35 protein-coding genes and 2 pseudogenes are annotated in these 43,005 nt (G+C 42.1%); 22 read left to right on the forward strand and 15 right to left on the reverse strand.

Features of this window, described 5'->3' with window-relative positions:
* The 4 genes and pseudogenes from BACCOP_RS15310 to mobV form a co-directional block, all read left to right on the forward strand.
* Positions 1-565, forward strand: a pseudogene (locus BACCOP_RS15310) (reverse transcriptase/maturase family protein); the annotation flags it as partial.
* 167 nt (positions 566-732) lie between these two features.
* Positions 733-1,926, forward strand: coding sequence for a primase-helicase family protein (locus BACCOP_RS15315; RefSeq protein ID WP_007570744.1), 1,194 nt, complete (start codon positions 733-735; stop codon positions 1,924-1,926).
* Between the two features lie 12 nt (positions 1,927-1,938).
* On the forward strand, positions 1,939-2,370 hold the full coding sequence (locus tag BACCOP_RS15320; protein WP_007570745.1) for a hypothetical protein: 432 nt from the start codon (positions 1,939-1,941) through the stop codon (positions 2,368-2,370).
* A gap of 126 nt (positions 2,371-2,496) precedes the next feature.
* Positions 2,497-3,863, forward strand: a pseudogene (mobV, locus tag BACCOP_RS15325) (MobV family relaxase).
* Positions 3,864-3,953: 90 nt separating this feature from the next.
* Here mobV and BACCOP_RS15330 read toward each other — a convergent pair.
* The 5 genes from BACCOP_RS15330 to BACCOP_RS15350 form a co-directional block, all read right to left on the reverse strand.
* Complete coding sequence (locus BACCOP_RS15330; protein WP_007570749.1) at positions 3,954-4,403, reverse strand: cupin domain-containing protein; 450 nt, start codon at positions 4,401-4,403, stop codon at positions 3,954-3,956.
* A gap of 20 nt (positions 4,404-4,423) precedes the next feature.
* Complete coding sequence (locus BACCOP_RS15335) at positions 4,424-5,200, reverse strand: MBL fold metallo-hydrolase (protein WP_040312165.1); 777 nt, start codon at positions 5,198-5,200, stop codon at positions 4,424-4,426.
* A 73-nt stretch (positions 5,201-5,273) separates the two neighbouring features.
* Complete coding sequence (locus tag BACCOP_RS15340) at positions 5,274-5,981, reverse strand: hypothetical protein (RefSeq protein WP_007570751.1); 708 nt, start codon at positions 5,979-5,981, stop codon at positions 5,274-5,276.
* Positions 5,982-5,986: 5 nt separating this feature from the next.
* A complete protein-coding gene (locus tag BACCOP_RS15345; protein ID WP_148315590.1) occupies positions 5,987-6,577 on the reverse strand; it encodes a hypothetical protein in 591 nt (196 codons plus the stop codon).
* 16 nt (positions 6,578-6,593) lie between these two features.
* The gene (locus BACCOP_RS15350) at positions 6,594-7,541 is read right to left on the reverse strand and encodes an SIR2 family NAD-dependent protein deacylase (RefSeq protein ID WP_007570753.1); all 948 of its coding nucleotides are present in this window, start codon (positions 7,539-7,541) and stop codon (positions 6,594-6,596) included.
* An 81-nt stretch (positions 7,542-7,622) separates the two neighbouring features.
* On the opposite strand from BACCOP_RS15350, the gene BACCOP_RS15355 reads away from it, so the two are divergent.
* The 7 genes from BACCOP_RS15355 (at position 7,623) to nqrF (ending at position 14,821) form a co-directional block, all read left to right on the forward strand.
* Entirely contained in the window at positions 7,623-8,522 is a 900-nt protein-coding gene (locus BACCOP_RS15355) for a helix-turn-helix domain-containing protein (RefSeq protein WP_040312164.1), read from the forward strand.
* Between the two features lie 421 nt (positions 8,523-8,943).
* Positions 8,944-10,293 carry a Na(+)-translocating NADH-quinone reductase subunit A gene (locus tag BACCOP_RS15360; RefSeq protein WP_007570758.1) on the forward strand — a complete coding sequence of 450 codons (1,350 nt, stop codon included), beginning with the start codon at positions 8,944-8,946 and terminating at the stop codon, positions 10,291-10,293.
* Positions 10,294-10,320: 27 nt separating this feature from the next.
* The gene (locus BACCOP_RS15365; protein ID WP_007570759.1) at positions 10,321-11,484 is read left to right on the forward strand and encodes an NADH:ubiquinone reductase (Na(+)-transporting) subunit B; all 1,164 of its coding nucleotides are present in this window, start codon (positions 10,321-10,323) and stop codon (positions 11,482-11,484) included.
* 14 nt (positions 11,485-11,498) lie between these two features.
* The gene (locus BACCOP_RS15370) at positions 11,499-12,179 is read left to right on the forward strand and encodes a Na(+)-translocating NADH-quinone reductase subunit C (RefSeq protein ID WP_007570761.1); all 681 of its coding nucleotides are present in this window, start codon (positions 11,499-11,501) and stop codon (positions 12,177-12,179) included.
* A gap of 19 nt (positions 12,180-12,198) precedes the next feature.
* On the forward strand, positions 12,199-12,837 hold the full coding sequence (locus tag BACCOP_RS15375) for an NADH:ubiquinone reductase (Na(+)-transporting) subunit D (RefSeq protein ID WP_007570763.1): 639 nt from the start codon (positions 12,199-12,201) through the stop codon (positions 12,835-12,837).
* 73 nt (positions 12,838-12,910) lie between these two features.
* Complete coding sequence (gene nqrE, locus BACCOP_RS15380) at positions 12,911-13,534, forward strand: NADH:ubiquinone reductase (Na(+)-transporting) subunit E (RefSeq protein ID WP_007570765.1); 624 nt, start codon at positions 12,911-12,913, stop codon at positions 13,532-13,534.
* Positions 13,535-13,552: 18 nt separating this feature from the next.
* Positions 13,553-14,821 (forward strand): NADH:ubiquinone reductase (Na(+)-transporting) subunit F, encoded by a 1,269-nt coding sequence (gene nqrF / locus BACCOP_RS15385; protein WP_007570766.1) that lies wholly within the window; start codon positions 13,553-13,555, stop codon positions 14,819-14,821.
* 96 nt (positions 14,822-14,917) lie between these two features.
* On the opposite strand, the gene BACCOP_RS15390 is transcribed toward nqrF, so the two are convergent.
* Complete coding sequence (locus BACCOP_RS15390) at positions 14,918-15,304, reverse strand: hypothetical protein (RefSeq protein ID WP_007570771.1); 387 nt, start codon at positions 15,302-15,304, stop codon at positions 14,918-14,920.
* A 75-nt stretch (positions 15,305-15,379) separates the two neighbouring features.
* A complete protein-coding gene (locus tag BACCOP_RS15395; RefSeq protein ID WP_007570772.1) occupies positions 15,380-16,198 on the reverse strand; it encodes an ion transporter in 819 nt (272 codons plus the stop codon).
* 481 nt (positions 16,199-16,679) lie between these two features.
* Here BACCOP_RS15395 and BACCOP_RS15400 point away from each other — a divergent pair, with 481 nt between their 5' ends.
* Positions 16,680-17,045, forward strand: a complete 366-nt coding sequence (locus tag BACCOP_RS15400; protein WP_007570774.1) for a hypothetical protein — start codon at positions 16,680-16,682, stop codon at positions 17,043-17,045.
* A gap of 316 nt (positions 17,046-17,361) precedes the next feature.
* On the opposite strand, the gene uvrB is transcribed toward BACCOP_RS15400, so the two are convergent.
* Complete coding sequence (uvrB, locus tag BACCOP_RS15405; RefSeq protein WP_007570775.1) at positions 17,362-19,386, reverse strand: excinuclease ABC subunit UvrB; 2,025 nt, start codon at positions 19,384-19,386, stop codon at positions 17,362-17,364.
* A gap of 142 nt (positions 19,387-19,528) precedes the next feature.
* Here uvrB and BACCOP_RS15410 point away from each other — a divergent pair, with 142 nt between their 5' ends.
* From BACCOP_RS15410 to BACCOP_RS15420, 3 genes are all read left to right on the forward strand, one after another.
* Positions 19,529-20,365 (forward strand): outer membrane protein assembly factor BamD, encoded by an 837-nt coding sequence (locus BACCOP_RS15410; RefSeq protein ID WP_007570777.1) that lies wholly within the window; start codon positions 19,529-19,531, stop codon positions 20,363-20,365.
* A 27-nt stretch (positions 20,366-20,392) separates the two neighbouring features.
* Positions 20,393-20,728, forward strand: a complete 336-nt coding sequence (locus BACCOP_RS15415) for a DNA-directed RNA polymerase subunit omega (RefSeq protein ID WP_007570779.1) — start codon at positions 20,393-20,395, stop codon at positions 20,726-20,728.
* Between the two features lie 118 nt (positions 20,729-20,846).
* A complete protein-coding gene (locus BACCOP_RS15420) occupies positions 20,847-21,296 on the forward strand; it encodes a DUF4293 domain-containing protein (RefSeq protein ID WP_007570780.1) in 450 nt (149 codons plus the stop codon).
* Between the two features lie 154 nt (positions 21,297-21,450).
* Here the strand turns inward: BACCOP_RS15420 and BACCOP_RS15425 are convergent, their stop codons facing one another.
* Positions 21,451-22,338 (reverse strand): LysR substrate-binding domain-containing protein, encoded by an 888-nt coding sequence (locus tag BACCOP_RS15425; protein ID WP_007570782.1) that lies wholly within the window; start codon positions 22,336-22,338, stop codon positions 21,451-21,453.
* Between the two features lie 209 nt (positions 22,339-22,547).
* Here BACCOP_RS15425 and BACCOP_RS15430 point away from each other — a divergent pair, with 209 nt between their 5' ends.
* Both BACCOP_RS15430 and BACCOP_RS15435 read left to right on the forward strand, forming a co-directional pair.
* Complete coding sequence (locus tag BACCOP_RS15430; protein WP_007570783.1) at positions 22,548-22,982, forward strand: NADPH-dependent FMN reductase family protein; 435 nt, start codon at positions 22,548-22,550, stop codon at positions 22,980-22,982.
* A gap of 22 nt (positions 22,983-23,004) precedes the next feature.
* Complete coding sequence (locus tag BACCOP_RS15435) at positions 23,005-24,474, forward strand: catalase (RefSeq protein ID WP_007570784.1); 1,470 nt, start codon at positions 23,005-23,007, stop codon at positions 24,472-24,474.
* A 307-nt stretch (positions 24,475-24,781) separates the two neighbouring features.
* On the opposite strand, the gene tnpC is transcribed toward BACCOP_RS15435, so the two are convergent.
* The 6 genes from tnpC to BACCOP_RS15465 all read right to left on the reverse strand — a co-directional run bounded on the left by tnpC (position 24,782) and on the right by BACCOP_RS15465 (position 33,949).
* Entirely contained in the window at positions 24,782-26,629 is a 1,848-nt protein-coding gene (gene tnpC, locus BACCOP_RS15440) for an IS66 family transposase (RefSeq protein WP_007570785.1), read from the reverse strand.
* Between the two features lie 91 nt (positions 26,630-26,720).
* Positions 26,721-27,053 carry an IS66 family insertion sequence element accessory protein TnpB gene (gene tnpB / locus BACCOP_RS15445; protein ID WP_007570787.1) on the reverse strand — a complete coding sequence of 111 codons (333 nt, stop codon included), beginning with the start codon at positions 27,051-27,053 and terminating at the stop codon, positions 26,721-26,723.
* Positions 27,047-27,412 carry a hypothetical protein gene (locus BACCOP_RS15450; protein ID WP_007570789.1) on the reverse strand — a complete coding sequence of 122 codons (366 nt, stop codon included), beginning with the start codon at positions 27,410-27,412 and terminating at the stop codon, positions 27,047-27,049. The genes tnpB and BACCOP_RS15450 overlap by 7 nt, the downstream gene beginning before the upstream one ends.
* A gap of 96 nt (positions 27,413-27,508) precedes the next feature.
* On the reverse strand, positions 27,509-28,396 hold the full coding sequence (locus BACCOP_RS15455; protein WP_007570791.1) for a carbon-nitrogen hydrolase: 888 nt from the start codon (positions 28,394-28,396) through the stop codon (positions 27,509-27,511).
* 13 nt (positions 28,397-28,409) lie between these two features.
* On the reverse strand, positions 28,410-29,444 hold the full coding sequence (locus BACCOP_RS15460) for an agmatine deiminase family protein (RefSeq protein WP_007570793.1): 1,035 nt from the start codon (positions 29,442-29,444) through the stop codon (positions 28,410-28,412).
* 38 nt (positions 29,445-29,482) lie between these two features.
* Positions 29,483-33,949: a translocation/assembly module TamB domain-containing protein gene (locus BACCOP_RS15465; protein ID WP_007570795.1), complete on the reverse strand. Its 4,467-nt coding sequence runs from the start codon at positions 33,947-33,949 to the stop codon at positions 29,483-29,485.
* A gap of 136 nt (positions 33,950-34,085) precedes the next feature.
* On the opposite strand from BACCOP_RS15465, the gene BACCOP_RS15470 reads away from it, so the two are divergent.
* From BACCOP_RS15470 to BACCOP_RS15490, 5 genes are all read left to right on the forward strand, one after another.
* On the forward strand, positions 34,086-35,459 hold the full coding sequence (locus BACCOP_RS15470; RefSeq protein ID WP_007570797.1) for a C1 family peptidase: 1,374 nt from the start codon (positions 34,086-34,088) through the stop codon (positions 35,457-35,459).
* Between the two features lie 164 nt (positions 35,460-35,623).
* Complete coding sequence (locus BACCOP_RS15475; RefSeq protein ID WP_007570798.1) at positions 35,624-38,365, forward strand: SusC/RagA family TonB-linked outer membrane protein; 2,742 nt, start codon at positions 35,624-35,626, stop codon at positions 38,363-38,365.
* Positions 38,366-38,375: 10 nt separating this feature from the next.
* Positions 38,376-40,001 carry a RagB/SusD family nutrient uptake outer membrane protein gene (locus tag BACCOP_RS15480; RefSeq protein ID WP_007570800.1) on the forward strand — a complete coding sequence of 542 codons (1,626 nt, stop codon included), beginning with the start codon at positions 38,376-38,378 and terminating at the stop codon, positions 39,999-40,001.
* 578 nt (positions 40,002-40,579) lie between these two features.
* Positions 40,580-41,737 carry a site-specific integrase gene (locus BACCOP_RS15485; protein ID WP_050756983.1) on the forward strand — a complete coding sequence of 386 codons (1,158 nt, stop codon included), beginning with the start codon at positions 40,580-40,582 and terminating at the stop codon, positions 41,735-41,737.
* Between the two features lie 550 nt (positions 41,738-42,287).
* Positions 42,288-43,005, forward strand: a 718-nt coding sequence (locus tag BACCOP_RS15490; RefSeq protein WP_007570805.1) for a reverse transcriptase domain-containing protein, incomplete at its 3' end; no start/stop codon positions are given.

Here is a 43,005-nt window from a genome sequence, read left to right on the forward strand (position 1 = left end):
ATTCAACAAGACTTATTCAGGGACACCGCAAGGGGGTATCATAAGCCCTATTTTGGCAAACATATACCTAGACAAGTTCGATAAGTACATGGATGAATATGCCAACAAATTCAATAAAGGGACAGCAAGAAGCCGCAACAAGGATATTTGCAAACTCAACAGCAGAGTACACTACCTAAAACGTAGGATAAATGAAGTAGAGGATGTAAACGTAAGAACAAGGATGGTAGAAGAACTGCACGAAAAGCAGAAGCTGATACTTACAATGCCAAGTGGCAATGATATGGATGTAAACTTTCGCAGGTTGAAATACGTGCGCTATGCCGATGATTTCCTTATCGGAGTTATCGGAACGAAAAACGAATGTGAGAGAATCAAAGCTGACATCACTAAGTTTATGCAGGAAAAGTTAAGACTGGAGATGTCACAGGAAAAGACTTTGATTACAAATGCACAAGACAGCGCAAAATTTTTGGGTTACGAAATATATGTCCGTAAAGACTATGCCACAAAGAGAAACAGTAACGGAACAGTGCGCAGATACTTCAACGGGAATGTGATACTTAAGGCTGATATTACCCGTTCCGCTGCATTTTCTTGTTTGTCTGTTTCTTTTGCGCCGTTCTGCATCGTTTTACGTATCAAGGTTTTAGCCGTCCTTCCGTAGCTTTGTGCCCATGTTTGATCCGCTTGCCGACAAGGCGTCGGCAGCACTAAAATCTTATTGAAAACATGGAGAAAAAAGAAGAATTCATCCGAGTAGGCACCACGCTCTACAAGATTGTGGACCAGCCCCGCATCGACGGCGGCTATGTGAGGAAGCGCATCGCATGGAACTCCGAGACCCTGCGGCAGGACTACGGCAAGGACTACATGGCGGGCATCCCCAAGTATGACGGCTTCTGCACCGTACCCGACCATGTGGACTACAAGCCCGTAGTCGGCAAGTTCCTCAACCTATATGAGCCGATAAGCCACCGACCGCAGGAGGGGGATTTCCCCTGCATCCGCTCGTTGGTGGAACACATCTTCGGCGAACAGTACGAGCAGGGCATGGACTACCTGCAACTGCTCTACCTCTATCCCATTCAGAAGCAACCCATCCTGTTGCTCGTGTCCGAAGAAAGGAATACGGGCAAGAGCACGTTCCTGAACTTTCTGAAAGCCATCTACCAAAACAACGTGACGTTCAACACCAACGAGGACTTCCGCAGCCAGTTCAATTCCGACTGGGCGGGCAAACTGCTCATCATGGTGGACGAGGTGCTGCTTAACCGCCGTGAGGACAGCGAGCGGTTGAAGAACCTAAGTACCACGTTATCCTACAAGGTGGAGGCGAAAGGCAAAGACCGTGACGAGATAGGCTTCTTTGCCAAGTTCGTGCTTTGCTCCAACAACGAGCACCTGCCCGTCATCATCGACGCAGGGGAAACACGCTATTGGGTGCGGAAGATTGTGCCGCTCAAGAGTGACGACACTGACTTCCTGCAAAAGCTGAAAACGGAAATACCCGCTTTTCTCCATTTCCTGCAACACAGGCAGCTATCCACCGGGAAAGAAAGTCGTATGTGGTTCAACCCGAAGCTGCTGGAAACGGATGCCCTGCGGAAGATAATCCGAAGCAACCGCAACAGGTTGGAGATTGAGATGGCTGAACTGTTGCTCGACATCATGGCAAGTGTCGGCGTTGAATCTGTCTCGTTCTGTCTGAATGATATTGTTCCGTTGCTCGTCTGCTCGCAAGTCAAGGTGGAGAAGTCGCAGGTTCGGAAAGTGGTGCAGGAGTGCTGGAAGCTGACACCTGCATCCAACTCGCTTTCCTACACCACCTACCAATACGACTACAACCGTGAATGTCTTTACTCACCCGTAAGGAGGATTGGACGCTACTACACGGTAAGCAAAGCGCAATTGGAAACACTCTGATATTTTGATGAAATGATGAAAGCATATATAAACATAAAGAATAACAGCAACTTACATACTCATCAAACGCTCAACAAAAGTATTTGGCTGATGAAAAGAGAAAGCGGACGCAGCCCCATACATCACTTTTCTTTTGGCGAGCGGTTTGATGAAAAGATGTTGAGAGAACATCCATCTGGTGGTCAGTGTGTTATGTTATCCATTCATCATTTCATCAGATTTTCACCCCTCATCAAGTCCAACGGGAAAGCAACAGAGGTGAACACCGCCATCCGCAGGCTGGTCGGACGGACTTCCATCCTGCCGACCGACAGGGGAAAGCCGATGTTACAAGCGAAAAGAGAACAGCATCCGAAAACCGCCGACACCGCCGCAGGCTTTTGGAAAACAAAAAGCCATAGCTCATTAGGGCGTTTTCTTCACGCACCGCTTCGCTCATGCTAAAAACACCCCAATGAGCCAACGGGGTTACACCCCTCTGGACACCCCCGTTTGCCCGTGCGGTACGAACCGCAGACAGACGGATACCGACAAGCAAGTTTGTAGAACCTAACAAAACAAGAAACGAACATGGGATACATAAGCATCCAAATCAACAAGGCGAAAGGGTCGGCTGACACGGGCGCATCCGACCACATCGAACGCAAGACCACGCCCAAGAACGCAGACCCTACACGCACCCATCTCAACCGTGAGCTGGTGCAATTCCCCGACGGTGTGGCAGACCGCACCGAGGCGATAAACCACCGCATCCGCACGGCTGGCATCAGGCGGAAGATAACACCCGACCAAGTACGGGCAATCCGCATCGTGCTTTCGGGCACGCACGAGGACATGGTGAGGGTGCAGGACGAGGCAGGCTGGACGAATGGTGCGGTGACAACCTGCAATGGCTGCACCGCACGTTCGGAAAAGAGAACACCGTTTCGGCAGTGCTGCACATGGACGAGCACGCACCGCACATCCACGCCACGGTAGTGCCGATAGTGACGGGCGAGCGCAGGAAAGCGAAGAAGCAGGCGGAGGGCAGACGCACCTACCGCAAGAAATCCAACGCCGTGCGCCTGTGCGCCGATGACCTGCTGACACGTGAGAAGCTGGTAGCCTACCACGACAGCTACGCCGCAACAATGGCGAAATACGGCTTGCAGCGTGGCATCCGTGGTTCGGAGGCACGGCACACCACCACCGCCCAATATTACCGTGACCTGAAACGGCAGACGGGAGAGCTTGAAACCAATGTCCGGCAGTTGCAGACCGAACGCCAACAGGCGAAGCAGGAACTTGACGAAGTACGGAAAGAAATCAAATCGGAGAAGCTGGAAGCCGCCAAGGCCGAAGTGAAAACGGCACTTGTGGCAAAGGTAGGTTCTCTTTTGGGCAGCGGCAAGCTGAAAGGACTGGAAGCCGACAACCGTACCCTGCAAGGCGAGGTTGCCGCCCGTGATGAAAGCATAGAACTGTTGCAGCAACAGATGGAGCGGCAACAGGAGGAACACCAACGGCAGCTTATGGAACTGCAAGTCAAGCACCGCAGGGAGATGTCGGACAAGGAAGCGGAACACCAAAAGGAAGTGTCATTCTTGAAATCCATCATCCAAAAAGCCAAGAAATGGTTTCCGCTGTTCCAAGAGTTGGTGTACATGGAGAAGTTCTGCCTCAAAGTCGGCTTCAACGAGCGGCAGACCGCCACGCTTATCAGCGGCAAGCCGTTGTTCTACGAGGGTGAACTCTACTCGGAGGAACACAGGCGGAAGTTCACGACCGAAAGGGCGGGCTTCCAAGTGGTGAAAGACCCAATAGACAAATCCAAACTTGCACTTGCCATTAACGGGCAACCGATTGGCGAATGGTTCAAGGAACAATTCGATAGGCTATTCTCGTCCATTAGGAGGACTGTCGAGCCGCTTAGGAGAGGCAAGGGCATGGGATTATAAACAATGCCAACGGGAGGGTAGCAAGTTTGTGTTTTGGGCAGACCAAAACCGCTTGCCGCTCTCCCCCGTTAATCAGCAATTTGTATTATATTACCATTTCACCGGTTCGTCCAAAATCACGCCATCGGTAGCATCTTCTGCGGTGAACGTGTTGCCACGATACTGTACGCAGAGCATTACAAGCGAAGCCGTTCCGTTGTTGCGTACGCTGCGTTTTCCGTTGGGAGCCACGCGCACTATGCTGCCTTCTTCAACGGGAAACACCTGTCCGTCCACCTGGAACTCGCCCTTTCCTGCAAGGAAGAAGTAAAGCTCCTCGTGGTTCTTATGGGTGTGGAGGAAGCCCGTTTCCGTGTTGGGTTGGAACATCTGGAAGGAAAATTCACTGCCCGTTGCCTGAAGTGCCGCACCTCCGAACACCTTTCCCGGAATCTTTACTTCGGGTGAAAGTTCTATCACATACTCACTCAGTTCACTTAGCTTGCCAACGCTTATTACACTGAAATTTTCGGCTGCTGCTATTTTTTTGATTTCTTTCATCTCTGCAATTTTTATAGGGCTTATAATTTGATGGTTTCTCCGTCTTCCGGGATAATCAGGCGGTTCATGTCCGCTCCGTGATGCCACGCTTCGTTGCGCAAGATTTCACGGGTGGTCTGGCAATGGTCAATAGCATCCATGTGGACGGCTATCAGCTTGATATGCGTGGGCAGTTCATCCAACATTTGCATTACCTCAGCTTCATCTGGGATGATGCAGCCGTCCACTTTGGAAAACTCCGGAAAGACTGCACCGCCGCTGTTCACCACGATGTAGTCGGGATTGAACCGTTCCACCGTTTCGCGGATGCACGCTTCCCATTTGCAATCGCCCATAATATAAACCGTAGGACAGTCCTCTGATGTCAGGACATAGCCCGACACAGGTCCCATTATCTCGCCAATCTTGCCGAAACCGTGATGACCGCTTACACGATGGATGGTCATTCCACCCATTGTTGTCTTGTCTTCGATTACTTCCACCCGTGTGAAGCCATCCTGTTCCACCGTCGCCTTGTCCTGCGGTTGGGTATAATAAAGGATGTCCTTCGACAGATGCCGCTTTACTGTTTCATCGTAATGGTCGGGGTGAATGTGCGTTTGCAATACAAAGTTCACCCCTTCTGTTATCTCACTGACGGGCATTACGAGATACACACGGGGACTTTTATACACACCAAGTGCCGACTGGATGGTTCCCTTGTCGGCAAAGAACGGGTCAACAAGGATGTTGTGTCCTGCATAATTGATTCTCAAAGTGGCATTGCGCACCAAGCGGATAGTCGTTGTCTTTTTCATCATTCTACTATTTTTAATTGTTTTATCGTTTACGGTTGCAAAGTTCGGAAGAATCTTCCCGTGACTCTATGCCTTAAACATGGGAATATGTACCATTTTGATAAAGTTCATTCTTCAATTCTTGGAGCGTCACGGCTATGTCGCCTGCCAGTCCGATGGACTTGTGGACAATGGCATCGGGAATGTACAATTCCGATGCCAAGTTCAGCGTGATGTAGATAGCATGAGGCTCGCTATTTGCCAGTTGCATCAAGGGCTGTTTGATAAGTCGATTGTACCGACCGATACCCAACTCAAAGATAACTACGTTCCTATTATGATAACGCCGAAGGAATTCGTTTGCCTGACAACTTTTATCCTTAAGTGGGCGGTGTTCCAATAAATCTTCGAAAGTACCTTCTACCTCAAAGACCTTTTCCGCATCGAAGCCGGACAGTTCCAGATGCGTATCGGCATTCGAAGTAAGGATAAAGTAATCCCTATGATTCACAACGGCAAGCAGGTCTTTCATCACCTGCGAGGGACGGTACTCTTTGACCCAGTGCTGCACAAGGCATTGCAGAAACTCTGCCCGTACGTTTTCCGTAGGGTAGTGAAAGAAACAACCTTCAATGACATTCCGTATGCCATACTGCTGTTGGAAATCCCCAAACTGGCAACGGAACATCTCGTTGTTGGCAAAGACGTGATAGCCTTCAGCGATAGAAAGCCCGTTGCTGGCTCCTATCAGCAGGGCATCGGCCCGGACGATGGCCTGGGCAGCTTGTTGTATTTCGTTCATGACCTTTATGCTAAGGGTTTCCAATAGATATAGGTCATGTAATCTGCTTCCTCGGTAGAGTAATGCGTATCACGATACCGGGAAGCCAAGGCAAAACCGTGGGCAGGATAATAATCGTGGTCGCACGAAGTGTCTGTCCATAGGAACATCCGTTTAGCGCCCATTGCGCTGAACTCCTGCATCATTGCGCGTAGCAGTTCCCTGCCGCATCCCTTCTGTATGCTAATGAATAGGGAGAGTTTTACGTCGCCATCGCCCATTTGCGCGATGGTGTTCCGGTCGGCTTCGTCCATATAGTCGTTGAGCCGTTCCAGCAACTCCTTCTCCTGCGGGTTCATCGTCTTGCATTGCTCGCCGACCCATACGGACAGGTCTGCCATCTTGCCTTTCCGTGTGCCGAAGATGATGCCTTTCACTTCTCCGTTACAGGTGATTTTGAATGCCAAATCCTCGTCCGTGTAATTATGACGGACGATACATTCTGCAATGCAACGGATATATTCAGCCCGGAACTCATCGTAATATCCGTGCCAAGTTTGCCGTGCCATGCTTATTGCAGCATTCATATCTTTTTCTGAAAACTTTGTTATCTCCATAGTCATTTATATTATTTTAATAAATACGTGAGGGATTGAATGCTTCCTTTGCATTAAATTCTTTCATGCCTGCCGTGGACTTGCCAAGCAGTTTCTTCAACGTAACGGCAATATCATCACTGATGGCAAGACTTTTCTTCGCAATCTCTTTCGGCACAATGGCGTGTTGCGGATTGACGGTGGCATAAAAGGCATCGGGGAACTGATAAGTCATGTTCATAAACGGTTCCTTAATGAACATCGGGGTCATCATACCTACACCGAGTTCGAGGAACAGTACCTTGCGCCGTGAGTTGGCACGCAGGAAATCGAGGTACCTTTTCATTTCGCGCTGATAGTATTCACCTTCAAGGAATGTGTGCGAGCGTACCCACGGAGCCAGTTCTTCGCCGCAATGCGGGCAACGGGGAATCAGTTCGTCAGGCAATACATCTCCCACAATCTTATCGCTTAACTCGAAAACTTTCTCCTTATTATAATATATTTCATCGTGACACGGACGGCTGCATTGCCAGTAACGGTTATCTCCTTGAATCCGAGTAATCTTTTCATCCGGGAATACCCGGAAAAACTGTGCATCCTGATTGGTTGTGGCTATATAATAATTTTTTCCTTGAAGAAGTTTTGCCAAATCTTTGTAAGTTTCACCTGTATAACACTCATAAATATAACGGGTGGCACGTAACATGCTTGCCCAAAGTTCTCCGCGGCTGAGACGCCTGTCATAAAATAAGTCGAAATAATTATGGATATTATATTTCTCAGCCAATCCTCCTGCCAACATTTTATAGACGTCATCATCTTGATAATAAAAAACGAATCCGGAAGCGGCAGACATTCCCGATGCACCGCCCACTACAATGGCATCAGCTTCGTCTATTTTCTTCTTTAACAAGTCTATTTTTTCTTTTGCAACCATATCGTATGTTTCCATTTTTCCGGTTACAAAGTTCAGTAATATCATTCAATAGTTTTATGCCAAAAAATTGCAAATATATGCCATCTTGATAAATAAAAACATTACTTTTGCACAAACGGCAAGCGTATGAAAGAGATTATCAACCCCGAAAAGTTGGTCAGCGTTCCGTTCAGCAAGACGGATTGCGGTGTGGATTTTTACATCAATACCGCTACAAATAAGGATATTGGCTCCGTGCTGACCGAATACAGGAGGTTCAAGACGGACTTCTTCAGCTTCTACTTCTTTCGCAAAGCAAATGGTTACCTGTTGCTGAACTTTCGCAAGATAGAATTGCACGACGGCATGGTGCTGCTTCTCTCGCCACACCAGCAACAGGAGTGGCACGTGGACGAACCGGCATTGGACTACACCTTCCTCATCTTCCGAGAAGACTTCATGCGTACATTCATCACCGACAAATTCTTCGTCTATCGCCTGCTGTATTATTATCAGACCGATACGCCACCTTACCTATATGCCTCGCCCGAGGAATTGGCAGAGTATATGCGCCTGCTCGGGAAGATAAAACAAGAACTGCTGCATCCCCTTGCCGACACATACAATCTCATCGTGTCCGTGCTTTATTACCTCTTGCTGATTATCAATCGGGCCTACGCCGCCGCCTACCGCTTGCCCGTAGAAATCGCGAAGAACAATTATGCCTTTCAGTTCAAGGATTTGCTGGAGCAGCATATCCGTACCCTGCAACGGGTGCAGGAATATGCTGACAAGCTTCATATTAGCCGCATCACGCTGAATGCTTCCGTCATGGCACAATTCGGAGTGTCTGCCACCCATTTGTTGAAACAGCGCCTGCTGGAAGAATTAAAAAACGAATTTCTGTTTTCCAACCGTACCGTCAGCCAACTGGCAGATGATTTCCATTTCTCCGACCCCAGCCACCTGATGCGTTTCTTCAAACAACAGACGGGAAAGACGTTCACGCAATTTTTACAGGATTACCAAAATGGTATTTACGAATAAGGTATTAAATAAGAAAATCATCTTTTTATTTTCAAAATTTTTAGTACCTTTGCATTATCAGGAGTTGTTTGACAGAAGCGTCCTGCAAATTGCAGAATTTACGACTGTCGCCAAGTCATTACCTTACTCTTTGTAAAGAACTCATAAGCCGCTTATTTTTAATATATTCCTATTAAAATATCGTCTTTTCGGGGAAAAAACTGGCAGGAGAGCCCCGAAATCTCCCTCTAAGAGGTAAGTGCGAAATAGTAAAAATTGCTTTCTACATATTGCAAAATGAAGACATTTTGTTCGTTTTTGTCACTTGTACTCAATTATATAAAGAATTTTTTCCGTAATAACCCGCTTGAAATTGTTTATTTCCATTCTTTTTTATTTAATTTTGCAGTCAAATTTATAAAACCATTTTTTATAACCCAATATGGCTAATTTAATAAAATTGCGTAAAGGTCTTGACATTAACCTGAAAGGCAAGGCGGCTGCTGAGGTAGTAGCTGTAAAAGAGCCGGGATTCTATGCATTAGTACCCGATGATTTTACAGGTGTAACTCCTAAAGTGGTAGTGAAAGAACAGGAATATGTTATGGCCGGAGGACCCTTGTTTATCGACAAGAATCATCCTGAAGTGAAATTTGTTTCGCCTGTAAGTGGCGTAGTAACTAGTGTGGAGCGTGGAGCTCGCCGTAAAGTAATGAGTATTACGGTAGAAGCTGCAGCAGGACAGGACTATGAAGAATTTGGCAAGAAAGATGTTGCCAAGATGGATGCTGCTGCTGTAAAGGAATTGCTGCTGGCAAGTGGTATGTTTGCCTTCATCAAGCAGCGTCCTTACGATGTTATAGCAGATCCGACAATTGCTCCGAAAGCAATCTTTGTGTCTTCATTCGACAGCAATCCGCTTGCTCCGGAGTTTGAATTTGCCTTGAAAGGTGAAGAAGCAAATTTCCAGGCAGGACTTGATGCACTGGCAAAAATAGCCAAGACTTATTTAAGTATTAGTGTAAATCAGAAAGCTGCTGCTCTGACACAGGCTAAGAATGTTACTGTAACTGTATTCGACGGACCTCATCCGGCAGGAAACGTTGGTGTACAGATTAACCACATTTCTCCTATTAATAAAGGTGAAACTGTTTGGACAATCGATGCACAGGCTGTAATCTTTATTGGTCGTCTGCTGAATACCGGACGTGTGGATCTGACTCGCATGGTAGCAGTGACAGGTTCTGAAGTAAAGAAACCTGCTTATTGCAAGTTGAAAGTAGGTGCATGCCTGACAAATGTGTTTGCAGGTAATGTAAACAAGGAAAAAGAATTACGCTATATCAGCGGTAATGTGTTGACTGGTAAGCAAATTACAGCTAACGGCTTCTTGGGAGCATTCCACAGTCAGGTAACTGTAATTCCTGAAGGTAGTGATGTTCATGAAATGCTGGGATGGATTATGCCTCGTTTCAATCAGTTCAGTACTAGCCGTTCATATTTTAGCTGGCTGATGGGCAAGAAAGAATATACACTGGATGCTCGTGTAAAAGGTGGTGAACGCCACATGATTATGTCGAACGAGTATGACAAGGTGTTGCCGATGGATATCATGCCTGAATATTTGATCAAAGCAATAATCGCCGGAGATATCGACCGCATGGAACAGTTAGGTATCTATGAAGTTGCTCCTGAAGACTTTGCTTTGTGTGAATTCGTTTGCTCTTCTAAGATGGAATTACAGCGTATCGTTCGTGAAGGATTGGATATGCTCCGTCGTGAAATGTGCTAATACTAACCAAAAGAATTAATAGAATAAATGAAAGCGTTAAGAAATTATCTAGATAAGATAAAGCCTAACTTTGAAGAGGGAGGCAAATATCATGCTTTTCGTTCTGTATTCGATGGTTTCGAAACATTCTTGTTTGTTCCGAATACTACTTCGAAGACAGGTACGCACATCCACGATGCGATTGATAGCAAACGTATCATGTTACTCGTGGTTATTGCATTAATACCGGCTTTGTTGTTCGGTATGTATAATGTGGGCTATCAGCATTATCTGCATGCAGGCATCAGCGGTAGTTTTATTGAAATGTTTGGCTACGGTTTTCTGGCTGTATTGCCTAAAATCATTGTTTCTTATGTTGTAGGTTTGGGAATCGAATTCGTTGTTGCACAATGGAAGAAAGAAGAAATTCAGGAAGGTTTCCTGGTTTCTGGTATGTTGATTCCGATGATTGTACCTGTTGACTGTCCGTTATGGATGCTTGCTGTAGCAACTGCTTTCTCTGTAATCTTTGCAAAGGAAGTATTCGGTGGTACAGGTATGAACATCTTCAACCCTGCATTGATTACTCGTGCATTCTTGTTCTTTGCTTATCCTACTAAGATGTCTGGTGATGCCGTTTGGGTATCAGGTGACAGCATTTTCGGATTGGGTAAGACTGTTGACGGTTTGACTGCTGCAACTCCGCTGGGTGTTGCCAAGGTTGCTGAATGTCCTGAATTCTCTTGGGATATGGTTACTGGTCTGATTCCGGGTTCTATCGGTGAAACCAGTGTAATTGCTATTGCAATTGGTGCTGTTATCCTTTTATGGACTGGTGTAGCAAGCTGGAAGACAATGTTGTCTGTATTTGTAGGTGGAGCTGTCATGGGATGGATTTTCAATACAATTGGTCCTGATACAGGTGTAGCTCAAATGCCTTGGTACGAACACTTGTGCTTGGGTGGTTTCTGCTTTGGTGCTGTATTTATGGCAACTGATCCGGTAACTTCTTCACGTACAGAAAACGGTAAGTTTGTATATGGCTTCCTGATTGGTGCTATGGCAATCATTATTCGTGTGTTGAATCCGGGTTATCCAGAAGGTATGATGTTGGCTATCTTGCTGATGAATATCTTTGCACCGCTGATCGACTACGTTGTAGTTCAGAATAATATCTCTCGTCGTGCTAAACGTGCTATGTCTAACAAATAAAAACCGAATATACAATGAATACTAATAGTAACTCTTATACTATCATTTATGCTTCGGTAATGGTTGTTATCGTAGCATTCTTATTGGCTTTCGTGAACTCTTCTTTGCGTGATATTCAGGGAAAGAATGTAGAACTTGATACTAAGAAACAGATTCTTTCTTCTTTGGGTATTAAAGAGGTTCAGGATGCAGAAGCTGAATTTGCAAAAGTTGTGAAGTCTGATATGGTTGTAGCCGAAGACGGAACATTGACTCCGTATGAAGGTACTTTTGTTACCGGATATGAAAAAGAATACAAGGAAAACGGTCGCGCTCACTTGTTTGTTTGCGAAATAGACGGTCAGACTAAGTATGTTATTCCTGTTTACGGTGCTGGTCTTTGGGGCGCTATTTGGGGCTATGTTGCACTGAATGAAGACAAGAATACTGTTTATGGAACTTATTTCTCTCATGCATCAGAAACTCCGGGTTTGGGAGCTGAAATTGCTACCGACCATTTCCAGAATGAGTTCAAAGACAAGAACGTACTGGAAGAAGGTGCTATTGCATTGGGTGTTGTAAAGAATGGTAAGATTGAAAAACCTGAATATCAAGTTGACGGTATTTCAGGAGGTACAATTACTTCTCTTGCCGTAGATAAGATGCTGAAAGATTGTATGGGACAATATACCAAGTTTTTAACTACTAAAGAATAATTAAGGAGGAGATAATAATATGGGAAGTTTATTTTCAGCTAAAAACAAAGAAGTATTTTCTACTCCGTTGGGTTTGAATAACCCGGTGACCGTTCAGGTTTTGGGCATTTGTTCTGCATTGGCGGTTACATCTAAGTTGGAGCCTGCTATTGTAATGGGACTTTCTGTTACCATTATTACAGCTTTCTCTAATGTTGTAATTTCTTTGATCCGTAAGACAATTCCTAACCGTATCCGTATTATCGTACAGTTGGTTGTTGTTGCTGCTTTGGTTACTATCGTAAGTGAGTTGCTGAAAGCATTTGCCTATGATGTAAGCGTACAGTTGTCTGTATATGTTGGTCTGATCATCACTAACTGTATTCTGATGGGACGTCTGGAAGCATTTGCTATGGCAAACGGTCCATGGGAATCTTGTTTGGATGGTATTGGTAACGGTTTGGGATATGCAAAGATTTTGGTAATGGTTGCATTCATCCGTGAACTGTTGGGTTCTGGTACATTGCTTGGTTTTAACATTCTGAACTACGATGCAATAAAGAGCGCAGGCTATGTAAACAATGGTTTGATGCTGATGCCTCCTATGGCATTGATTATTGTAGCATGTATTATCTGGTATCAGCGTGCTAAACACAAAGAATTGCAAGAAAAAGAGTAATAATTCATTGAAGAACGGATATTGGAAAATGGTAATCCCGTTTGCCATAGAAGTTCTTAACTAAAACAAGATTATGGAACATTTTATAAGTTTATTAGTCCGCTCTATCTTTGTGGACAATATGATTTTTGCATTCTTCCTGGGTATGTGCTCTTACTTGGCTGTTTCGAAGAATGTAAAGACTGCACTGGGACTGGGTATCGCTGTTACCTTTGTGCTGGTGGTAACATTGCCTGTCAACTATCTGCTCCAGACTAAAGTGTTGGCTGCTGATGGTATTTTGGGTATCGATTTGAGCTTCTTGAGCTTTATCCTCTTTATTGCCGTAATTGCCGCAATTGTACAGTTGGTAGAAATGATCGTTGAACGTTTCAGCCCTTCGTTGTATGCCTCACTGGGTATTTTCTTGCCTTTGATTGCTGTAAACTGTGCGATTATGGGTGCTTCATTGTTCATGCAGCAGCGTATCAACCTTACTCCGTCTGATTCTAAGTTTATCGGTGATATCTGGGATTCAATCTCATATGCACTCGGATCAGGTATTGGTTGGTTGCTTGCTATTGTAGGTCTGGCAGCTATTCGTGAAAAAATGGCATATTCAGATGTTCCTGCTCCTTTGAGAGGATTGGGCATCACATTTATCACTGTAGGCCTGATGGCAATGGCGTTTATGTGTTTCTCTGGTTTGAACATCTAATAAAGAAAGGAATAAACAATGGATATGAATTTTATTTTAGCAAGCATTGGAGTATTCCTTGTGACTATTCTTGTGCTGGTAGTTATTCTGCTGGTAGCTAAGAAATTCTTGGTTGCTTCAGGAAATGTAAAGTTGACTATCAATGGCGAGAACCAATTAGAAGTTGAATCAGGTTCTACATTGTTGAATACATTGGCTGTAAATGGTGTATTCTTGCCTTCTGCTTGTGGTGGTAAGGGTTCTTGCGGACAGTGTAAATGTCAGGTTGTTGAAGGTGGTGGTGAAATATTGCCTTCTGAAGTGAGCCATTTCAGCCGTAAACAACAGAAAGATCACTGGCGTTTGGGTTGTCAGGTGAAAGTGAAAGGTGACTTGTCTATCAAGGTTCCTGAATCTGTAATGGGTGTAAAAGAATACGAATGTACAGTTATCTCTAACAAGAACGTGGCTACCTTTATTAAAGAATTTAAGGTACAGTTGCCTAAGGGAGCTCACATGGACTTCATTCCGGGTTCTTACGCTCAGATTAAGATTCCTAAATATGAAATGGATTATAACAAAGATATCGATAAATCACTTATTGGTGATGAATATCTTCCAGCATGGGAAAAATTCGGTTTGTTTAATCTGAAATGTAAAAATGAAGAAGAAACAATCCGTGCTTATTCTATGGCTAACTACCCGGCAGAAGGTGACGTATTCATGTTGACAGTACGTATCGCTACTCCGCCGTTTAAGCCAGACCGCAGTGGATTTATGGATGTAATGCCAGGTATCGCTTCATCTTATATCTTTACTTTGAAACCAGGTGACAAGGTATTGATGAGTGGTCCTTACGGTGATTTCCATCCTATCTTCGACTCTAAGAAAGAAATGATTTGGGTAGGTGGTGGTGCCGGTATGGCTCCGCTTCGTGCACAGATTATGCATATGACTCGTACATTGCATACTACTGACCGTGAATTGCACTATTTCTACGGTGCTCGTGCATTGAACGAAGTATTCTATCTGGAAGACTTCCAGCAGCTTGAAAAAGACTTCTCTAACTTCCACTTCCATCTGGCACTTGACCGTCCGGATCCTGCTGCTGATGCTGCAGGCGTGAAGTATACAGCTGGATTTGTTCATCAGGTAATGTATGAAACATATCTGAAGAATCATGAGGCTCCTGAAGATATCGAATACTACATGTGTGGTCCTGGTCCGATGTCGAAAGCTGTTGTTAACATGCTTGATAGTCTGGGCGTTGAAAGCTCTTCAATCATGTATGATAACTTCGGTGGGTAATTTAATGAGTTTTCTAAACTATAATAAAAAAGCCTTTGATGTAAGTCAAAGGCTTTTTTATTATAGTTTATATTCTAATCTGTCTGATTTTGTAATTTATTCCTTTTCCATTTCTATGTTATAAATAACAGGATCGTATTTGTTGATTTTTCCTGTTCCTAAATCAATCAGAAATCCTGGCCAGAATAATATATTCCACAATGCTTTGGCATTAAATGCCGATTCGATAACAAACGGGGTGTTCTTATATCCTTCTTTCTTGGCGATCACAGTCCTGTCGGAAAGTTTCTTTTTTAGTCTGAAGGTAGTAGATCCGCCTTCTTTGATTTCTGCTAATTTTACATTGTTTGCAGCGTCGTAAAGTTTTGTTCCATTTTCTCCCGTAATGGTGATAGGTTGCTGTGTACTTGAAAAAATACTCATGCATGATGACAAGCCAAGGACTGGAATAACCATCATTAATAGAATAAAATGCTTCTTCATCTTAGGTCTTTGGGGTTTATTTTTTTATAACTCTTGGGCCATTCGAAGAGTTTAGATAAGTAGCTTATATTAATATTATTTAGTAGATTCGTTGTTCTCTTTCTGTTTTTTTTCAATCAGCATATTCATAAAGGCTGAACTGATGATACCTGTAGGTATGGCAATCATGGCTATGCCAATCAGGCTGATGATGCTGCTCAGTAATCTGCCGAGGGGAGTAATGGGATAAATGTCACCGTATCCTACAGTTGTGAATGCTACGATAGCCCACCAGAAGCCATCACCTATATTCTCGAAAGCTTCAGGCTGTGCATTCCGTTCGATATAGTACATTAAGATACCGGAAAAACCTAACATAATGCCGCAGGCTGTATAAGCGGTAATCAGTTCTTCTCTGACAGTTTTTAGTACGGTGCCAATCATCTGAAAAGAACGTGAATAGCGTATCAGTTTGAAAATGATCAGTACATAGGCCAGCACAACCAGATGTACGTGTGGCGTTTCTTTATATAGATAAATAACGACAAAGGGCAGAATCGCTACGCAGTCTATGATTCCATAAAAAGAGATGATATAGCGTAAGCGTGCCTTCCATGCGTGTTTGCAACTGGCATATTGTACTGGAGCCGCTGCGATTCGTAGCCCGTATTCAATGGTGAAAATAAAGGAAGCAAGATAGTTGAATGTATATAAATAGTTGTGGTAAGGAGCGGATTCCTCGAATGAACCATATATGATGGAGCAAATGGAGCCAATGATGAAGAACAGTACAAAGTATTGAAACCATTTTTTCATCAGCTGGAGATGAATCATTCGGTATAATTTTTCATGGCGGATGAAGTATGGAAATTTTTCTCGTAATGGATTCATGAGGTTGTGTGGATCTGTATTCATTTTTCCTATGATTTTTTTCGTTTAAACAAGGTGTGATTTGTCTTTTACAGCTTTTGGTAATAAAAGTCTTTACTGTATGACAAATATAGTTTTTTCTTCCACAATAATAGGAAAAATAGAAGGATAAAAATATAGATGTAAGCTTTTTGCAAGTATTTTAATAGAGAGCATTGCTTAAAGAGATATTTAAAACAGAATAGAACAATGTTTGTTTCTGCTCTTTCAGATTGTCGTTAATGTGTAGTATTTATTACCTTGATGTTACAAATATTATTCTATCTTATATGTTATGACATGCTTTATTTGATTTATATCAATAAATGATAGTTGTAATGCGCTTTTTTAGTAAATCATTTGTATGTTGTACAATATATTTTCTACCTTTGTTGCGGTAAAAAGATTGAGCTCAAACTAGACTAGGTTTAAAGATAATATTTTTAAGGTAACACAAGTTTTTAGGTAACATTAAAATTTAGGTATTATGAGAAAATTAGGATTTACATTAGTAGCAGCATTGGCATTTTCTGTTTCTGCATTTGCTAACAACGCAAATGATACGATTAACGTTGCTAGAAAATGGGATGGTACTATTAACAAAGCAAAATTGACAAAGTACTTGCAGCTTTCTTCTCAGCAGAATGAGCAGGTAGCAAGCATTTGCGATTATTTTCAAGAACAGATGAAAGTTGCGAACAGTTCAAAGAAAAATAGCGATCAGAAAGTGCGTAACGCAGTTTACGGTAATCTGAAACTGATGAAGAATACTTTGACTGAGAAACAATACAGCGACTATCTGCGCTTGATGGCATTGACGTTACGCAATAAAGGTATTGATATCCAGAAATAATAATACAAAGCGGTATAAAAGAGTCACCTCGGACAAGTGTAGTGTATTCTTGAAAAAAGAATAAACTTCATTTTGTCTGAGGTGATTTTTTATTATAGGCTAATTGGGTAACTATATGATAAAGTAAAAAAGGTTGTCTTAAATTTATTTTGAAGTCCCCCAAAAAAAGGAAGAGCTAAACATTATTCAGTTATAGAAGGAGTCCGATAGCGGAGTCTTTCTATAACTGAATGTTTTTTATACGTTTAGCTGCCAGATAACTATTTATTAGAATCTGATTTCCTTTTTCTCAGAATCTTATTTCTGTCAGCTGCATTTATGATTTATCCTTCAGCATATCTTCCAGACGGAGCAATTCATCTCTGTATTGTGCTGCTTCGATGAAATTGAGCTTTTTAGCGGCTTCCTGCATAAGTTTGCGTGTACGTTCCATACTTTTCTGCAACTGCTCTTTTGACATATATTGAACAATCGGATCGGCTGCAGCTTGTATGTGCTCTGTATTTTCCACATATGCTTTGGGCTGTTTGGAAGATGTTTCTCCTGTTGTTTCCAGCAGGGCGTTGTTTCTGTTCTTTTTGATTTGCTGAGGAGTTATTCCGTGAGCTTCATTGTAAGCTAGCTGCTTTTCGCGTCGTCGGTTAGTTTCGTCGATAGTTTGTTTCATGCTGTCTGTTATTTTGTCGGCATACATGATAACTTTTCCATTGACATTACGTGCTGCACGTCCGGCTGTTTGGGTAAGAGAACGGTGTGAGCGCAAGAATCCTTCCTTATCAGCATCCAAGATAGCTACAAGCGAAACCTCAGGCAAGTCCAATCCTTCACGCAATAGGTTAACTCCGACTAAAACATCATATATGCCTTGTCGTAGATCCTCCATAATTTGTACACGTTCCAATGTGTCGACTTCACTGTGTATGTATGTGCAGCGTATGTTATGACGAAGGAGATATTCTGTAAGTTCTTCAGCCATACGTTTTGTTAAAGTCGTGACAAGAACTCGCTCCTTTAATTCAATGCGCTGCTGGATTTCTTCCATTAAATCGTCTACTTGATTCAAGCTTGGACGAACTTCAATAATAGGATCTAGCAATCCGGTTGGACGGATAACTTGTTCTACAACAACTCCTTCACTTTGAATTAGTTCGTAATCGGCAGGGGTGGCACTCACATAAATTACTTGTTTGGCCATCTCTTGGAATTCTTCAAACTTTAGCGGACGGTTATCCATGGCTGCCGGCAGACGGAATCCATATTCTACCAGATTCTCTTTACGGGCACGGTCTCCTCCATACATTGCACGTATTTGTGGTACACTCACATGGCTTTCATCTATGACAATCAAAAAGTCTTTGGGAAAGAAATCCAGCAAACAGTAAGGTCGGCTGCCTGGCTCTCTTCCATCAAAGTACCGGGAGTAATTTTCTATACCGGAGCAGTGTCCCAGTTCCCGGAGCATCTCCATATCGTATGTGACGCGTTCGTACAGTCTTTTAGCTTCATATGGCTTACCTTGTTCTTCAAAGAAAGCAACTTGCTTGGTCAAATCATCTTCAATCTGATGAATAGCTTTCAATGTGCTCTCTTTGGTAGTCATGAAAAGATTGGCAGGATATATTTTATATTCGTCAAAGCTGCCGGTCCGGTGTCCGCTGACAGGATCTATTTCTTCAATCGCATCGATTTCATCATCCCAAAATATGACACGGAGTAAATGATCGGTATAAGCCAGTGAGATGTCAACAGTATCACCTTTAACACGGAAGTTTCCTCGGTTTAGCTCAATATCGTTACGTACATACAAGCTGTCAACAAGTCGCCGCAGAAATACATTTCTGTCCAGCAGTTTGCCTTTTTTTATCTCTATGACATTGTTGTAAAAGTCAGCAGGATTTCCCATACCGTAAATACACGATACGGATGAGATGACTATCACATCGTTTCTACCAGAAAGTAGGGCAGAGGTAGCGGCAAGACGCAACTTGTCTATCTCCTCATTGATAGCTAAGTCTTTTTCTATATACGTATCGGTAGACGGCAGATAAGCTTCGGGCTGATAATAGTCGTAGTATGATACGTAGTATTCTACAGCATTATGTGGAAAAAAATTCTTGAATTCACCATATAATTGTGCTGCCAGTGTTTTGTTGTGGCTTAGGATCAGTGTCGGCTTGTTGATGTTTTTTATGACATTGGCAATTGTAAAAGTTTTACCTGATCCTGTTACACCCAATAATGTTTGGGCAGGAACTCCGGATTTTACACCTTCTGTCAGTTGTGCGATTGCTTCCGGCTGATCTCCTGTCGGCTGATAATCTGATACAAGTTCAAAATTCATTTTGCACATTTATTAAATGAGGTGTAAAAATACACAATATTTTTGTCAGAGATATTGCAAGTGCAAATTTTATATTAAAAAACATTGAGTTATTGCATTATTCGGTGGAAAAGAGTACTTTTGCACATCTATATTGATAAACATGAAAAAGTACATCGTTATGGCCATCCTTTCTGCTGGAGTATTATCTTCATGCGGAGAGTACAATAAAGTGCTGAAGAGCACAGACAACGAATATAAATACGAAGCTGCAAAGAGTTATTTTGCAAAGGGACAAAACAGTAAGGCTGCTACTCTTTTGGAAGACTTGGCATTGATCATGAAAGGAACGAGCAATGCGGAGGAGTCTGCATATATGTTAGCTATGACTTACTATAATCAAGGAGACTATATTACAGCTTCGCATTATTTCAATACTTATTATACAACTTATCCCCGGGGAACTTATACCGAGCTGGCACGTTTTTATAGCGGCAAGGCTTTATATTTGGATACTCCTGAACCTCGTTTGGATCAGAGCAGTACATATAAGGCTATCGAAGAGTTGCAGATGTTTATTGAATACTTCCCCGAAAGCGACCGTAAGGAACTGGCCCAGAATATGATTTTCGAATTACAGGATAAACTGGTTGAAAAGGAATTCTTATCAGCTTTATTGTATTATGATTTGGGATCGTATACCGGCAACACCGTATATAGCAGTACCGGAAATAATTATCAGGCTGCGGTAGTAACGGCACAGAATATTTTGCGTGAATATCCTTATACCAAAAGACGTGAAGATCTTTCTATTCTGATTTTGCGTGCAAAATATGATATGGCAAAAGAGAGTGTGCCTGAGAAGAAAGAAGATCGTATGCGTGAAACGATAGATGAGTATTACGCATTTATCAATGAGTTCCCTGAAAGTAAATATAAAAGCGAAGTGGAACGAATATTTAAAGATGCAAGTAAGTTTGTAAAAGACGAAGAAAATTAATCAAGGTTTATAATTAAATAAAAAATTATGGATTACAAAAAGACAAATGCTCCTACCAATACCGTAACTCGCGACTTGATGGAACTGTGTGAAGATACTGGTAATATCTACGAAACAGTAGCAATCATCGGCAAGCGAGCAAATCAGATTGCGGTAGAAATGAAGAATGACTTGTCAAAGAAACTGCAAGAGTTTGCTTCTTACAATGATAATTTGGAAGAAGTTTTCGAAAACAGAGAGCAAATTGAGATTTCACGCTATTATGAAAAATTGCCGAAACCAACTCTGATTGCTACTCAGGAATATATTGAAGGTAAGTTATATTACAGAAACCCTGCTAAAGAAAAGGAAAAGTTACAGTAAGAAAATATTAATTGAACACAGAAACGCATAATTGCAGGAAGTGATTTTATATCTCTGTGAGGATGCGCTTCTGTGTTCTTTTTTTGTTATATCCTCGTATTTCTAATATTATTTGATTATGATACAACGTATTCAGACTGTTTATTTGCTTATTGTTGCCATTTTTATGGTGCTGATGATGTCTTTTTCTGTGGGACATTTTTATACGGAAACAAGCGTGTCAGACATGACAAATCTGGCTGTTATTGCTCCGGATGGAACTATGAATTATGCTCCCTGGGCATTGTTTGCCATTCTTATGGTTGTAGCAATTCTTTCACTTGTTACAATATTTCTGTATAGAAAGCGTATGTTGCAGATCCGTCTGACATTGTTCAGCAGCATTATTCTTGTGGGATATTACGTAACACTGGCAGCGTTTGTGTGGGGAACACTGAAAGAATGTGGCAGTTTTACTCCATCATGGACTTTATGTCTGCCTCTGATTTCAATCATCCTGAACTGGTTGGCTATTCGTGCTATCGGAAAGGATGAAATGCTAGTAAAAGCATACGAGCGTTTACGCTAAAAATATTATTCTTTTTAAAAAGTAATATCCCGGCAAACAGGAAGTATCCATAGTTTGCCGGGATATTTTTTTGTGGGTTTCATTTGATGTTAACCTTCTTTGCAACATTGACTTCAGTGCAAAGAAGGTTAACTGTTTTTTTACAAGAGAAAAATTATTTGCTCCCTGCTGTTATTTTAAGCAGAAAATCAGCAAAAGCCAATGCTGATTTTTTCCGGTAACTTCCTTGAGGCCAGAATAAAAATCCACGTGATGTTAAATGGTCATTGCAGAGAATGGGTATTTGTACTAGTCCGGCTTCTCCGCGTACAGCTGCCTGTGTCAGTATGGTTGCCCATTGTCCACTTTTCAGTGCGTGAATAATTGTATGGACGTCGTCCATTTCTACACCTACAGTCAGTTCCAATTGATGTTTACGACAGAGTTCTTCGATTTTCTTTCTTGTCGCAAATCCTCGTTCGGGCAGTATCAGAGGAGTTTCTGAAAGTCGTTTCAGCGTAATGGAAGATAAGCCTGCCAGAGGATGAGAACTGCGAACAATGAACTGTAGACGAGAAGAAAAAAGTGGAATTGTTTCAAAATCATCGGTGAGATCTTCAGGCTTAAACGACAATACAAAATCAAGGCCACTTCCATCCAGTTGCTTCAAAAGTTCTTCGGAAGTTGCAAAAGTGATTTCTACTTTAATTTTGGGATAGGCCCGATTGAAAAGTTGTAATGCTGCTATCAGCAAGGGACTCATGCTATAAGTTACGCCTATGTGAAGCACGCCGGTTTCAATACCTTTCAAATCACGGATAATTTGTTTCCCGTCTTCAGCATCGTAGATAGCTCGTGCAGCATAAGGCAAGAAAGCTTGTCCGGCTTCAGTCAGTACGATACGTTTGCCGATACGGTCGAAAAGCAGAACATCCAGTTCTTCCTCCAACTGCTTGATCTGCTGGGAAAGTGTACTTTGGGAGATATGCAATATGCGTGCAGCTTCCGAGAAATTCTGCCGTTCACACGCTTCTTTGAAGTACTTCAGTTGTCGCAATTCCATGCATTAATCGTTTTTATCTATAAGACTTATCGGAAAATAGAATTTTGCAAATATATACAAATAATTTTCATTCCGCTATCTTTATACAAAACAAAAACAAACAAGATGAAAAAGATAATTGGTTCTGATTGGGGTTATTCAATTACTATCTTATCGATGATGAGGAGTTTGAAAGTGGATAAACGAAAAACTTTATATATCGAGTTACTATGAAAGCTGCCGTTTTGTATTATAGTCACAAAGGAAAGACTGCCGGATATGCCCGTGAAATAACAATGTATCTCTGGTCGAAAGGTCTGAATGTCAGCCTGAGTTCTGTATCTGATGCTGTTCCGGAAAAACTGTCAGACTGTGATTTCCTTGTTTCCGGATGCTGGACCTGTGGATGGTTTGTGGTTGGACAGCACCCCCACAAGCGCTGGAAGGCTTTCAGCCGGCGAATTCGTGGACTTGTAAAAGCAGAACGTACGCTTTTCTTTACCACTTATAAGTTTCGGACGGGTAGCATGTATACTTGTATGAAGCGTACGATGGGTGTTCCTGCCTCGTGTTCAGTCCCTTTCTTAAAATCCCGCACCGGATTTCTGACAGAATCGGATAAAAAACAATTGGACCAGTTTATCGCTATGTATTCTATTCATTAACTATTTTATAATGTAATATTGTATGGAAAATAAAAAACTTACAACTGCTTCAGGTGCGCCTGTAGCCGACAATCACAATGTTGCCACCGCTGGACGCCGTGGGCCGATGCTTTTACAAGATGTCTGGTTTCTGGAGAAGCTGGCTCATTTCGATCGCGAAGTGATTCCAGAACGACGTATGCATGCCAAAGGTTCAGGAGCCTTCGGTAAGTTTACTGTAACTCATGATATTACTCCGTATACCAAAGCTGCTATCTTTTCTGAGATTGGAAAAGAAACAGAAGTTTTTGTCCGTTTTTCTACGGTAGCGGGCGAGCGCGGAGCCGCCGATGCAGAGCGTGATATTCGCGGATTTGCCATTAAATTTTATACTGAAAAGGGAAACTGGGATTTGGTAGGAAATAATACACCGGTATTCTTTTTGCGCGATCCATTAAAGTTCCCGGATTTGAACCATGCGGTGAAGCGTGATCCGCGTACCAACATGCGTAGTGCCCGCAATAACTGGGATTTCTGGACATTGTTGCCCGAAGCACTTCATCAGGTTACCATTACGATGAGCGACCGAGGCATTCCGGCTTCCTACCGTCATATGCACGGTTATGGCAGTCATACGTTTTCATTTATCAATGCTGAAGGAAAACGTACCTGGGTGAAGTTCCATCTGCACACACAGCAAGGTATCAAAAATCTGACCGATCAGGAAGCGGAAGCTATTATAGCCAAAGACCGTGAAAGCCATCAGCGGGATTTGTATGAAAGCATCGAAAGGGGAGATTTCCCTCGCTGGACAATGTACATCCAGTTGATGACTGAGGAACAAGCCAAAGAGTGTCCTTTCAATCCGTTCGATCTTACTAAAGTATGGTCACAGAAACAATATCCGCTGATTGAAGTGGGTGTGTTGGAATTGAACCGTAATCCCGAAAACTATTTTGCAGATGTTGAACAGGCTGCATTTAATCCGGCAAATGTCGTTCCGGGTATCAGCTTCTCACCCGACCGTATGCTTCAAGGTCGCCTCTTCTCTTATGGCGATACCCAGCGCTACCGTTTGGGAGTAAATCACCATCAGATTCCGGTAAACCGCAGCCGTTGCCCGTTCCTGAATATGTATCATCGGGATGGACAGATGCGTGTCGATGGCAACCATGGCTCTACATTAGGTTACGAGCCCAACAGTTATGGCGAATGGCAGCATCAGACAGAATACAAGGAACCTCCTTTGGAACTTGATGGAGCTGCATATCAGTGGGAGTATCGTGAAGATGACTCCGATTATTTCTTTCAAGCTGGCGATTTGTTCCGTTTGATGACTCCAGCCCAGCAACAAGTTTTGTTTGAAAATACAGCAAGAGCTATGGGAAATATTCCTGAAGAAATAAAACTGCGTCATATCCGTAATTGTATGAAAGCTGATGCAATTTATGGTAAGGGAATAGCAGAGGCATTGGGTATATCTCTGACACATCCGGGGCTAGCAGAAGCTTGACCGGCTTTCGCACAAAAAATAAATGAGGCAGATTCTCGTAATGAGATGTAAAAATGCCTTAAGCTATTGTAGATTATAGCAAAAGAATCCCTCTGTTACAACCTTGAATCATGACAGTATAAGGTAAGAACAGAGGGATTTTATCTTTTCACCAAGGCGAAGAGAATGTTTCACAGAAGTGAACATATCGTTTTACTTTAGTGAGGCGATGTGACCACGTTGGGTAAACTTCCAATTTTAGGGTATCCCCTTTTAGACGGGCGCCAGTCGGCACCCGTCTAAAAAAAATCTACAAATTTAACGATTATTATTTGCATATTGTCATGGGAAGAAGGTTTTCGTAATCCGTTCTTCCCTTTTTTAATTCTCTGAGCAGCTTGCAGAAGTAATCCCTGAAGGAAACTCCTGCCTGTTTGCAGGTTTCTATAAAGGTATTATAGATTGCGGAGCTCTGTATTCCTTTCACGCTTCCGAAGAACAGGCTGTTCTTTCGTTGGACAGTGATTGGTCTTATCGCTCTTTCTGCTGCCATATTGTCTATGGAGTATTCACCGTCATTTCTGTAGGCGAAGATCTGATTCCAGAAGTTCTTCAGATAGTTGAGGGCCTTGCCCATAAGTTCGCTTCGGTTCTCATCCGGATTTGCCGGCAGATCATAAAGCTCTGTCCTTATCTTATCGATGATTTCCGTCGTTTCCTTACTGTTCCTTCTGCGGTAAATCTCGTCTGCGGTAAATTTTTCCCGGCGATAAGTATCTTCCATGCCGTATAACTTTGCTATCAGCTCAAGGAAGATTCTTGCCTGCAGGCTTCCCTGGTCGAAGGCATACTTGAACTTTGCCCTTGCATGAGCCAGACAGCAGAGATGATCTATATCCATAAGTTCGTTGTCAAGATACATATATACGTTATAACCGTCACTCTGCAGTGATTTGATTTTTGCATCACCAAGGAACTCCTTCAACACATTTCTGTTCCTGCCTCCATGTTTCTGTACACCTTCATCATCCGTTGTATCCTCATAAAAGAAGATGACTATACGCGCTTTTCTGTTTACCAGACACCACATATAGGTCTTTCGTTTCTTATTGTATGCGTGATAGCGGAGCCATGTCTCGTCCACATTCACGTTGGCACCGTCCTGAAGGGCAATCTTCTTGAGGGCAGGTATCAGCTTATTGAGCTGCATGGCGCCTTTGTCGGCCCAGTTCAGCAGGTTCTGCACAGAGGTGTTCCAGTCCATATCCGACAGACGGTTCTTCGCCTCCCTGTATGCCGGTGTTGACATCCGGAAGCGGTTAAACATCAGATACGAGAGCATGTTTGCCGTAATGCTTGTACCCGGTACTATCTCGTCATAAAGGCTGGTCCGGACGTCATCCTTCATAGGAAGGAACATGCTTTCAATCCTGCCGTCGGCATGCTTCACCTTAAGCACCTCAAAGTGATGTTCCTCAATATGGCTCACAATGTTTCTTATTTTACGGTAGCTTGACGATATTACAACAGAACCCTCAGTAAGCATTGTATAATCGGACTTGTGTATAATCGGTGTACCTACACAAGCCTTATTGTATGTCATTCCTTTCCTGTATGGTCTTTCCTTGGAAAGGGAAGCCTTCGGAGTATCCTGCGTGCCGCATGATGCGGAAGAGTCCGGCTGTGGAACCTCGCCTGATGGAGCAGTAGGAGTACCGTCAAAATCATCCTTGTCATCATGCTTCCCTTTTACGACCCTTTTACGGTCAATACCTTTGAGACTTCCGGAAGAGGCATAGGCCTGGGTATTCATAATGGAAAGACGCTCAACAAGGGCATTATGCTTCTTCTCAAGCTTTCTGTATTCCTTGTCGCGAAGTTTGTATTCAATAGCAGCCTTCTCAACCTTGCTGTTTGCCTCAAGCAAGGCTTTCAAAAGAGAGGCATTCTCACGTTTGACTTCCTTCAGGTCTTTTCCTATTTCATCAAGCCGTGCTATCATTTCATCAAGCTGCCTGCTCTTTTTCTGATTCTCCTCAAACAGGAACAGGGCGAACCTCTTTATCTGCTCATTATCCATACCTTCAAGGGGTGCATGCTCCTTTTCGGGTCTGTTCATCATCTCTTCAAGATGCTTGCGTCTGAGTGTGTTTTCTATGAGTTCTTCCAGTTCCATGTTCTCTGATATTTTATGTAAAGATACTCATTTTCAATGAGACATACAAATATTTAGAGAACTTCTATCGCTGATTGTCAGAGTTTTATCTTTAAATTCTTATACTCGTTATTACTGGAGTTTCAAGTATCGTGACCAGGTCTTTCCAGTCTATTTTATATACTGTCACATCGTCCTTGCGCTCTATTTTCATGAACTTATAGCCCTTAATGAAAGACTTCTCATGAAGGTAGTAGGCATTGCGCTCATAGTGTATCATACGAACCTTGCGCCGGTCTTTAGACATGAACATGTAAACATCACCATTCAATGGATCACGGTGGTATCGACCTCGGATTATCTCGCATATACGCTGAGCCTTGCATCTCATATCGTGAAGCTCAGGAAGGTAGTAGAAGTTGTGAAGACCGTTGATGCTCAGCATAAGCCCTCCAGTTTCCCTACCAGTGTTTTCAGCCCCTGATAGTCTAAGCCTTTCTTCTGTATGCACAAGCCCTCACGAGTTCTTATCGTCACCATAATGCTTCCTTTATGGGGAGTTGTACGTTTGGGCTTGTCTTTAGCAACCTCCTGTCGTTCTTCATTACCTGTCCGAATCAGCTCTTCCGGAATTCCTTCAACTTCTACAGGTACAACCTTTTTCTGTGTCTTCTTGAACCAGTCATAGAATGCCGTGTATGGAATATTGTTGCCAATGCAGAACGAGTTGATGGAAACTCCATTGGGCTCACCCTCGGTTTTGTAGAGGAACCACAGTCTTTCAAAATCTTTTTCGCTAAACATAATCTTTCGAGTTTTAAGTTTAGCACGAAGGTATGCGAAAGAAACATGCTAGTCAATACGCCAATTTTGGAAGCTTACAGCTAGAACGAAAATTTGTTAGTCGATAAAGCGTTTGGTCAGCTCATCAAATTCGTCTATTCTTCTATCACGCAAGAATGGCCACCAGCGACGAACATTTTCGCTTCGGTTCATATCTATCTCTACTACGAGATTTTCTTCTTTCAGATTGCTTGCTTGTGCAAGAATTTCTCCTTGTGGTCCGGCTACGAAGCTATTTCCCCAAAATTGGATGCCATTGGTTTGTCCGGAAGGATCAGGTTCAAGTCCTACTCGGTTTACGGCGATGACAGGAAGTCCGTTTGCAACAGCATGACCGCGCTGTACTGTTACCCATGCTCCAAGCTGACGCATCTTTTCATCTTGTGTATCACTGCTTTCCCATCCGATTGCTGTTGGATAAATAAGTAGTTCTGCACCTTTTAAAGCCATCAGTCTGGCTCCTTCTGGATACCATTGATCCCAGCATACTTGAACACCTAGTTTACCCAGACTTGTTTCTATTGGCTCAAATCCCAGATCACCTGGAGTGAAATAGAATTTTTCATAATAGGCAGGATCATCTGGTATATGCATTTTACGATATTTTCCCGCAATACTTCCGTCAGTGTCGAATACAACGGCTGTATTGTGATAAAGTCCGGGTGCACGACGCTCAAATAGTGAAGTAACCAATACTATATGATAAGCTGCTGCTATTTCACTATAAAATCCGGTTGACGGTCCGGGGATAGGCTCTGCCAGATCAAATAAAGATGTATCTTCTGTTTGACAGAAATAGGGAGTATTATGTAATTCCTGTAGAACAACAAGTTGTGCACCGGCTTGTGCAACAGAAGCAATATTACGGTGCAATTTTTCCAAATTTATTTTCAGGTCATTCGTACATGCTTGTTGTACAATACCTACTCGAATGGTTCTTTTCATATCGGTTAAAATTTTAATGTTTGCTGTTTTTTACACTTTCCGGATATTGCATGGTAACGCAATGCAATGAGCCATGCTGCTTAATTAGTGGGCAACAATCTATTCCTACAATATCTTTTTCAGGAAAAGCTTGTGCTAATATCTGAGCAGCCTTTTGATCGTTATCCGGTTGGTTGTATGTCGGATACAATATGGCATCATTCATTATCAGGAAATTGGCATATGTTGCAGGCAGACGTTCACCTTCTTCATCATAAATAGCTGTTGGCATAGGCAGAGGAAGCAAGCGGTATGGTGTATTCTCCAGTGTGCGGAACGTTTTCAGCTGTTCTTCCATTTTAATGAGTTCATCATAATGTTCATCTGCGCTATCTGTACATTGTACATAAACAATAGTGTTGTCCGGACAAAGTCTAGCCAATGTATCTATGTGGCTGTCAGTATCATCACCTGCAAGGAATCCGTGATCCAGCCATAAAACTTGTTGAAGATTAAATCTTTCTTTTAAGTATAGCTCTATATCCTCACGCGTCATTACGTCGTTCCGATTAGGAGCGAGGAGACAGGTAGAAGTTGTAAGCATGGTTCCTTTACCATCACTTTCGATAGATCCTCCTTCAAGTATAAAGTTACGACAGTTTGTATAACTCCCTTTTAACAGATTGCTCTGATATAAATTCCAGTTTATCAGATTATCTTTATTTGCTGCAAACTTCATTCCCCAACCATTAAAACAGAAATCTAACAGCAGGGGAGTCCCGTCATTTTGGAGCAATGTGATAAAGCCGTGATCGCGTGCCCAAGTATCGTTGGTCGGGCATTTTACAAAATGTATATTGTCTTTATATTTGAAGTCTTTTAATTTTTCTGGATATTCAGGGGCAATCAGTAAAAGAGGTTGCCGAGAAGCTATTTCACTGGCGAGGTTGAAAAAACATGTTTCTACTTCATCTAACATGTAGTTCCAGTCGGTTCCGCTATGCGGCCACGTCAGCTGGATGTAGCTTTGTGGATGCCATTCGGCGGGTAAGAAATAATTCTTTTCCATAATGAGATAGTTTGTTTTATAATGTTGTTGTTCTTTTCTTATTGGCTGTTGCGCTTGCTGCGACGTTTTAATAGAATCCAGTCAAATAATTCGCGCCAGTTCGTAAAATCTTTTTTATACATTAAACCTATTCCTTGTGTTGTCAGAGTAGATTTTGTAAAGTATCTGTCGTTGGTCTGATTATATCCTTTCAAGCGGAAATCACCGTTTTTAGTCAGTAGCCACATTGCTTCAAAATCTCCTACGAAGTTGGTGTTACGCATAGGGTTATCGCGGTAACCGAAATTACCATTAATAATTAATCGGTTGTTAAGCAGTCTTCCTGAAAGAATAGCTTCTGCCTCTACGTCAGTCCACCCTTTATCGCCTGTACTTAAATTGGTTCCCACGTTCCAGTTCTGGCTGTCTATTACTTGAGAAAGCATATTATTTAACTGTCCGGAAAGTGTGCTGAAAGCCAGTGAACTTGTTGCATCCGACTGATTGGCATTGTTGGCATAATCAAAGGTATAAAACTTTCCAATACTCAACAAATAAATGATTTGTGTATTCATTTGCTCTTCTGTACTGGTTAAACTTCGTACCAATTCCCGGTCTTCATCGCTAACGGTCGGCAAGTCCAGGTCGAATTTTAATGTAGGAGCCGTCAGGTTACCTCTCAGATTCAGTAAACAGTTTACCTTTACAGTTCCTTTGGTATTTGAAGCATCAGCCACTAAATCATTTAATGAAGCAGAGTTAACGGTATAAACAGCCTGTACATCCAGATTGGCTTCTCGTGGATTTCCGTTGAATGAAACTGTTCCTCCTGATTGCAGGATGAAATCTTTATGGATAACATTCTGCATGCTCATTTTGTATATTCCTTCTTCGATATTGTAGTTACCGAAAATCTGGAAATCTCCTTTATTATAATAGTTGATACGCAGGTTGCCGGTTCCGTTTGCAGAAATGTTATCTCTTGCTATAGGATCCATGACGATACGCATGGTAGCAGCCGGAGTTGCTTCTATCTGGAGATTAATGTGGGTATCAGTAGGAGTGTCTTCTTCCTCCTTATTATCTGTTTTGTTTAAATGATGATATAATTCAGTCTGAATGTTTTCTTGCTGTCTTCGGGGAGTCTTATCCACAAATTTTATAAATTGTGTATTGGTTGCTTCAGCTGCTGTGGCGGTTACGTATGTAAACTTTGTTTGTGGATCAGTTCGTAATGTCCCGTCCACAGTAAGTGTATTGTTTCCCCCGCGCAGCAACACTTCTCCAGTTGTATATATTTTACCATAGAAAGGGAATTCAGGTGTTTCCTTTTCCGTGTGATATACCAGCATATTGTTTGTGTTGAACCGGAAATCATACATCAGGTTCTTTAGTTTTGTATGTCTGAGTGCGCCATTAACTAACCCGGTATGTCCTTCGGGGTCTGTTACTTGTATGTTGTCGAAGGCAAAGTGCCCTGAGCTTATACGGAATGAGTCTGCATGAGCGGTGAATGATGTATTAAGGATATTTACTTTCATGCTGGCATCTGCTTGAGCACATCCCTCTAAGTCAAGTCCGGAGAAAGGACCGTATAATCGGACACGTCCAAAGACTCTTCCCTGCATATTTGTAAATATATTCTCTACAAAAGGCTGCAGGAAGGAAAGATTTGTACCTCCTGCCTGAATATTTAAGTTTAATCCTTTTTCCTTAGGCGAAACATACCCGGTTACATTAGTGAAGTAATGATCATTCTCTTTTATGTCGGCATGTAAGCGTACTCCTCCTAATTCATTGTCCCATTCACCTCTTATATCTCCCTGACCTAATAACGCATCGTTCAGCGAAAAGTCTTTTACGTTGAGTCGGGTATACATCACCGGATTGTCAAGTACATTATGTAAGTGTACACGTCCAGTTACTAGACCATTGAATTTAACTGCATGAAACTGAATTATATCCATTACATATTGTAAGTTGATATTGCTCAAATCCACCAGACAAGAGTCTGTTGTTTCCTTTCCAATACGTCCGTTTGCACGTACATATTGGTTTTGATGCTCAAATAGAAAGTTGTCGATTTCTATCAGGTTTTTATCAATGGTTATTTGTGATGGATGTATTTTCCATATCGTATCATTTAAAATAATTTTGCTTGGACGCAGGTCTATCATCGTTGATAAGCGATTACTTTCTTCTGACTTACGGAAACTTGTAATAGCTTCTACCATACCGCTAAAAGTGGAAGGAACATTATTCCCCCAATGGATGGTCGTTTTTAATTTATCGTCGTTGACCCGAGAATTTACAGCCAAATTAATCATTGCACCTTTTTGCAGACGTTTGTTTATACGCACTTGGCATTGCAGTTCATCTGAAGTGTTATTACACAATAACGTTCCTGATTCGAAATATGAGTCGTTGTAAACAAATGCTGGAAGATAACCTCTAATTTGCAACCGTGTACGGTTATCATCAAAATATCCGTTTAATGTAGCCGGCATGTATAGTTCAACAGGGATTTTGAATACCTTTGAGAATAACTCTGTATCTTCCAACTGGAAATTGAACTGAAAATCATTGTTTGTTTCAGGTAATTCCTTGTTGAGAACGAGTAATGACGGAATGTACCGTTGCAATGTCTTCAATATACTTGCTGGAAGAGTACGGTAAGAATAGTTCCCTTTGACAAAGCCATTGAGGAAAGGAGAACGGATTTCTATTTGTTTTTCCTGACTATTACTTACGTTTCCGGCAAATATGCTTAAGTTTTTTAAGAAATAACATTGATCTTTTTCTGGAGCGTTGACCTGTACGCTGTCAATACTGATTTTTCCCTTCATGTCATCAATGGAGTGTCCGCTGAAGTCGGCAGTCAGATTCAGTGACATATCTGTATCTTTATATTGGTCTGTCAGATTCAGATCGTTAGGGCGGAAGTTACGTACCACAGCTTTTAGATTGAAATCAGGCACAGCTTGTCGTGTCGCAACATGTCCGTTTATCTCAATGTTTGCATTGCTGTCGTTCAAAGATAATTTTCCGTTAAATCCTCCTGGAGTATATTGTCCGTCAAGCATGATGTTGCGGTACTCATACTGCTTGTATGTAAACGAAGAAATTACTCCCTTAATATATGATTCAGCTTTGCCATCATGATATTTGAAACCTTGCAATTCTATGTCGAATGTTGTGCTTCCCAGTGTCTTTTCCTGGTTTAACAAGGTTCCTAATTGTAATTCCGGACTGATTATTTTTCCAGAATAAGAACGTAGATGGGTTAATGTATCGGAATGCATGGTTACATTGGCCCGAATACTTCCTACATCTGTAAGAAGTGTACCATGTGTTGTTAATTGATTCAGATAACCGGAAATATCTCCGTTGAAACTTATGTCCCCAATCCGTTTCAGAATATCGGGAACATTGTTCTTGCCACTTAGGTTATAAAGTAACCAGTTAATACCTTCTTTATCTACTTCCAGTTGCGACAGGTTACCGAAAAGGAACATATTATTTTTTTCGTTCCAGTGGTTTATCATAGCTTCTGCTTTCAGCAAAAGACTTTGAGTATTGTTTGATATATAAATGTCTGTACACTTGGTTTGATATCCTTTTCCGTCCAACGACATGCGCAGGTTTACAGCTTCATTGAAATGAGCTAGTGCAGGTACAAACATGGCAAAGTCAGCCAGCGTAATACGGGCTCTCATATGAGCCATATACCGTGTGTCATTGTTTATTACAGGAGCAGATGAGGCACTGTCGTATGTTGCAGCAAGCGTATCTATATTCAGTTCACTGTTAGGAAAAGAAACTTCAATATTGTTTGCCTGTAATCCATGGTGGTTGGCTGTAATTTTCAGTGCCAGTTTCTTTAATTTGAATCCACTTTGTTCGTTGAAACTTATACGTTTGATTTGCGCATTGAGAGAATCAGGCGTTAAGGCTTTCAGTGAAAGTGTTGCTGAAAGATTCTGTATGCCTAAATGGTTTGAATTGAAACGTCCAGGAGTTTGAGCTTCGGAAAGTAAGTCATAGTAGACCTGTCCGCGACGAATCAATACGGAATTAATACGCAGATCGATGGTTGATTTTTTCTTGATTGTATCTTTTGAGGCAAATGCATCAAGTACAAACTGGAAATTTGTCTTACTGTCAGGGGTCGGACGGTTGAGGTGAGCGTTCAGACCAAAAAGCTGTACACTGCTGATGCGTATTTTGCCGTGTAATAAAGACGATAACTCCATCTTAGCAGATAAACGGTTTATTTTCAGCAGCTCCTTGCCAGACTTGTCTTCCAGATATACATTCTGTATAATGACACGGTTCAGCAGTCCTAAATCGATATTTCCGATTCTGACCTCAGTCTGCATGATACGGCTGAGCTCTTGAGCCGTAAAATCGGATAGCCGTTTTTGAATAAAAGGAATACTCAAAACGGCGATAATTCCGAAATAGCATACCAAAGCTAATATGATGGTAGATCGGACAATATGTTTTATACTTCTGAACTTGCTCATGGGTATGACTCAAAAATTAATCAAAATTACAAATATCGCTCGAAGTAATCTATATTTTACCTTCTTATTTTATTATTTTTAAAATACAAATTCGTACTTTTGGCACATTATTTAGAAACTAACACATTTAAGGTATATGAAGAAGAACATAATGTTAGCATGCCTGATGGCAATGGCATTGGGAGCACAGGCTCAACAGGGGGGGATTACACAAGACATGTTGAACCAAATCAAAAGCAGCTATAAGCATACGCCGGCAGATAAGGCTATTTATAATGCCATGGCTGAAACCAGTATAGCTGTACTTGCGAAAAATCATGAAAATCTGGTAAATTTCGATACTAACTTCACAAATAAAGTTGTTTCACATGGCATAACAGACCAGCAGCAGTCTGGACGTTGCTGGCTTTTTACCGGATTGAACGTATTGCGTGCTCAGATGATGGCTAAATATGGTCTGGACGAAATGGAGTTCTCTCAGAACTATTGCTTTTTCTACGACCAGCTAGAGAAAGCTAATCTTTTCTTGCAGGGAATTATTGACACGCGTGAAAAACCAATGGATGATAAGATGGTAGAGTGGTTATTCCGCAATCCTATAAGCGACGGAGGACAATTTACTGGTATTTCAGATGTTATAGGTAAGTATGGAGTAGTTCCATCTTCGGTTATGCCAGAAACCTATAGTAGTGAAAACACATCACAGATAGCTCGTCTGGTTGGCTTGAAGTTGAGAGAGTTCGGTCTGCAATTACGTGATGAGGCTGCAAAAGGAGTAAAGGTTTCTGCACTTGAAGCTAAAAAAACAGAAATGCTTTCTACCGTTTATCGTATGCTTGCCTTAACATTCGGTGAACCTGTGGAACGTTTTACGTGGACTATGAACGGTGAAACGAAGGAGTATACTCCACAGTCTTTTTATCAGGAATATTTGGGAAATGACTTAACCAATAATTATGTCATGCTGATGAATGACCCCAGTCGTGAATATTATAAATGCTACGAAATAGATTTTGACCGTCATGTTTATGATGGAAAGAACTGGACTTACGTCAATTTACCTGTTGAGGATATAAAAGCAATGGCTATTGAATCAATAAAGGATAGTACAATGATGTATTTCTCTTGTGACGTCGCGAAATTCTTAGACAGTAAACGTGGTACTCTCGATTTAAAGAATTTTGATTATGAATCACTGATGGGTACTACGTTCGGAATGAATAAGAAACAGCGTGTCCAGACCTTTGCCAGTGGATCCAGCCATGCTATGACTTTGATGGCTGTAGATTTGGATAAAGACGGTAAGCCGAAGAAATGGATGGTTGAAAACAGTTGGGGAGCAGAGGCTGGTTATAAGGGACATCTGATTATGACCGATGAGTGGTTTGACGAATATATGTTCCGTCTGGTAGTAGAAAAGAAATATGTACCAGAAAAGGTACTGAATATTTTGAAGCAGAAGCCAATCCGTCTGCCGGCATGGGACCCAATGTTTGCTCCAGAAGAATGATGAGCAGATAAGTTTGTTTATATATTTTTGTAGACGTCCTGATGTTTATTCTGAAAACCTGTATTTTCAGAAAACATCAGGACGTTTATTTTTGGCTTTAGGGTTGTTTTTCTCTTCCTTTTTGCTTAATTTCGTAATTATCCTTAATTTAAAATCTGATTCTTATGAAGAAATATCGGAAAGCAAAATCGAAGTATATTGCTGTCTGTTCGTTAACCTTATGGTTATATCAGCCTGTAAATGCACAAATAGAGATTACAACTCTTCCGGATAGTGTGATAACGGTTGGATACGCTCGGGGTACACTGAAGAACATATCCGGTTCGGTAGAACAAATTACCGAACAGCAAATGAATAAAGAGCAAATAACTAATCCGCTGGAAGCTATTCAGGGACGAGTACCAGGATTGACTATCATGAAAAGCAGTAATGGTACAGCAGCTTTGGAATCTGTCCGAATGCGAGGAACCACTTCGTTGACAAGTGGTAATGATCCATTGATAATTGTAGATGGGGTGTTGGGCGATTTAAGTATGCTGACTTCGATTTATCCGACCGATATAGAAAGTTTTACAATCTTGAAAGATGCCTCAGAAACAGCGCAGTACGGTTCTCGTGGTGCCTCGGGTGTGATTAATATTACAACAAAAAAAGGAATCTCTGGTAAAACGCGTATTAATTACAACGGAAGCTTTGGCATTGCCCATGCTTATCGTCATCTGGATATGCTCTCTGGCGATGAATATCGGAAAGTAACAAGCGAAAATGGAATTTCTATTCTGGATAAAGGCTGTAATACTGATTTTCAAAAAGAAATAGAACAATTGGGCTTGCAGCAGAATCATAACATTGCTTTTTATGGTGGAGGAGATGCTTCCAACTATCGTGTTTCTTTGGGCTATCTGAACCGTGAGGGAGTGATACAGAATGAAAGCATGAAGCTTTTTACATCGAATATGAATATGTCGCAAGATATATTCGATAAATTTATCCAATGCGAACTTGGACTGTTTGGATCAGTCAAGAAAAACCGGAATTTGTTCGATTATCAGAAAACTTTTTATTCGGCAGCGGCTTTTAACCCTACTTTCCCTAACCATAAAGATTATACGACCGACGCTTGGGACCAGATAACTACTGCCAGCCAGATAACCAATCCTTTGGCTTGGATGGAGGTCAATGATCGTGATGATGTTTCTTATTTCAGTGCTCATGCCCGTTTGAATTTTAATTTGTCGCCCGACCTGAAATTTATACTTTTCGGCTCGTATACTTATAATGATACAGAGAACTCACAGTATTTGCCCACTATAGTCTGGGCAAACGGACAGGCGTATCGTGGAAACCGCCGTTCAGAATCTGTCTTAGGAAATGCAATGCTTACGTATCGGAAACAGTTGAAAAAGCATTTCATAGATGTATTGGGCTTGGCAGAGTTGGAAAAAAATACATATACCGGATTTTATACTACGGTAACAAACTTTTCTTCCGATCTTATGGGGTTCGACAATCTTCAGGCTGGAGCTCTGCGTCCCTGGGAAGGAACAGGTTCATATTATGAGGAACCTCATCTGGCATCTTTCCTGGGGCGAGTGAATTATACATATGACGACCGTTATGTACTGACAGTCAATGCTCGTACGGATGCATCTTCAAAGTTTGGAGCAAATCATAAATGGGGCTTTTTCCCATCTGTTTCTGCTGCATGGAATGTGTCAAATGAACAGTTTATGAAGCAGATTACCTGGATTGATAATTTGAAGTTGCGCCTGGGTTATGGACTTGCTGGAAATCAGGGAGGTATAGATTCGTATACGACGATGAATCTAGTCCGGCCCAATGGAGTCGCACCTGTCGGAAATTCTCCTGTAGTGACTTATGAAACATTACGCAATATCAATCCCGATCTGAAGTGGGAAGTAAAACATACTTTCAATGCCGGTTTCGATGTGGGCTTTTATGGCAACCGTTTGCTGTTGTCTGTCAATTATTACAACTCTAAGACAACCGATATGCTTTATAATTATCGGGTAAGTGTTCCTCCTTTTACCTACAATACATTGCTCGCCAATATTGGTTCTATGCGTAACAGCGGTACAGAAATCTCTGTTGGTATTACTCCATTGAAGACCAAGGATATGGAGCTGAATATCAATGCAAATATAACTTTCCAGAAGAACAAGTTGCTTTCGCTGAATGGTATGTATAATGGCGAATATATTTCGGCCTCGGAGTATACTGTTATAGCCGGACTTGACGGGGCAGGTTTTCATGGAGGATATAATAATATTGTATATCAGATTGTAGGACAGCCTTTGGGAGTTTTTTATCTTCCTCACTGTACCGGATTGGTTCCCGATGGTAATGGTGGATATAAATATGAAATCGCCGACTTGAATGGGGGAGGTGTAAATCTGGAAGACGGAGAAGACCGTTATGTGGCAGGTCAGGCTATGCCTAAGACCTTGCTTGGCTCAAACATTAGTTTCCGGTATAAACGTTTTGATGTATCGTTGCAGATAAACGGAGCTTTCGGACATAAAATATATAATGGAACTTCACTGACTTATATGAATATGAATATTCTTCCCGACTATAATGTAATGGAGGAAGCTCCCCGACAAATGATAAAAGATCAGACCGCAACTGATTATTGGCTGGAGGATGGAGATTATATTAATTTCGATTATCTGACAGTAGGGTATGATGTTCCTCTGAAAAATACGAAGTTTTTACATAACATGCGTCTGGCGTTCACTATCAACAACTTGGGAACAATAAGCGGCTATTCGGGATTAACCCCTCTTATAAACAGTATGACCGTAGACTCTACATTGGGAGTTGATGACAAACGGACTTATCCGTTGTCGCGTACCTATACTCTTAGTTTAAGTCTTAATTTTTAAATGTTTAGCCATGAAAAAAATATATATATTATTTTTGACTTGCACTTCATTGTTCAGTATATCGTGCAGCAGTTTCCTTGAAGAAGATCCTCGGGATGGTTTATTGGGAGATAATGCTTATTCTACACTGCCGGCTCTCTATCGGAATTGTGTAGCATCGCTTTATAACTGTGTAGGCAGTTATAAAGATAGTGAAGGATTGCAGGGAACAGGGAGAGGTATCTATGACCTGAATACTTTTACGACCGATGAGGCTATTATGCCCACCCGTGGAGGTGACTGGTATGATGGTGGATTCTGGCAAGGACTCTACCTGCATCAGTGGGGAGTAAATAGCGATGCCATATTGAATACTTGGGAGTACTTGTTCCAGAGTATTAAGCTATGTAATTATTCGTTGGAGCAGATTGAACATTTCTCAGCGACACATACTGATAAAGAACTTCCGGCTTATAAGGCAGAGGTACGTGCCCTTCGTGCTATGTTTTATTATTATGCGATGGATTTATTCGGACGCATTCCTCTGCTTGTTACTTCCGATGCGGCCGGTGCGGAAATGAAACAGGCAGAGCGTGATAAGATTTTTACTTTTATCGTAAATGAATTGCAGGAGGCTGTTCCTTTCCTGAGCGAAGAGAAAAGTAATATTCCTGGTGAATATTATGGCAGAATGACAAAGCCTGTTGCTTATTTTCTGTTGGCTAAGCTGATGCTGAATGCTGAAGTATATATGGATTCCGACTGGACAGATGATGTCTTTCCGGATGGCAGAAAAATCTTCTTTACTGTAAACGGAGAAGATCTCAATGCTTGGAAAGCTGCACAATATTACTGTACACAGATTTCTCAGATGGGTTATCAGTTAGAAAAAGATTATTCTTCAAATTTTGCCATATTCAATGAGTCTTCTCAGGAAAATATTTTTGTAATACCGATGAGCAAGACTTTATACACCAACCAGATGCAATATTTGTTCCGCTCCCGTCACTATAATCATGCAAAGGCCTATGGATTAGGAGGTGAAAATGGTTCAAGTGCAACGCTTGAGGTTTTGCAGACTTTTGGGTATGGCACAGACAAAGTTGATCCTCGTTTCGATTACTGCTATTTCGCCGATGAGGTGTACGATTTACAGGGAAATCCTATTCTGCTCGACGACGGCACTCCGCTGGTATATTATCCAGAGGCAATAGTCCTCGATGTTTCCAATTCGGTATATGAACAAACAGCTGGAGCACGTATGAAGAAATATGAAGTGGATAATACAGCATTAAAAGATGGAAAGTTGATGGATAATGATATTGTCTTGTTCCGTTATGCTGACGTGTTGCTGATGATGAGTGAGGCCAAAGTGAGAAATAACGAAAATGGAACAGGAGAATTGAATGAAGTCCGTGGCAGAGTAGGAGCTTCGTATCGTGAAGCAACTCTTGAAAACTTGCTGGATGAAAGGCAGATGGAGCTGGCGTGGGAAGGCTGGAGGCGTCAGGACTTGATTCGTTTCCGTCAATTCACTCGTCCGTATAGCTTCCGTCCACAGCTTCCCGGTGAAGAAAACGGTTATACAACTGTTTTCCCGATACCTGAAAAGGTAATAGTGATGAATGGGGTACTGAAACAAAATCCGGGGTATTGACAAATTATTTTATTGGATATTCCTTTTGGGGATTTTTTGTTGTTCTTTGCATTGATTATAAGTTGTTTACGTGGTCTTGGACCTGCCTTTGAAAAAGTATATGTTCTTTTCCCGAAGATATCTCGATATTTTCGGGAAAAGATGCTGAAGAATTTATACTTTTTTGAGGGAATGTTATTAAGACTATGCTGTTGTTTTTCTTTTGTAATAAAAAATCTTCGTGGATCAGTGTTTTTTCGTTTTCGCATGTCGTCCGGATGAAATAACTTCTTGAGCTGATTCCGCCCGATTCTGATAGAATGTTTTTTCAAGGAAAATAATAGGATAAAACGCAGAATAAAGCGAATTTGAGCATTCTCACTGACGGTCAGAGAGTTTGGCTTCTGATGGCACGGAATGACATAAGGACGTAAAAACGGATTTAGGCGGATTGCAGTAAGAGATGCACTTCCAAACCATTACCCGACACCAATTGCACATTTAACGCTAACAGGCTCTATTTCTGCGTTCTGCGTAGGTTTACATTCTGCCCTTACAACTCCCATAAACTAATTTTGCACCAAACAAAAAGAATGATTATGCGGAGCACTTTCAAGACAGTCTTCTATGTAAACGGAAGCAAGGAAAAGAACGGAATTGTCCCCATCATGGGACGGGTTACAATCAACGGGACTATCGCACAGTTCAGTTGCAAACAGCACATTTCAAAGGAACTTTGGGATGCCAAAGGCAACAGGGCGAAAGGAAAGAGCCGTGAGGCGGTGGCAGTAAACTACGCCCTTGATAATATCAAGGCGCAGATAACGAAACACTACCAGCGGCTTTCCGACCGTGAGGCGTTTGTCACGGCAGAAATGGTGCGCAATGCCTACCAAGGCATCGGCACGGAGTATGAGACATTGTTGCGTGCCTTTGACAAGGAGAACGAGGCGTTTGCCAAACGGGTGGGCAAAGACCGCTCCAAGCGCACGTACCAAAAGTACCTGACCGTCCGCAAATACGTGGCAGAGTTCATAACAAGGCACTACAAGCGGACGGACATGGCGATGAACGAACTGACGGAGGATTTCATCCGTGACTACTGCCTGTACCTGCGAAACGAGGTCGGGCTGGCGCAGTCATCCGTGTGGATATACTCCATACCGTTGAAACACATCGTCACCACGGCGCACTACAACGGCAAGATACCGAGAAACCCGTTTGCGATGTACCACGTTGACCCCGACCACAAGGAACGTGGCTTTCTGACGGAGAATGAAATTCAAGCATTAAGTGCAATCAAGCTGGACAATCCCAACTTTGCATTGGCAAGGGATTTGTTCCTGTTCGGTTGTTGGACGGGCATCTCGTTCACGGACATCAAGAACCTGACCACTGACAACATTGTTGAAATGAACGGCACACCATGGATTGTGTCGAAACGCCAAAAGACGGGCGTACCGTTCCAAATCAAGCTGATGGACATCCCTATGCAGATAATCAGGCGTTACGAGCCGTTCAGAAGAGACAAGCGGCTTTTCAATATCGGCTCGCTTGACATGGTGAACAAGCGCATCAAGGCCGTGGCGAAGAAATGCGGGATAGAAAAGCCGATTTCATTCCACCTGAGCCGCCACTCCTTCGCTGTCTTGGCTCTCAATTACGGTATGCCGATAGAAAGCGTGAGCAAGATTTTGGGGCATACCAATATCACCACAACGCAAATTTACGCGCGTGCGCCCAGAATGGTCGCTTAATAAATACTTCTTTAGCAAGAAGTTAGGATTGGGTTCGATATAGTCCTATCGTCAATCAGTTTATCCAAAAGGGAAACCCGATGGAGAGTGTAGCATACTGATTAAAGCTCCAAGTCCACTAATAGTCAGGTGGCGACTGAGGGGCAAGACGAAAAGACATACATAAGGATGAAGCCTTGATTGGTTGAATGATAGTTCAGTGGTACCAAATCTTGCAACAACGGAAGACTATTATACATACGTTGTTTCATAGTACTCTGCCTATTTTGTGCGTTAGTGCAGAGCATAAAGAACCGACTATGACACAGCCGCAATAAGCGGACAAGAACGAAAGTCGCATCCGACAGTATGTCGTGCTAATAGTTATTAAGAGAACTAACTGGGGATTACCTAAGTCGGAACGCTGGAACAAACAGCTATAAAGAAAGCTTTTGAATATCCGATATGGTAACGGAACTTCCGTAGTAGTCTGAGCAAGGGAAAGCCTTGTACATGGCGAAGGGAAGTAGTCTGTAACTTTAATACAAACAACGGAAAACGTGAGAGACGTATGAGAAATCCAGAGCAAGTATTAAACATTTTAGCTGGACACAGCAATGAGCCCGAGTATAAATACGAAAGGCTTTACCGTATTCTATTCAATGAACAGATGTTCTTTGTCGCCTACCAACGTATGTATGCAAAGCCGGGCAACATGACACCCGGCACAGATGGCAAAACTGAGGATGAGATGAGCATTGACAGGATAAACAAACTCATAGAGAGTATAAAGGATGAGACTTATAGTCCCAATCCTGCAAAGAGAACTTACATTCCGAAAAAGAATGGGAAGATGCGTCCGCTAGGAATACCGTCTTTTGAAGACAAATTGGTTCAAGAGGTAGTAAGAATGGTGCTTGAAGCCATATATGAGGGACACTTTGAGTGGACATCGCACGGTTTCAGACCAAACCGAAGCTGCCACACAGCACTGAAAAGTCTACAAAACAATTTCAACGGTGCAAAATGGTTCATTGAGGGAGATATAAAAGGCTTCTTTGACAACATAGACCATAATGTGCTGATAGAAATAATGAAAGGCAGAATAGCAGACGACAGATTTCTTCGTCTGATACGGAAATTCCTCAATGCAGGGTACATGGAAGAGTGGCAATTCAACAAGACTTATTCAGGGACACCGCAAGGTGGTATCATAAGCCCTATTTTGGCAAACATATACCTAGACAAGTTCGATAAGTACATGGATGAATATGCCAACAAATTCAATA

Origin of the sequence: Phocaeicola coprocola DSM 17136, from assembly GCF_000154845.1 — a bacterium.
Classification (GTDB): domain Bacteria; phylum Bacteroidota; class Bacteroidia; order Bacteroidales; family Bacteroidaceae; genus Phocaeicola; species Phocaeicola coprocola.

Coding starts and splice junctions, on each gene's coding strand:
- BACCOP_RS15430 (WP_007570783.1), top strand. CDS start 22,548: ATGAAAGCTGCCGTTTTGTATTATAGTCACAAAGGAAAGACTGCCGGA.
- BACCOP_RS15335 (WP_040312165.1), bottom strand. CDS start 5,200: ATGAAAAAGACAACGACTATCCGCTTGGTGCGCAATGCCACTTTGAGA.
- BACCOP_RS15450 (WP_007570789.1), bottom strand. CDS start 27,412: ATGTTTAGCGAAAAAGATTTTGAAAGACTGTGGTTCCTCTACAAAACC.
- BACCOP_RS15475 (WP_007570798.1), top strand. CDS start 35,624: ATGAAGAAATATCGGAAAGCAAAATCGAAGTATATTGCTGTCTGTTCG.
- BACCOP_RS15355 (WP_040312164.1), top strand. CDS start 7,623: ATGAAAGAGATTATCAACCCCGAAAAGTTGGTCAGCGTTCCGTTCAGC.
- BACCOP_RS15455 (WP_007570791.1), bottom strand. CDS start 28,396: ATGAAAAGAACCATTCGAGTAGGTATTGTACAACAAGCATGTACGAAT.
- BACCOP_RS15365 (WP_007570759.1), top strand. CDS start 10,321: ATGAAAGCGTTAAGAAATTATCTAGATAAGATAAAGCCTAACTTTGAA.
- BACCOP_RS15480 (WP_007570800.1), top strand. CDS start 38,376: ATGAAAAAAATATATATATTATTTTTGACTTGCACTTCATTGTTCAGT.
- BACCOP_RS15340 (WP_007570751.1), bottom strand. CDS start 5,981: ATGAACGAAATACAACAAGCTGCCCAGGCCATCGTCCGGGCCGATGCC.
- nqrF (WP_007570766.1), top strand. CDS start 13,553: ATGGATATGAATTTTATTTTAGCAAGCATTGGAGTATTCCTTGTGACT.
- nqrE (WP_007570765.1), top strand. CDS start 12,911: ATGGAACATTTTATAAGTTTATTAGTCCGCTCTATCTTTGTGGACAAT.
- BACCOP_RS15400 (WP_007570774.1), top strand. CDS start 16,680: ATGAGAAAATTAGGATTTACATTAGTAGCAGCATTGGCATTTTCTGTT.
- BACCOP_RS15320 (WP_007570745.1), top strand. CDS start 1,939: ATGATGAAAGCATATATAAACATAAAGAATAACAGCAACTTACATACT.
- BACCOP_RS15390 (WP_007570771.1), bottom strand. CDS start 15,304: ATGAAGAAGCATTTTATTCTATTAATGATGGTTATTCCAGTCCTTGGC.
- BACCOP_RS15415 (WP_007570779.1), top strand. CDS start 20,393: ATGGATTACAAAAAGACAAATGCTCCTACCAATACCGTAACTCGCGAC.
- tnpB (WP_007570787.1), bottom strand. CDS start 27,053: ATGCTGAGCATCAACGGTCTTCACAACTTCTACTACCTTCCTGAGCTT.
- BACCOP_RS15465 (WP_007570795.1), bottom strand. CDS start 33,949: ATGAGCAAGTTCAGAAGTATAAAACATATTGTCCGATCTACCATCATA.
- BACCOP_RS15360 (WP_007570758.1), top strand. CDS start 8,944: ATGGCTAATTTAATAAAATTGCGTAAAGGTCTTGACATTAACCTGAAA.
- BACCOP_RS15485 (WP_050756983.1), top strand. CDS start 40,580: ATGCGGAGCACTTTCAAGACAGTCTTCTATGTAAACGGAAGCAAGGAA.
- BACCOP_RS15345 (WP_148315590.1), bottom strand. CDS start 6,577: ATGGAGATAACAAAGTTTTCAGAAAAAGATATGAATGCTGCAATAAGC.
- BACCOP_RS15425 (WP_007570782.1), bottom strand. CDS start 22,338: ATGGAATTGCGACAACTGAAGTACTTCAAAGAAGCGTGTGAACGGCAG.
- BACCOP_RS15435 (WP_007570784.1), top strand. CDS start 23,005: ATGGAAAATAAAAAACTTACAACTGCTTCAGGTGCGCCTGTAGCCGAC.
- BACCOP_RS15460 (WP_007570793.1), bottom strand. CDS start 29,444: ATGGAAAAGAATTATTTCTTACCCGCCGAATGGCATCCACAAAGCTAC.
- BACCOP_RS15375 (WP_007570763.1), top strand. CDS start 12,199: ATGGGAAGTTTATTTTCAGCTAAAAACAAAGAAGTATTTTCTACTCCG.
- BACCOP_RS15410 (WP_007570777.1), top strand. CDS start 19,529: ATGAAAAAGTACATCGTTATGGCCATCCTTTCTGCTGGAGTATTATCT.
- BACCOP_RS15350 (WP_007570753.1), bottom strand. CDS start 7,541: ATGATATTACTGAACTTTGTAACCGGAAAAATGGAAACATACGATATG.
- BACCOP_RS15370 (WP_007570761.1), top strand. CDS start 11,499: ATGAATACTAATAGTAACTCTTATACTATCATTTATGCTTCGGTAATG.
- tnpC (WP_007570785.1), bottom strand. CDS start 26,629: ATGGAACTGGAAGAACTCATAGAAAACACACTCAGACGCAAGCATCTT.
- BACCOP_RS15420 (WP_007570780.1), top strand. CDS start 20,847: ATGATACAACGTATTCAGACTGTTTATTTGCTTATTGTTGCCATTTTT.
- BACCOP_RS15395 (WP_007570772.1), bottom strand. CDS start 16,198: ATGAATACAGATCCACACAACCTCATGAATCCATTACGAGAAAAATTT.
- BACCOP_RS15330 (WP_007570749.1), bottom strand. CDS start 4,403: ATGAAAGAAATCAAAAAAATAGCAGCAGCCGAAAATTTCAGTGTAATA.
- BACCOP_RS15315 (WP_007570744.1), top strand. CDS start 733: ATGGAGAAAAAAGAAGAATTCATCCGAGTAGGCACCACGCTCTACAAG.
- BACCOP_RS15470 (WP_007570797.1), top strand. CDS start 34,086: ATGAAGAAGAACATAATGTTAGCATGCCTGATGGCAATGGCATTGGGA.
- uvrB (WP_007570775.1), bottom strand. CDS start 19,386: ATGAATTTTGAACTTGTATCAGATTATCAGCCGACAGGAGATCAGCCG.